We start from the raw sequence: 55,794 nt of genomic DNA, 5'->3' as shown, positions 1-55,794 counted from the left end.
GGGTGGCGGGTTCGGCGACCCAGGTGCACTCGTTGGCGCGGTGCCCGAAGAACAGCGTGCCGGCCGGCTCGGACAGCGGACGGACGGTGGCGTTTGCCTGGTTGTTGCTGCGCAGGGACCAGGACCAGCGGTGGGCCTCGGCGGTGAACGTGGGCGCCGGAGCGTCGGCCGCACGGTTCTCGCGGATGCCGTGCCGGGCCGCCCACCCCGCGCCTTCCCGGCGGGACTGCAGAACCACCCCGTCCGGCCGCGGCATCCACGTACCGCGCTCCCGCGCGTCGGACAGCGTCTTGCGAGAGCCCGAAGGGAACGGTTCGGGGCCGCCGCCGGGCCCACCCCCCGCGCAGACGGTGGGGACGGGCCGGTCTGTCGCCCCCCATCCCAGGGCTTCGGCCATGCTGACCCACCGGGCGCGGCCCGGACCGAACAGCGATTCCGGCTCGGCGAGCTGGGCATGGGTGGGCGTGGGTGGCTGCGCCGTGCGGACGCGGGAGGCCAGGAGGATCGCCCGCTTCCTGGTCTGCGGGACGCCGAAGTCGGCGGCGTTGAGAATCCCGTACCAGACGGAGAACCCCCACCCGCGCAGGACGGCCGCGTACTGCTTCCACAAGGGCAGCACGTCCGGTACTTCCTCCATGGCCACCCAGTCGGGCTCGCCGACCGTGTTCAGCGCGTACAGGTAGCGCATCGGCTCGGCGGCGAGCAGGGAGCGCTCGTCACGGCAGGCGGCGAGGAGGCGCTCGCGGGTGTCCCGGCCGGCGGCCAGGTCCTCGACCGCCGCGTGCACCAGCGGCTGGTCGACCAGGCCCAGCCGCTTGCCGGCCATGCTCCACGCCTGGCACGGCGGCGAAGCGATCACCCCGCGGGTGCGGCCGACGAACGGCCAGGCCGGATACCTCGCCACGTCGCACCGGATGGTCAACTGCCCTGCCGCGGCACGGGTCTTACATGCCCACTGATCCCATTCCAGGCCGATGTCGCGCACGCCCAGGACGTGCAGTGCCCTGCTCCAGCCGCCCGGCCCCGCGAAGAGGTCGAGTATCACGTGGCCAGCCCGAAGTCGTCCCGTGTCAGCGCGTCGGCGTCGCCGCGGCACGCCCAGGGCGAGCAGCCGTCCTCGACACCGTTCTCCAGGACGTCGGCCTCGTCCGCGCTGATCCGCAGGGCGGCCCGCTCGGCAGCCGTGACGTGATCGATGGGGGCTTCGCTCAGCGGGACGCGGGAGCGGTGCAGGAACGCCTCGCCGAGCAGCCTGTTGCCGGTGGCGTTGGCGCGGGCATTGCCCTGCCGGATGGCCGCGTCGAATTCGACGACGTCCGCCCACTCGGACGGAGAGGAATCCCTGATATGCCGCCACTGCACATTTCCATGGAACGGGCATCCCAGGCAACTCGACTTCGGGGTATCGGCGAGACCGAGCGAAGTCAGGTAACGCACGCATTCGGCCCTGCTCCAGGACATGTCCAGAAGGGGATGCCGGTTACGCATGTACTTGACGTCCGCGTCCTTCGCGCGGTGGAATTCATCCGTGGAGATTCCTACCCACTGCTCGACGAAAACGCCCTTCGGGATGCGTGCCGGATAGGGGTAGCCGAGCAGTTCGCGAACCTTCTGCTTGATCGGCTTAACCTTATATTCGCCGGTACACTGCCGCCGGGTCATCCCAGGTCGCCCGTCCTTGTTGAGGATGTGAAGCGGCATGGAGGCGAAACGGTGATCCGGGTTCAATGCATCGTCGCGGATATTCCCGGCCGACACGCGCAGGACGGGTATCCCGGCGGGCGCGGCTATCTCCTCTTCCAGCCGGTCAAGGTGCGCATAAACCGCTTTGGGTTCCCATCCGGTGTCGGCGAAAATCGCGTAGTCGACCTTCGGGAGAATGCCCTCTGCTGACAGGGTGAGGAGAGTGCTGGATTGAACTCCCGCGCCGAGGGAGAGGGCGCGGAATCGGGGCTGATCTGAAATGGTCTGTCCTGGATGTAGGGAAAGGGGGGCGCTCGCATCGCGGCTGTCGCGTCAGTGGCAGGGGGATTGCGGCCGGTCGCGGGATACGGCGTCGCAGAGGGCGGGGATGCGGTCGAGGAGGTCGGCGGCCGACTCGATGAACTGCTGCGGTGTCGGCCCGATCAGGACGACCCGCCGTGATGTGGCGGCGGCCTGGCGGCGCTGGTTCTCCACGACGCGGGCAAGAGCAGCCGTCAGTTCGGCGGCGGCGTCCTGGGCGGCCTTGGCGATCTGCGCGACACGGTGAAGGAGCAGCAGGTCCGTAGGGGAGGGCCGCGACGTCTGGCGGCTGCGGGTGAGAAACAGCCGCAAGGCGGTGTCGGCGAGGTCCTGCGCGTCAGTGATGTGCGCGGCCAGTGTGGATGCGTCCCGTCCGGCGGGCAGGGCACGCAGGGCCCGGAGCAGACAGGACGCGTCGGAGGCGATGCGGGACAGGACCGGGACCGGGTTGGTGGAGTCAGGCACGGGTCTCCGTGGTGGCGTACGGGTTCAGGGCTTGGGCGAACGCGGTGGTGAGTGACGGGGCCTGTCCCGGGGCGGTCATCAGGGCGTGGACGACGGGGGTGCCGATGACGACGGCATCCACCAGTGGTGCGAGGCGTTCTGCGAGGGCCGGGGTGGAGATGCCCACGCCGGATACGACGGGCAGGGGACTGATGGCGCGGAGGCGTGTCGTGAAGTCGGCGAGCGCGGGCACGTCGAGCGGGCCGTGGTAGCCGGTGGGGGCGGTGCTGGCGGGTGCGTAGAGCCATCCCGACGCGCCGGCGGCCACGGTGGCGAGGCCGGCGTCGGCGAAGTGGCGCGGGACGAGGCGTGGGGTGGAGAGGTTCGCGGCCTTCGCTGCGGCCTGCCAGCGCTCTGCCTGGTCGTCGGGCAGGTCGACGATCATCGCCCCGGCGGCGCCCGCGCCAGCGAGCAGCCGGGCCAGGCGTTCGGGGCCGTGCCGATGGACGGGATCCCAGTAGGTCATGACGACGGTCGGCCGCAGGCCAGCGGCATGCTCGACCGCGCGCAGGGCGCGGGTGAGGACGTTTCCACGGCTCAGGGCGCGGCGGTAGGCGGCTTGGATGACGGGCCCGTCGAGGCCGGCGTCATGGTGGGCGAGGCCGATCTCGAACAGGTCGGCGCCGGCCCGGGCGATCTGGGCGAGTTGATGGCGCTCGGCGCGGGCCGGATGCAGTCCGGCGGGGACGAACACGCCGAGCGCGCAGCGGGGTTGGGCGAGGAGGGCCTGGAGGGAGTCGGTGGTGGCCAGGAGATGTCTTTCTCGGGTGGGCTGTCGCGGCCGGTCAGCGGTGGCGTGGGGCCGGTGAAGGCGGGGACGCTACGGGGGTGGTGGCGCTCTGGCCGTGGGCGGCTTGGGCACGGGGCGTGGTGGGCTGGTGGCTTAAGGCGGGGGCCACGCGGCCGAGGGCCTGGGCGATCTGCTGGGCCTGATCGTGAGCAGTGTCGAGCTGCTCGGCGACCTCGGTGGGGAAGCGGTCCCACTGGGCTCGGTACTGGTAGCGCTGGATGATCTCGGCGGCGTTGCGCAATTGCTGGGCGACTTGCCGCAGGACGGCGGTCTTCTGTTCCGGGGCGGTCGCGGTGTGTGTGGCTTGCAGAAGCGCGTCCAGGGCGGTGGGCAGCGACTTGTCGGGCGCGGGAAGGCCGTAGAGGGCGGCGTGCAGTGCCTGGGCGTAGACCGTCACGGTCCGCCCCGACCGCGGCTGCGGTACTCGACGGGGGCTTGCTGGCGGGCGCCGAAACTGACGGTCACGTCCCGGGGAGCGGCACCGGGGTGGAGCTGGTCGGCCAGGGCACGGGCGAGATCATGCACGGAGGGGGGCGTCGGACGTGGAAGCTCCTCGGATGGCGGTGCTGGATTTTGTAGCGGTGGTCAGCGGGTGCGGCGACGGGCCGATGGTGTGGTTCGCGGACCGGTGGCGGCAGCTGAGCGGCGGCGGGCGCTCGCGGGGATGTCGGCTGGTGTGGGGATGCCCAGGTGGACACGCGCGCTGAGACCGTGGGCGTACGCCTGTGCCTCGGCAGCGGTGACGGCGCCGAGCAGTCCGCGCTCGTCCAGCCCGTCCCGCGGGCGGTAGGACGCGCCGTCTGCTGTGGAGACGAAGCCGTGTTGCTCCAGCAGCAACCGGGCGGCGGTGGTCGAGGCGGTCACGGCAACCGTGCCGTCACCGAACTGGAAGCGCAGGTCCGGTCCGCCTGCCGGCTGGTCGGGACTCCAGCGGGTTGTCCAGGAGAGGTCGACGAGGTCGTGGGTGTGGGCCAAGAGGGCGTACATCGCGACGCCGGGGCGCTCGTGTACGTCCCGCGCGGTACCCGGGGACAGCAGGTAGAGCCTGTGGCCGTGGTGTTCACGAGGGAGGAAGCCGGCGTCGGTGAGCAGCCGGTCGGCGTCGCGGATGCGGCGGTTGAGGATGACGAAGGTGTGGCTGTCGCCGGTGGACCCGATGAAAATGTCGGGGATGTCCAGGAGTGACACGGGGGTCCAAGGGATTCGGAAGTGCAGGCCGGGAGGAATGGCAGTGCGCTCGCGGCAACGGACGGGTACGTGCAGCCGAGGCAGGGCGTCGTTGTGCCGGGTGAAGTCGCCGGCGAGGAGCAGGAGGTGCTCGACCGGCGCAGTCGGCTCGTTCATCTGGGGATGACGGGTTTGGGTGAGGCTGGGTCAGCGGCGGTGTACGGCGCGGCCGAGCTGGCTGGCGGCGTGGTGGACGTGTGGGTTCACGGCGGCTCGGTGCACGGGGGTGATGAGCGCGTCGTCCAGGTTCTGCACGAGGTAGGGGACGTCACGGAAGGTGCGCTCGACCGGGGTGGTCGTCGCGAGGTGGGTGAAGAACTGGGCGACGAGCCGCTCGGGGGTGTCCTGGGTGAAGGAGGCGTCCCAGTGGGTGTCGAAGCCGTCGTACACGTGGTGCCGGAAGCGCCACGGGGTGTGTTCCGTCGGGGTGTGCTGCAGGTGGCAGTGGCCGTCGGGCGAGGTGAACGTGTCGTCCTCGCGGTGCCAGTGGTTCAGTTCGGCGATCTGCGCGAGGGGGGTAGTGGTGAGCGGGATCCGGCCGATGTGCCGGTCGTCGCCGAGCAGCTGGGGCAGAGCCTGGGTGACGGCGGCGATGGCCTCGATCGGGGTCTGCCGGGTGAAGCGGGCTTCCCAGTACGGCTCGTGGTGTGCGACGGACCACCAGTAGCCGCGGGCGTGATGGGAGTTGAAGTTGACGTACAGGCTGCCGTCGGAGCTGTGGACGCTGATGCGACCGCTTGCGCGATCGTGCTCGCTCGCCCAGCCGAAGAGGTGGATCAGCGGGCCGAACGCGTCGGCAAGCCGGTCGACGCCCGCTCCCGCCAGATAGCGCGGGGAGACAAGGACCCGGTCCTGGGGCGCCAAGGGCCTCACCGCCGGGCCTTGTACCGCAGGCGGCAATGGGCCAGGGCTGATCGGGTGTAGCGCGTCGGTGCCGGTGTGCAGGAGACGTCTGGGACGCGTGCGGGCAGGGCCTCGTATCCGTCCACCCGAGCGCGGGGTGGATCCGGATGTTGGGCACGGTTGTGCGAGGTCATGGGCTGCTGTGGGCTCCGATGGGTTAGTTAACGGCTGCGGGCGGCCGTCTTCGCAGCGGTGGGAGCGGGCGCGGGTGTCGTGCCGGGCGCCCTGCGAGTGGGCGGGCTGCTGATGGCCGTGGCCAGCGCGGTGGTGCCGGCGGGAGTGAGGCGGACTCGGTCCTGGAGCGGGCCGCCCACATAGGCGGCAGGCGCGGATTGTGGAACGCGCTCCGCGAGCCCCTTTGCCTCCAGCGCCCGCAGTGTGCCCAGGAGCACGCGCTCGTCGCGGTAGTGGACGTTTTGCCGTCCCAGGGAGCTGGTGACCACCACGTTCCCGCAGGCGATCTCCCACAGGGCGGTGTGGTGAGCGGCGGTCAGGGTGTGTTCCGGACTGTCGCCTGCTGCCGTCCCCCGGCGGCGTCGGATTTCGTAGGCGAGGGTGTTGGCGCAGCCCATCGCGGCTTCGGGTGCCAAGGCGGTCAGAGTGCGTGCCATCGGGAGCTGCTGGTCCGCGGAGGCACTGCTCAGGAAGGCGAGCTGCTCAAGGCGGACCACTGCGTCCGACAGGTCGGGACTGCGGAAGAGGCGTTCGTCGGTGACCGCTTTGAGGGCGGTGCGGGTAGCAGAAGCGAGTCGCTGGGCGGAGGCGGCGTGGGCGTTGGACGTGGATGGCGGATGGGCCCGCAGGAGACGGTCGAGCATGTCGTTGTGCTGCACGTACTGGTCTGCGAGCAGCAGCAGGCACTCAACCGGCGTCGGCGGGGCGGCCACGTCGAACAGGAAGCCCTCGGGTGGTGTCGTCATACGCGGCGCCGGGCAGCGGGCGCAGGCGGCGCGGAGGACGCCTTCTGCGGGCTGGGCCCGTGGGCCTCGGCGATGAGTTGCCGGTCTTCAGCGCGCGCCGAGAATGAGGCGAGGCGGCGGTAGAGCCGTCGCGCTACGGCGCGATAGGTGGTGGCCGCTTGCTGCATCTCGACACCGGCACGGCGGAGTTGATCACGGCTGGTTGCGGGGGTGGGGTCGGCGTCCTCGTACAGCAGGATCTCGGTGCGGTGATGGATGGCGAGGTTGCACAGGGTGGCGGCCATGGAGATCTGGGAGCAGGCGCCGGCGAGGAGCGCCAGGTTCTCGGCCCCGTCCTTCATCGCGGGGTACTGGCTGACCGACAGGTCGTGCACCTGACGCGTGCACTTCATCGCCAGCTCGTGCACTCGCAGGCTCACGGGTGCGATGTCTCGGAAGGGCTTGGCGATCTCGCCCTCCCGGATGCGTGCCGCCTCCGCGGACAGCTCCTTCAGGGCGGGGGCCACCTCGCCGAGAAGGCGGGTGTGTTCGGTCAGGTCGACGGTGTGCAGGACAGCTCCGGGAGGACGCGGGGCGGTACGGGGCAAGGTGAAGGGGTCCGTTGCTGTGCAGGAACGGGCTCGGTCACAGGGCTTCCCACAGCAGGCGGGTGACGTGGTCGTTGCCGTGGCCGGCGCGTGGGCGGGACGGGGTGTGCCATCCGGCGCGGGGCGGGCGGCTGGCGATGATGCGCCATCCGGCGCCGCGCAGTGATGCGCCGCTCTCGCCGGCCTGCGTGACCAGTCATCGGTAGCCGAGGGCCTTCGCCGCCCGCCACGCGGCCCCATAAAGCAGTGAGTTCGCGTTGCGAGTGGCGTCGCTGGCGGTCCGGGTGACTTCGAGGGTGGCGCCGTCGTCCAGGTGACGGGCCACCGGCTTACCGACGATGGCCACGGCACGCAGCGTGCCGGTCTCATCGGCAGCGCCGACGGCGAAGATCTGTCCTGCGGGCGGCGGGTGGTGATGGTGCCAGGCGCGCACGAAGTCCTTCGCCTCACGGGAGCGGACCGGCACCAGGTGCAGGGGCGCGTCGCTCACACGGCCGTCCCGAAGTCGGACTGCGTCGGCGCGTGCTTCGCGACGGCACGCGCCGTGATCGCCTTCGACGCGCGGGCGGACGCCGCGGACAACTCCTCCGCGCCGGGCTCCCGGTACCACGGCCGCAGGTCGAGCATGGCGGCGCGCATGCCGGTGGCGAAGCACAGCGCGGTGCCCTTGGGCAGGGCGCGGATCGCGTCGGCGGGCAGGATGCGCTCCTGGCGCATGCTGACCGAGGTCGACTTCCCGGACTCCGAGTGGGAGGTGGACGTGGTTTCCACGTCGTGGTCGCCGATCAGGCGGCTGAGCTTGTCGGCGAAGTCGGGGTCGTCGATGCCGGAGCCGATGACCTTGACGGTGGAGGCGGACCACATGGCGTCCATGCCCGCGTCTCCCCAGACCTTCTGGCCCTGTCGGTAGGACTGCAAAATCGTGATCGGGATGATTCCTCGGCTGCCGAGGTGGGAGTACAGGTCCGGCAGGTCGCTGATCTTGCACACGTTGGCGGCCTCGTCGAGGATCGCCAGCATGGGCGGGTCCAGGCGTCCGCCGGCGCGCTCGGCCTGGGCGGTCGCCGCGCGCATCACGGAGTCCGCGCACGCGGCGATCAGCGCGCTCGCTCCGCCTCCGCCGTCCTTGCTCAGCAGGAACAGCGTGTCGGTGGAGGTGACGAACTGCTCCGGCCGGAACTCGGCGACGTCCTTCTGGGGGGTCACCCAGGCCGCGATCTCCGCGTTGAGGAGGGCGGCGGCGTACTGGCGGGCGGTCTCGTAGATGCCGTCGCGGGTCTCGGGCGGTCCTTCGACGGTGCCCTTGAGCTGGGCGGCGACGGCGGTGAAGCCGTGGTCGCGCAGGATGTCGAGCGGGGTGCGGTCGGCGGGGAAGGCGAGCCACTGCATGATGTCGGTGATCGGCCGCTCATCGAGCGCTGCGGCCAGCAGCAGCTGGGAGAGGATGTTGCTGCCGGCCTTGGACCAGAAGTCGCCCTGCTGGGAGGCGTCCACCGAGGCGGCCAGGAAGTGTCCGGCGAGCCGGTTCGCCCCGTCCAGCGTTGTGGCGCCGGCCAGGGGGTTCCACCACATCTCGCGGTCGGCGTGCGCGATCTGCTGCGGGTCCATGGTCCACACCGTCCCCGCCCGGGCCCTGGCCTCGTAAGCGGTGGTGAAGGCGTCGCCGGCGGCCTTGTTCGACGTCAGCAGGACCGGACCGGGCGCGCCGAGCATGGACGGGATGGCCAGCGAGGTGGTCTTGCCCGATCGGGGCGCCATGATCGCGACAGCGACGTCCTCGAACCCCATCCTCACCTCGTGGCGGCTGCCCTGCAGGTTGCCGAGGAGGATGCCGGTGTCCTTGGCCTCGATGTGCTTGGCGTCCTTCAGACTCGGCCGCAGCGAGCGGGCCTTGTCGGTGATCGCCTTGGCCATCAAAGGCTCGATGTCCCGGGCCTTGGCCATGTCGGTGATCTTCTTCTTCCGGCCGCCACCCTGACTCCTGTGCCGGGCCCACACCAGACCGATCACCGCGGCGAGGACCAGGAGGAGGACGACGGGCACGATGCGGGCGCCGACGAGCAGGGGCGTTTCTCCCACGGTGGGCCAGACCTGCTCAGGGTGGAGCAGGGCGGCGGTGGGCTGGTAGGGCGCCCAGCCGCCTTCGGTGAGGTAAGCGGTGATGTTGCCGGACAGCCAGGCGAGGTGGGCAAGGGGCACGGCGATCGCGAGCACGCCGAGCAGGAGGCGCAGGGCAAGGTCGTATCCGTCGCTGCTGCTGCTGCTGTTGGAGGAGGGCAAGGGCTACATGCTTCCGGGACGGAGGGATCAGCGGCTGCGGCCGTGCCGGGACGGCGGTGGAGTCGGTGGCATCGGATTGGCAGGAGGGAGGGGGTGCCGGGCGGCGAGGGTCTGGACGCGTTCTTCCAGCGCCCCGGCGATGTCCACGGCGAGCACGTCCGTGGTCCTGCGGGCGACGACGCCGGGGTTGCGGGTGGGCAGGCTGCGCCCGCCGTCGGTGCGTAGAGCGGGCTTGGGGTCGGCGATCGCGGTGGTGAACGCGGCGACCAGGTGGTCGGGAGTGTGGGCGTCGAAGCGGGCCTGCCACACCGGGCGGGGGCCGAGCGTGGCGGTGACGAACCAGATGCCCGGTTCTTCCGCGTTAACCAGCCGCTGCACGTACGCGGTTCCGTCGGGCGAGACGAGGCCGTCGGCACCGACGGCAGGAGCAGACCAGGCGATCTGCCGGAGTGGCTCGAACGGATCGCAGGGTGCGTCGGTTGGCGGGGCAGGGGCGGTGAGGGCGTCGGTGAAGGCGGCGATCAGTTCGACCGGGGTGCGGGCCCCGAAGCTCGCGTACCAGGCGGGCCGGCCGGACTCGGCCGTGTGGTTGAGGGTCCACCACTGGCCGTCGGGGTCGGGCTCCAGGCGCAGGAGGGCCTTCTGGTCGGGGCTGGAGAGCAGGACGCGCGGCATCAGGGGGTCGTGACCGTGGCTCCAGCCGCAGGCGCGATGGAGGGGGATGGTGACCCAGGCGGGGTCGCCCCCGCCGGCGAGGTGGCGCGGGGTGATGAAGTCGACCTCGACGATGTCAGCTCCGGAGGGCATGGTCACCGCCTCGTCGCGCGGTAGCCGCCGTGCCGGGGTTTGACGGCGGGGAGCTGCGGACGCTTCGGCTGGGTTGCTGTCCGGCTGGTGGCTGCCTGGATGTCGAGGATGGCGCGGCCGTGGCAGGCCCAGTCGTCCAGGTAGCTCCAGCACTCTGCGTGGTGCTCGTCCAGCGCGTCGATGTACGCCTCGGTGCCCGGTCCGGCGCCCCGGGGGAGCTGGGCGCGGGTCTGTTGCCACTGCTTGTCCAGGGCGTCGAGGCGGCACAGCGCCTCCTCCAGGATGGTCAGTTGCCCGGGCCAGCTGTCCTGGGTGAGGTGTGCGGGCAGGTGCTGGAGCTGGAGCCGGGCGGTGGCCAGCAGTTGGCGGGCGCCGTAGCGGATGCTGGCGAACGCCGTAGCGGTGTCTGCGTCGCGGACGGCGGCCCGGCGGCCGTAGGTCTCCTGGTCGAAGGGCCAGCCGTCCAGGTCCGTGTTGAACTCAGTGAAGGCGTCCCAGGAGGCCAGGATCCGTTCGCTGTGGCGCAGGTAGCGGTTGAGGCGCCGCAGCGAGACGCGGCGGTGGTTCATGGTGCGGGAGATCGGAGAAGTCCTTCTGGTTCAGCGGCGGGCGGTCGGCTGGACGGCGGTGGTGGGCGCCGGGGGCTTCGCGGCGGCGGTCTGCTGACGGCGCACGGCACGGGCCTGTGCCCGGAGTACCTTCACCCGGGCGATGTGGGCATCGACTACCTGCTGCGGGCGCAGCGGGCTCGGCTCTTTGACGGCGCTGTAGTGGGCGGTGCGGTCGAACATGCCGCGTTGCAGCGGGCTCTGGTCGGTCAGCGCGCTCAGGAAGGCGCCGGCGAGGTGATCGGGAACGTGCTCGTCGAGGTAGGCGTGCCAGATGCGCGGGCCGGGGTACTGAGTGTCGTGAGCGTCCCGCACCTCGATATGCCAGGACGGCCGCTCGTGGAACTCGCTCGTCGGGCGCCGTTCGATATGGCACATTGCGTCCGGTGAGTGCGCTGCCCCGGCCTCGTCGGGCCGCCACCCTGCGCTGGTCACCGGCTGCCAGGGGTCCGACTGTGGCGAGGCGGGTGCGATGAGGGCGTCGGTGAGGCGGGAGAGGACCTCGGCTGGCACGAGTTCACCGAACTCGGCGTACCAGCCGTGTTCGTTGTCGGCGGAGGCGGCCCGCAGCCGCCACCATGCGGAGGTGGCGGACTGCGGGTCGAACTGCAGGCGGTAGCGGTGATCGGGGCTGGCCATCACGATCTCGGCGCTGAGCGGGTCGGAGACCGTGGTCCATCCGGCCGCGGCCAGGCCGTGGGTGACGTGGCGGGCGTCTCCCGGGCCGGCGAGGTGGCGAGGGCTGGTGTCGAAGGGGATCTGCCAGGCGTGTTTGTCGGCGAAGGCGTCGAGCCGGCGTTCGCTCAACGGCACCGGCTGCACCCCTGCTCGCTCTCGGCGTCGTCGTACAGCGCGCGCAGCTCGTCGAGGACGTAGTGGAGGGTGTGCTGGTCGGTCTGTTCCCAGGCGGCGGAGCGCAGCTCGGCGGTCAGGAGGTTGACGTGCGCGGAGCGCGGGATGGCCTGGTGTTCCTGGATGGTGCGGGCGAGGGCACGCAGGGTGTCGGCGAGCTGGACGGGCAGGCCCGTGTACTCGTCGAGGAGCGGCTCGACGAGGGCGAGGGCTTCGGCGGGGTCGGGGTTCTCGCGCAGGTACTCGGTGACGTCCGACAGCGTTTCGGTCAGGGTGCGCAGAGTGTCCGGGGTGGGGGCGGGCATCGGGCTCCTTGAAGTGAGGGGAGAGGTCAGCGGCGGGTCCGGGCGCCGCCGGCCGGGTTGTAGGGGCGGGCGGTGGTGCGTGGCCGGGTGCTTCGGGCGTTCGTGCGGGCCCAGGTGGCGGCGCGGGCGGCTGTGATCCGGGCCTGTTGCCACGCGCTGAGCTGGGAGGGCTTGACGGAGACCGACCAGGTACGGATCTGGGCGCTGTGCGGGACGCGTCCGCGTGGGCGCATCACGGGGTCGGGGCCGGCGAGTTCCGTGGAGAAGGCTTGGACCAGGTGCATTGGCGTGTTCGGCGTGAAGTTGGCAGTCCAGCCGTTGCCCTGCTTGTCCTGCGCTCCGGTCCACCACATCGCCGTGCCATCGACGCCCTGGTGGTACTGCATCCACGCGGTGCCGTCGGGGCTGGTCGCCATATAGTTCTGGCCCTCGAACCGCGTGTGCCAGTTCTGCTCCTGCAGGGGCGCCCAGACGTTGGGGGCGTGTGCGGAGCGGGGGCGGGTGAGGGCGTCGGTCAGACCGGCGACGATCTCCACCGGCGTCTGCCGGCCCAGGTGCGCAGACCATTCGCCGGTCGCGCCGCCTGCCCGGCCGTGGATGGTCCACCCGCCGGGGAGGATGTAGGGGTCGTAGGCGACGCGGACGGTGCGGTCCGGGCTCTCCATGAGCAGCGGGCCGTCCTTCTTGGACTTGTCCCGCCAGCCCGAGGCGCGCAGGAACTCCGAGACGTGCCGGACGTCGCCGCCGCCGGCCAGGGCATGGGGCTGGACGAGGTAGTGCTGCTCGGCTTGCTCGCCCGGCCCCCAGCCCTGCCACTGCTTCTTCTTCACCGGCGCCGCCGTACGACGAGCGGGGCAGGAGCCGGGGGCTTCGCCGCGCTGGTGGCCGGTCGGGTGCCGAGGTGCTGGAGGAGGTTCTGGTGTTCGTCCAGGTCCAGGCTGATGTCGTGCAGTTCGTTGGCGGCACGGCCCAAGGCGAGCCATACCTCCGCTGGCAGGGCGCCTCGTTCCGCCTCGCTCTTGGCGAAGTGGCTGCCGGTGATGACGAGGTGGGTGACGCCGCCGAGGACTCCGTTGTCCGGGTCGAGGACGCGGGCGATGACCTGCGCTGCCTGGGGCGGGGGAAGCTGGGAGAGGTGGTCGGAGAGCTGGCCGAGCTGGCGGGTGATCTCGTCGGCCAGTCTCACCGGGTAGGGGGCGGGGTGGGACATGCTCCTCCGGGTGCGTGGACGGTCAGTGGTGGTGTTGCTGCCCGACGCGCTGCGTCTCGGTGTGAAGGGCTTCCGGGTGGGCGCCGGCCAGCGGGGCGGCGTGGTCGGGGCAGGTGGGAATGCAGGCGCGTAGATAGCGGCGGAACAGGGCGGTTGCGAGCCGGGGTTTGAGCCCATGGCTGATCGGTGCGGGTGTGCGGTCTGCTACGGGTTTCTCCGTGGAATCGGGTGGCGGGGAGGTGGGCGGCCCCGGTGTGGTGCCGGGGCCGCCCGGGCTTACGGGGTGCGGCGGGCCGGTGCGGGGCGCGAGGGGGGACTGGCGGGAGCCGGTTGCTGCGGGGCGGGGCGGGCCGTGCGCGCACGGAGGCGGTGCACGGCCTGCTGGTAGAGGGCCTCGTCGAAGACCTCGGGGTCGCGGTTGACCGTGTATCCGGCCAGGAGCAGGGAGGGGATGGCGCGGTTTGCCAGGCGTTTCTGCTCGTCGGCACCGAGGTGGTCGGGCACGGTGTGCCAGATGTAGAGCGGCTCGCCTGTGGGGTATTCGTGGCGTTCGAGGCCGAGCTGTTCCAGCAGGTCGTGGAGCTCGGCGGGGGCGCCGGTGGGGGTGTCGGCGTGGATGGTGGTCGTCAGGGCCTTGATGTAGATCTCGACGTCTGTGCCGTACTCGTCGGCCAGATTGGCCATACGTTTCATCTCCGGGGTCAGCGGCGGCGGGAAGCCGGGGCCTGTGCACGGCCCGGTGCCGGGGCCGGTGCGGTCACCGGCGGCTGCGTCCGGCGGGCGGCGTGGTTGCGGGCGTGCAGGACGACGCGGGCGGCTTCGCTCAGGGAGTTGGCCGTGCAACCGAGCCGTGCGAGGGGCTCGGGTTCCTCGCCGGGCGCGGCGCCGTGCAGATCACTGGCAGCGATCCAGGCGCGGACGATCACTTCCCTGGTCAGGGGCAGCAGCCCGTGCACGGGCGCCGCGACCTCGGTCAGGACCTCGGCCACCGCGCTGCTGGTCTCGGCGGCCGAGACCCGCTCGGCGAGCTGAGCGAGGTAGCGCAGGGCTGCGTCACGGTCGCCGTCGGGGGCGGCCAGCATGTTCAGGGCGGGGTCGAGGTGGACGCTGTGGCCGGCGGCGAGCAGGGCGTGCGAGGCGCTGGTCGCCTTCAGGCGCTGCTGCTCGATGGGCAGGCCGTGCGGAAGACGGTGGTAGTCCCCGCGGGGCCCGGGAGCGGAAAGGAAGCCGCCGGTCCGCTGGAGGATGTCCGCGGCCTTCTCGGTGCCGCCGATGGCCACGACCAGGCCGGTACGGGGGTCCTTGGTGATGGTGACGTACTCCAGGACCCAGAAGTCGGGCTCCCTCTGGTTCATCGCGTCCTGGTGGTGGGTGTGCGGGCACCGGCGGGGGCCGGCGGCATGGAGGCGGGGGCGGAGGTGGGCGCGTGACGCCCGGCGGGGTGCTGGAGGGCGGTGCCGATACCGAGCGCGTCGAGCTGCGGGCCGATCTCACGCAGCACGCGGGCCTGGGCCTGGGAGTCGTCGCCCTCCAGGCGGTAGATGCCGCTGTGTGGGTCCTGGACGAAGCCGTGGGCGGCGAGGATCGTGCCGGCCCGGTCGTCGGCGGGGGCGGTGGCGACGCTGCCGTCCGGCTGCCAGGTCAGGACGACCCGGTCCGGCTGGGAGGGCTGGATACCGCCCAGGGCGTTGTGCCGGACTTGGGCGAGCGCACGGTCGTAGCGGACGAGCAGGTCGCCGGCGACCTGCTCGGCACCGAGGAACGGGTCGTCGGTCAGGGCGATGCCGTTGGGCTCGGAGACGCCGCGGTACGCCTCGTCCGGCAGGGCGCGGGGGGCGACGGCGGCGAGGAGGAAGCCGTCGCGTTCGTCGTGCCGGTCGATCAGGACGAGCTGGGCGCCGTCGGGGCGGCTGAGGACGGCGGCCTGCTGCAGGGGGTGTTCGGCCAGGGCGGCGGCGACCAGGTCCAGGTCCCAGATCTGGTCGGTGAGTTCGGCGAGGTCGTCCTTGGCGTCGCCCGTCAGGTGGGTGCTGGTCCAGGTGTCGGGGAGTTCACCGGCGAGGACGTCGGCGTAGGAGGCAAGGCGCTCGGAGGCGCTGTGGTCGTGCATGGTGTCCTTGGGCAGTTGCAGGGGCTCAGCGGCGCAAGCGGGCGGCACCGACGGGTGGCGGTGCCGGGGCCGGCAGGGCACGCGGCGGGGGCGGACAGGCGCACACCGCAGAGCGTTCGGTCTTGTGGTCGGGAACCTGCTCGGCGCAGGCGCGACGGCCGGGGTGAGGGGCGTGCCGGTCGGCCAGCCGTTCGCGGGTGTGCGCAAGGTCGGAGTGGATGATGCGGACGTATTCGTCGGCGAGGTAGCGCAGGCGCCCGGCGGTGTACGGATCGCTCGCGTCGTCGAGGCCGTCGAAGAACTGGGCCAGGGCGCCGAGGGCTTCCGAGAATCCGGCGAGGACGCCGTCGTGGGGCGCGGTGAGTTCTGTGAGGATGCCAGCGGCTTCGGCGGTGTCGGTGGCCTCGTGCAGGCGTTCGGCGAGGTGGGAGACCGAGGCGCCAAGCGTGGGATAGGCCGCGGGGCGGGCTTCGGTGTCGAAGCGCTCGTCGCAGTCGACGTGGTACCCGACGGCCCGCAGGCGCCCTACGGCCTCGGTGGCCAGACGGGACTCTTCATTCTCGGTGAGGTCGGTGGGGGCGCGGTGGTAGGTCTCGTGGAGGCGGAGGACACCGACGAATCCCGCGCGTTGGAGGATGCTGTGTGCTTCGGAGTCGCCGCCGCGGGCGAGGAGTTCGTCGGAGTGCGGGTCACGGCGGATGTCCAGGAAGCGGTCGGTGGTGCGGGGCAAGGAGACGTTTCTCCTACAAAGATCGGTGGGCGGTGCGCCGGGGCGCGGCCGGCGCGGCGGCGAGCCGAGGCTGGACCAGGTGGGCGGCGGTGGCGTCCAGGTCCTGCTGAATCGCGTGCAGGCGGCGCGCGATCAGCTGAAGACGGTGCGCCGTGTCCGTGCCAGCAGCCCCAGGCTGGCGGGCGATCCGGTGCGCGGTGTGCTCGACCAGTCCGCGGACCGTGGCCAGCGGGCCGGTCTGCTCGTCAGCGAGCTGGGTGAGGACGCTGGCCAGCTGCCCGGACGCGGTGGGCGCGGTGGGCTGTGTGGTGGGCCGGGCGGGGATCAGGCCGAGATCCTGCTCGATGCGGCGGGCCTGGTCCGCGAGGCGTCGCAGGATGTCTGCGGGCGGGGCGTGCCAGGCGCCGTCGAGATGGATCAGGTTGGCGATCAGGTCCAGGCGTCCGGGCTGGGCCTGGACGGCGATCCACCGGCAGCCGCTTTCCTTGCCCGGGATCTCGATGCCGGTGGCCCGCGCCAGCCGGTGAGCGACTTCGGTCCATTCCGGTCCCGTCAGTTCCCGGTCGTCCGGGTGAAGGCGCACATCGAGGTGGAGGATCGCCCGCCGGTCGTCGTCGGGGCTGGCGGCGAAGGGATGCTCCAGAAGGGCCTCTTCGATGTGCTCGGCCCACTCGAAGGACGTCCAGGACTTGTGCTCGTCGTCCAGGATGAAATAGTCCAGGCCGGTCCAGTGGGCGACGATCGTGTGCGCGGTCAGACCCTCGGTCGGTGAGAGCGGCCGGCCCAGCGCTACTTCGAGTGGGTCGTGCGGTGTGTGCGTGCGCTGGTGCAGGCGGGGGATCACCGGCCGCTCCGCAGGTCGGCGGTGTGCGCGAGCTGGCCCAGGGCGGTGGTGGTGTACCAGCCGCAGTCGATCAGCTCGTCGCGGCCGGCGAACCGTTTCAGGAGAATGTCTTCCATGGCCCGCAGGAAGATCAGGCAGTCCGGGCAGCGGCGCGAGAGGTGCACGAGGTAGCGGGGGTGGGCGGTGACGTAGGACTGAGCGCCACCGGTGGGATCACGCAGCCGCCATCCGTCCTCGTCGGTGGGGGTGTGCCAGGAGGGGGCGACGACGCGCATCGCGTCTCCCCACAGTTCCCCGCTGGCCACCCCCTTGAGAACGACGACGGTGTCCCCGGCCTGAAAGTGGGCGTGGGTGATGTCGCGGGTCGGAGTGAGCGGATCGGGGGTGAGGGCGGTGACGGGGGTGGGTTGATGGTCCCAGGACGGAGGGAGCACGCAGTTCCTTCCACGCGATGGCGGCGGGGTGGGAGGAACAATGGTCCGGAAGCACGGCGGTTTGGCTAACCGGCGTATCCCGGCTATGTTGCCCCGCCGTCAGCGGAACCGCTTCTGCGTCCCGCAGTCCGCCTCGGTGGCTATGCCACGGAGTTTGGGCAGGTCACGAAACTGTTCCCGCTGGCCCCTCCAAGCCGCCCTCGAACCCTCAGGTGGCCGGTGCTCGACATCTCGGCCTGCTCAGCAGCGGCTTGCTGCCCTTCCGGCCGCCGGGCGGCGCAAACTCCCCGGCCCGCAACAGAGCTGACACGGCGCCAGGGGCACCCGCAGAGGTGTGACACAGGCCACTTGCGGACGCCCGACGGGCTGGGCGGATTTGACGAACAAGGTGACGGGCGCTCTTTCCCATCCAGCGGAACCGGCCTGACCTGCGAATCCGGTTTAACGCTGGTATTTATGTTAAGGCTGGCAGGTCAGGGCCCCGGTCAGCCGCCCGGTGGTGAACTATAGTTTAGGGCTGCTGTCATTCGATGAACGTGTCGCCGATCTCCCGTTGAGGCCCTCACGGGATGATAGGTTGAGCCGCGCAGTACACCCTTTTCCCGAACCGGACCGGAAGGGGGTGATGAGACGTGTTAGAACCTGGAGAGGGACCGACTGGAGGGACGCGGCGCGCAAGGCGCCTGCGTCGCCGCAGTGAGGAACGAACACGGAAGCGGGAGGCCACGCTCCGTAAAGTTCGGTGGGGCCTGGTCGTTGTGAACGTCGTGCACGCGATCAGGTCCTGGTGGTTCTGACCAGGGATTGTGCACAGGAGCCCGCCATGAGTGGCGGACTCCTGCGCGGCATCCACGTCTTACCCCGGCGGAGTCTGCTGATCTTGGAGGAGAGGCAGGCTCCGCCGCCATTGTGGATGACTCTTGCGACCCTACCACTCAAATGTACTTTCCTCCGGGGGTGCATAAATTCATTTGCCTCACCTTGTGCTCCCATGAATCGGACGAATCATTCGGTGCGCAACTTTGAGCGCACGACTTTCGGCGCTGGTCGAATTTTCGCATCCGCTGAAAGTTACGCACGGGCAGATTCGCAGAAGGTCCTGCATTTGGGTGACGGGGCGGCGTTTTCTGCTGCCTTGAATTGTTTCTCATGGCGCGTGACTGTTTCCGGGGCTTCTCTGCTCGCGCACGCGGATCCTGATCCGTCCCCCGCAGGTCCGTGCCTGGGCTGCTGCCGAGGAAACCGGGCGTGCAGCAACCAAAGGCGGTCGGCCGGTCAGGAGCCCCGCTCGCCCATTCGGGCGACGGGCATGCAAATCCACGCCGTCCCGCTTGCCGTCAGCGGAAGGGGTTCTCTGATCCGCGGTCCTGCACCGTCGCCGCGTCGAGGAGTTCCATCAGGTCAGTGCCTTCGGCGTCGCGCTGGTCGATCCACCACCCGGCGCGGGTGATGGAGCGGGCCGTTTCCTCCAGTTCCGCCCAGTCCGCGTCGTCCCAGGTGCCCTCGACGACCAGGGCCGTGTGTGCGGCCGTCATCAGTTGATGGCGGGATCGCTCGCCCCAGTTCAGGGTCTTGGCCGGGCCCTCCAGCTGCGGCATGTCGAACTGCGTCGCCCAGGCAGCGGCTGCCTCCTGCTCCGCGGCGCGCTTGGTCGCGAGCCACTCCTCCTTGGACGCGGAGTCGGCGCCGCGTGCCGCCTTCCAGCAGTCGGCGCAGTCCTTTGACACGAGCCAGCGGGCGAAGCCGGCCCGCTTGTCGGCGGGGCGGTTGGACAGGTCATGATCTACCTGGTGGGAGCAGGCGTGCTCCACGGTCCAGTGCGTAGGCACCCCCGGGCAATTCCGTTTGATGGGCGTTACGTTCGAGGTCGTGCTGCTGGTCTGGTGCTTCAAATCGAGTGCCCTTCGTTGGCGGTTGGGGTGGTGGCCTGCGTCGTTGCGGAGGGTCGTGCACGATGCACGATTCATGCGGCGGACGGGGAGGTGGCCTGGAGTGCTTGGCGGTGGTCTCGGGGACGCTTCCGCCTTCTGCGTCGTCTCAGCGGGTCCTGCGGATGGCGTCTGTGGCCGCCGTGGCGATGGCGGCGGGAGCGCTGGAGGGCTGGGGCAGGTGCAGCAAGGTGGTCCCCGGCAAGTGGCGGGATTCCGCGGTGAGGGTGAGCTGGAGTACGGCGCAGCCGGCGGTCGTGAGCTGCTTGATGCGGGTGACGGCTTGAGTGGTTTCGTCGCTGCCGTAGTGGGCGTCGGTGACGATCACGAGGAGGCGGCCGGCGCCGGGGCGGCTGAGTTCGAGGCCGTGGTCGAGTGCGTCGATGGCGTTGGCGAGGTTGTGGTGGCCGCCGGTGGCATTGAACGTGGTCACGCGCTCTGGTGCTTGGTGGGTGGGGCGGGTCAGTGCGGTCAGGTGCCGGTCGTAGGCGATGGTGGCGGTACGGGAGTCGGGGTCGGTCAGGGCTGCTGCGCGTGCCACGATCCAGGCAGCGGAGGCGACGGGCTTGCAGGCGGCGCGCATGGAGCCGGAGACGTCGACGGCGATCCCCACACGCAGTGGTGGGGTGGGGGAGTTCCGGCGGCGGGTGTGGGTGAACGGTTCCGCGGTGGGGACCGACCCGGCGGCGCGCTGAGCGTCGCGGGCGAGGGCCGCGCGCATGTTGAGGCGGCCAGGCGGGGTGGGGCTGGTGGTCCGCTCCTCGGTCCGCTCGCGGTAGGCGGCGGCCCGCAGGGCGCGGCTCAGGCGCGCGGCGGCGCTCTGCTCGGCGGCGGTGGGCCTGCGGGTGCCGGTGACCGGGTTGCCGGAGGGTGCCTGTGTGCCGTCGGGGTGGACGGTGGTGCTACGGGCGTTGAAGACCGACTTGGCGGTGGCAGCGGCTTTGCGTCGCTGGCGGGCTCGCTGGGCGCGGTCCTGAGCCTGCGCCTTGGAGCGCGACGCCAGGGCGTTGGCCGCTGCGTCCTGTGCCGCGAGGTCGGCCGCGTCGGTGGCTGCCGCGTGGTCCATGACGACCTTCACGGCGCCAGACAGCAGATCGGAGAGGCCCTCCGGCACGGGCAGGGCGGGGGCCGCGGCGTCCAGAGCGTCGCACCATTCTTGACCGTGCGCGAGCATGGTCGTGGCGTCGTGGTCGGCGCACTGGTGAGCTGCGGTCCAGATGCGGGCGAGGGTGGTCAGCAAGGGCGCGCCCAGCACCTTTTCGCACAGATCGGCGACGGCCCGGGTCTCGCCGGCGTCCAGAATGCCGACGTCCCGGCGGCCGAGGATCAGGGCTGCCGCGGCGGCGGCCTGCTCGATGCCCTGGAGGGTGGGGTGGGCGATGTCGGGCATGACCAGGGTTCGGGCACTGGTGCGCAGGTACGTGCGGTCCGTGGGCCGCGTGATCAGATGTGCGCCTTCGACGCGGCTCTCCTCCAGCAGGAGCGCGGCCTCGACGACACGGGGGTCGGCTCCGGCAGGCTGTGTCCAGACGGAGTGGGCCGCGTGCGCGGCCTCGTGGACGAACACTCCCCAGGCGGCGGGATACCGCTCCTCGTCGCCCACGATCCGCGGATGGATCTCGTGGGGCTTAAGCGGGGCGAACAGGCGGGCGTCGAACTCGACCTCGCCCAGCGTGGGGAAGAACGCGGCCGGTGCGCCGCTGCGCGTGCCGGGGCGGCAGGTGACGAGGAGGTCCTGGCGGCCGGAGAGGGCGACCAGCCGGTCGCCGAGTTCGGCTCCCACGCGCAGCCACGCGGCTGGGGAGGAGCGGGGTTGCGCGGGCGGGGCGCCGTCGTCGTCCCAGCGCGCGAGGTCGGCGTCGTCTTCCGGCGTGGACTGGATGTGGTGGTGGGCACTCATCGCGGGCGGCCCCGGTGTGCGGAGCCGGTGCTGCCCGGAGGCTGCCGGGCGGCTGAGGCGGGGAGCTGCTTGCCGAGGGTGAGAGGTGCGATCTTCTTGACGCCGACAGCCTTCGTGACGGCGGCGGCGACGGCGTCGCGATCCTCCACAGGAGCGATGCCGACCAGGTTCGCGAGCGCGGCTTTGGTGCCGAGGACGGCCTCGGTCTTCTGGTAGCTGAGCAGTTCCCGCAGCTGGGGGGCCCATCCCAGCTCGCCGAGTTCGACCTGGTGGGCGAGGTGTCGGGCGACCCGGACCACCCGGGCATCGATCCTCAAGGCCAGGGCGAGGTCGTAGTCCGTGCCGATCTGGATCTGCACGCTGAACCGGCTCGCGAGCGCCTCCGTCAACACCGCGCCGTGGACGCCGGGATTGTGGCCCGCCACCACGTAGAAGCCCGGCTCGGCCTTGATGGTCTCGCCCTTGTGGGCCTTGACCTGGATCTGCCTGCGCCCGTCCATCGCGGGATACAGCGCCGCCAGGACCTTCGGTGAGATCAAGGTGGCATCGTCGATCAGCAGGGCGCGGCCCTCGGTCATCGCGGTGACCAGCGGACCGTACTGGAAGACGTAGGCTCCCGCGTCGTCCTGGGTGTACTCGCCGATCAAGTCGCCGACCGTGGTGTCGCCGTCACCGGCGACGGTGAGCAGGTCCGGGAACGCCGCCTCGACCAGACTCGTCTTGCCGGTGCCCGGAGGGCCGTAGAGCAGCACCGGCACGTCGGCGTCGCGCAAGCGGTTCAACGCCTCGACGTCGGGCAGATCGGCCAGCTCCCGGGGGTGGTAAAGCTGGCCCCCCGCGCGGCGGATCGGGCCGGTCTGCTTGGGCGCGGCTGCTGCGGTGTAGGTCGTACGGGCCGTGGCCGCCTGGGCGCGGGGAGAGTGGGTGCCCGGTGGGCTGATCACAGCCCTCTGTGCGGCTGCGGCGGTTTTCGCGTTCGCGCGGAACTGCGGTTGTCCGGTCCCGCTTTGGTCGGCCTCGCCGCGTCGCACCAGGGTGAGGGCGGCGTTGCGGACGGCGCCGTGGGAGTGACCCAGCTGCCTGGCCATGTCCCCGATGGTGAGCTTGTCCGCCGGCCGGTCGGCCAGCAGTCGGGCCACCTTGGCCCGTAGTTCACCGCCCTTGGTGCGCGCTGGTCTGGTAGGCCCGGGTGTGGTCAAAACGAGAACCCTTCAACAGATGTGGGTGGGGGCGGGGTGGGCGATGCGCTAAAGAGGCCGGCCGCTCTCGGAGGGGATCACGGGCTGTGCCGAGATCGGCGACCGGTCCAACCGGGGCGTACCGTCGGCGCTCACCGGCCGACCGAGGGCTCGGTCCAGGTGTACGGGATGGCCAGCGACGGGCAGCTCGCTGGCTGCCGAGCAGGCCCGTGCGTCCGCTCCGTACCGGGTTCCGTTGCTCGGCAGGCGCAGCCCGGCGTCTCTTCGAAGCCGTCCTGGAGCAGGATCCGCCGGGCGGCGGCGTTGTAGCCGGTGGTGGTGATCTCGCCGGTGATGCTGTGCCGGATCGGCATGAACGGCTCTGCTGGTGCCTCGGGCAAAGCGGACCTCCTATCGGTGGCGGGCGGTCATGCTGGCGCGGGGCGGCGGTGCGGGCGGTGTGGTGTCCACGGCCGGGCGCGGGCGGGTGCGCAGCACGGGGGTGCGGTGCGGGGGCAGGACGGCGACGGTCGCCCCGAGGTCCTCGGCAGCTTCTTCGACTTCGCGGGTGAGGAACTCGATTTGCCGGCCCAGCGCTGAGAGGCGGGCGGCGATCTGGCGGCCCTGCACGGTCTCCAGGGCGCTGGCGAACTGGCTGCTCGTCTCCAGAAGTTCCTGCAGGCGGACCATCGGGCCGGCGGCGTAGCCGCGCTGGACGGCTCCCAGGAGAGCGTTCGAGGCGTCACCGGCACTGTGGCCTTCGACGACGTCGCGGATGAGGTCCTGCAGGGACAGCTCCGGGGCCGGTGCCGGTCGGTTGAACCGGGAGATGTCCGAGCGGAGCACGCCGGGCGGGACCGGAGCGGGCAGGGCCTTGCCCGCCTCGTACTCGTGGGCGAAGTGTCCGATCACCTGCCAGCCCGGTACGCCCGGGTCGCCGCGCAGCGCGACCACTGTGGAGTCGTCGTCCTCGACCAGGTAAGCGAGGGTGATCGGCTGTCCGTCGGCGGCATACCACGACTCGGTCAGCTCCAGCGCGCCACGTGTCTGCGCGGCCCGGGCCCTGTCGGTCCACTGCTGCTGTTCCTCGTCGGTCAGCGGTGCCTTGTGGTGCTGGCCGTCGCGCTGGTCGGCGAGGTTGCTGGCGATCGGGCTGTGGTCCGCCCAGGCGGTGAGGTGCGGCCACAGGGCCGCGTGCTGAGCGCGATCGGCGGGGGAACCGGGAGCGGCGGGCCGGTCGAGGGCCCTGCGGATTTCGGCGGCGGAGGATGCCAAGCCGTCCAGGACGGCCCGCCACCCGGTCAGGTGCCGGGCGGGCGGCAACTCGTCGAGCGCGAGCCGGGCGGCATCGAGGAGAGCCTCAGCGTGGGGAGCGAGGTGGGTGGTGTACGCCTCCAGCGCCGCCTTGTCCCGGTGGGCTCGTGCGGCTGCGGCGGCGTCTGCGTGGACGGTGCGGCCGTGGCGGTCGCGTGTCCTGTCGAGGGCGGCATCGGTCTCGCAGTCGATGACGGCCATCCGCAGCCGGAAGTCGCGTGCCTTGCTGGCCAGTGCGGACGCTGTCGGCAAGGGGCTGTCGGGGGCCGGACTGTTCGCGGGTGTCATCGGGACCGCCCGCCGGCTGCGGCCGTCAGGTGGACGGTGGGAGCGTAGGTGGGCTTCGGCGGGCTCGGCCGGGCAGACGGAGGGGAGGTGGTGGGTGGCGTGAAGCGCTGCGTCGTTCGGCCGGCGGCGGCCTGGGCGAGCCGGCTGCGGCGCTCCTGGAGTCCGTGGGGCCGGACGGGGCGCGGCGGACGGTTGGAGAGGGCCGTGTTGAGGCGGATGTCGGCCTGCACGGTGTAGCCGTGGCGGCGAAGGTCGTGGACGGCCTGGCGGGTGCGTCGGACTCCGTCGCGCTCGGGCTCGCTGAGGCGGTACAGCCCCGGTTCACCGGGGACGGGCTCGAACTGCTCGCGCTCCAGGAACCAGTGGGCGAGGTGCTGGGGAATGGAGGAGGTGAAGGAGGCGACGAAGCCGTGTTCCTTGTGGTCGCCGAAGGAGAAGTGGGTGCCGGGCTGCAAAGGGGCGGGAGTCTCCAGACTTGTCGGGGGAACGGTCAGTGACTGCGGTACGCCGACCGGGCTGCGGCGAGGGGGCGGGCCGGAGCTGTGACGGGGAGGGCCGGGTGGCGGTGGGGTGCGCTCAGGCGGGCCTGGCGCAAGAACGCTTCGCCGTCGGTGAGCCAGGTCACGATCGCTGGCCACGCGCGTGCTCGGCGCTCATGGTCCGACACGGCACCACCGTGGACGATCTCGTCGAGCAGGGTTTCGACGTCGTTCACGGCGTCGGCCAGACGGGAGAGGGCTGCGGCGTCGTCGGGCCAGGGCTGTCCGCGGGTCGGCACCGGTCGAGTAGCGTCGGGGCGTGGTCGACGACGGTCAGGAAACGGCGCCAGGCGTGGTCGAGGAACAGCTCCGTCGAGGCGCCGAGGGCGGCAGCGCTCAGCGGGGTGGCGTCGCTGTAGCGGTCGGAGGCGTTCATGGCCTGCCAGGTGTCGTGCTCGGAGCGGATGTCTGCGAGCACGGCGGCGATGGCCGCCGTCTGGATGGACGGCCTGCTCGTAGGCGGGAAGGTACCGGTCGGTGAGGGCCTGGGCAGCCCGCCCGGGAAACGACGGCAGGACGATGCTGCACGGGGCATGGGGATCGCCGTAGCCCCCTTCGAGCCCTTCGGGGGAGAAGGCGCCTGCCAGGTAGTCGAGTTGACGGCCGGGCCGCTCCATGAACAACAGCGTGGTGCCCTGCACCGCGTCGGTGAGGACCGCGGCGTAGAGGATCCGCTCGCTCTGGAGGGCGCGGCCGAGTTCGCCGCTGTCCCAGATCCAGGGGACGAGGTCTTCCTGCCAGGCAGGGTGCGCGTAGATCTCGACCGAGGCGTGCCACTGTCCGGGCAGCAGGCGCGCGAGGTCGCGGGCGGCGTCGCCGATGAACCGGCGGCTGCTCGTGTGCACGCTGGTGCGGTGCCGCTTTGCGCACGCGACCAGATCGACCACGGTAATCTGGGTGCCGCCTGCGGGCAGGGGCCAGACGCCGTCGTTGTCCCGCTGGAAGCTGCTCTCCGTGAGGGCGGTGTGCGCACACGGGTACTGCTCGCCTGATGCGATGGCGACGATCCCGGACTCCCGGCTGTGCGACAGGATGATCTGGGCCTCAGCCACGGTCTAGATCCTCGCCACCGCGCAGGGCGGCACGCAGGCTGCGGCCGTAGGCCCAGGCGTGCTCCCGGGCCGCCGCCTCCAGCTGGTCGTATCCGTCCTGGGCTGTCATCTGCCCAGGGTGCTTGCGGTACCGGTACACGGGGACCGGCAGCAGGATCCCGGGTGCGAGCGTGGTGACGCCGAGGGCCGCGCAGTAGTCCTCGCCCTGGACGAGACCGCCCATCGGCGCGGCGCGCACGAGGTCGGTGCGGGCGAGGATCGTGGTCGGCCCGATGGGGATCGTGTCCGTCGGCGACTTCCAATACGTCCACACGTCGCCGGCCTCGTGCCGGCCGGGCGGAGTAGGGCAGCGCCACAGGCGGGTCGAGCCATCGGGGTGCTGGTCCTCGCTCCACCCCGCACACCAGCCCACCCCGGTGGATTCCAGGGTGGTCAGCCGCACGGACATCGCGTCGTCGGTGAAGTCGTCGTCATCGTCGGCCCAGTTGATGTAGGGGGTGCGGACCTGGGTGAGAGCGAGGTTGCGGGCGCAGGCGGCGCCCACCGGCCGGGGCAGCGTCAGTGTGCGGATGCGGGGATCCTGCGCGAGCGGGGCCGGCAGGCGTTCGGGTGTGGTGCCGTCGAGCGCGATCACGGCCTCCCACGGCACGGACTGCCGGGTGAGACTGGCGTGCATGGCGGTCAGGTAGTCGAGGCGGTCGTCGCGCAGACGGGTGGCGATGACGACCGTAATCAGGGGAGAGGGCAGGGAAATCTCCGGCAATGAGGGACGGTGCGGGTCAGCGGCGGGTACCTGTTCGGGGCCCTGTAGGTGCTGCACCGGCAGCGGGCCGCGGCGTGCGCGTGGCGGGCGAGGTGGTGGGCGTCCGGCGTGTGGTGATTGCGGGCCAGTGCGCCGGGCGGTCGCTGAAGAGGGTGCTGGGGTCGGTGTCCCAGGCGACGAGGGGCCCCGCGCCTGCGTGAGCCATGCTGATCACTTCGATGCCCTGCGGATGCAAGATGTAGCCCCACGGCATGCCCAGTTCGCCGGCGGTCTTGTCGGTGACCGTCATGCGCACCGGGGGTGAGCCGTCCGGAGTGATCAGGTGGTCGAGGGTCCGGCTGGGCCAGTGTTCGCCGCCGGTCAGCGCGGCCACGAGCGTGGGTGGGGCGTCGTCGAGGAGATCGGGACCGAGTTCGTCCCAGCCGACGGCGATGTCGTCGATGAGATGCTGGGCCATGGCCTCGACGTCGCGCCCGAACTTGTACTGGTAGGCGGCCAGGAGGAGCGGGAGGTGGTGGCTGGGCACGCCGTCGAACTGGACGTGGATGCCGCTGTATCCCGTGCCGAGGGTGGGGCGGGCGATGAAGGAGTGTGTGGACAGGGAGTTCTCCGGAGCGAGCAAGGGGAGATGTGCGGCGGCCGTCGAAGTGGCGAGCGGGTGCGGTTACGCGCGGTGTGACCAGGAGGGGACCGGGGGGCCGGAGGCGTCGGTGCGGGCGCAGGTGTAGCCGATGAGGCGGGAGGGCTCGGCCTTGGCGGGGACGGTGGCGGCGTCGTTGCACACGAACGTGTAGCGGATGGAGGTGCGGGGCACGTCGTGGAGCCAGGCCCGGTCTTCCTTGCCGGGGTTGATCTGCAGGCCGGAGTGCGCGACGGCGTCGGTCTGGGTGTGCGTGTGGGAGAAGAGGATCAGTGCGCCGCCGTCTGCCGTCTTGAGGGCGTAGGCGTCCGTGAAGCGGTTGTCGGCTGCGTCGAAGACGCTGGTTCCCTTGTCGCCGAAACGGGTTGCGGCATCGCTGTGGACCTTGACCTGCCGCTTGCTGGCCTTGGTCGGCGCGAACACCTTGCTTCCGGTGTTCGTGCCTCCGGTGGTGAAGTTGTCCAGCACGGCCGTACGCAGAACGTCGGCGTCGGCGGCCAGATGCTTGTTGCCGGTGGCAGGGACGGCCGTTGCGTATCCCTCGCGGTCGAGGGCGACGTGGGGCAGCTTCTGGCTGTCCAGGTCGACGACGGAGACCACTTCCCAGCGCTTGTGCTGGGGCTGTTCGGTGAACACGGCCAGGCGGGAGGGGGGCTCGCCCTTCTCGCTGGAGAGGGCGGCGGCGAACCAGCGGTCCTGCCCGGAAGCCAGGCGGGGGATGTACAGCTTGGCGCTGGCGAGGTCGTAGGACCACGCCTCGTACGGCTCGCGGTCCTTGGCGGGAAGCCCTTCGGTCTCGGTGTAGTCCGAGACGGACATCGTGTACAGCGGTCCGTCCTCGACCGTGTCGAGCAGGCGCCGGTCCCGGTCGGCGTTGGCCTCGTTGTTGACCTTGGAATAGCGGGTGATGACGTCGCGGGCCTGGGCGGCGGTGAGAGCGGGCGCGGGCTTGGGGGCGGTGCTGGCGGTGGGCGTCTGCCGGGCCTGGGCGGGGCCGTCTTCGCCGGAGCATCCGGTGAGGGCCAGGGTGATGCAGGCGGCGCCGGTGATCAGCGGCAGGGTACGGCGGGCGGAGCGGATGGAGTCTCCAAGGGTTCGCAGGGGGAAGGAATCAGGGCGTGCGTCTGGCCGGTGGGGCGGCTTTCGACGATGCCGGCGGGAGGGCCGGGGGCGGGAGGAGTGACGTATCGGCCGGGGTAGAGGGCAGTTGCGGTGGGGGTGCGAGTGGAGTGAGGGCCCGCATGCGGCCCTCGGCCACGTGCAGCACCTCTGAGAGGTTGCGGATCTCGGCGGCGGCGTCGGCCAGGTCGTAGGAGAGGTCGAAGCCGTCGTCCTCCTCGGCCTCCTTGGCCTTTTCCCCGGCTGCTTCGAAGAACTCGCCGAGCTGCGCCAGCAGGCCCTTGGTGGGTTCCAGGATCTGGTGCAGCAAGGCAGCGGCATCCGCAGGTGACTCGGTTCCGTTGAGCCGGTCGGTCAGATCGCGCAGCGCGTCGCCGTAGACGCAGTGGGGTCCGCGCTGTGGTGTGGCGGGGGCATCCCGGGCCTCGGGCGGGGCTGGGGACACGTGTGGACCCTCGTGGGGAAAGGAGGGGTGTGGTAGCAGCCCGAACTGGGCGAGGCGGTGGTCGATCGCCTCGATCAGGGGTTGGGTGCTGCCGCCGTGACGGGCTTCAGGCCGATGGGGAGCACTGGGGTCGTCGGGGGGAAGTGAGTCGTAGATGACCTCGAACAGCGTCTCGTCGTCCGGGTCCTCGCGGGTCGCGATCCAGCCCTCGGGGTCTCCGGGGCGGCGGTTGGAGGGCGGATCCTGCGGCGGGCTGATGATCAGGTAGCTGTCGTCGGGGAGCGAGACGCGCACGATGTAGGCGCTGAGGCCGAATTCGATGTCGCACGGGAGTCCGCGTGTCCGTAGCGGGGTGGTGATGTGCGTGTGGCGACGCCACAGTTCCTGCCACCATCGCGTCTTCACGTTTTGATGGTCGGGGAGCGGCGCGAGCGGGGGAGTACGGGCGTCTGAAGGGTTCGGCTCGTCAGCGGCCACGGCTCCTCCTCCGGGATGCCGGCCGGTGCCGTGGAGTCGGCTTGCGAGCGAGGTCGGTCTCCGGCCCTGGCACCTGATCGCAGTCGACTGCGCAGTCGTCGCAGGCGGCGCTCAGGTCGTGCTCCTTCTTGGCTTCGCGGTCGGCGAGCTGAGCGGTGAGGGCGTCGAGTTCGGCTTGGCTGCGTTGGGCTTCGGCCCATTCGGTGGCGTTCACGTGCAGGGGGTGTGGCAAAGGGACTCCGGGTGTGGGTGGACGGGGGCGTTCGCAGCGGGGCCGGGCCTTGGGAGGCGGTTGGAGCTGGGAGCTACCGCCGGGGCCCGGTGCCGGGAGACGGTGGCGAGGGCGGCAGGCTCGCGGTAGTCCCCTGCTGGGGGTTGGTCGGCGGCGCGGGGGTGGGGGACGGGTCGTAGGTGGCACGCAGCCTGTTCATGCTGGCCTCGTCGGCGAGGGCCAGGACCGACAGCGCCCGGCTGGCCGCTGTCATCAGCAGGTTCGAGGGCGATCCCTTGGCCGCGCCGCGGCTCTCCTGCTTCCACCGGGCAGCGGCGACGAGGTAGTCGCTCAGGGCACGCAGTGCGGGTTCGGCGGCGTCCAGGACGTGATCGGTGACCGCGTCGATCTCCGCCGGGCTCTGGGCTGCGGCGAGGGCATCCAGGTAGAGGGTGAGGTCGGGCGCCGGCCAAGGCTGGTCGGGCAGGGGGTGGGCGGCGCGGAAGGGCTGTGCGTCGCGTCGTGCCCACCGCTTCAGGTCGCCGCGGGTGGCGAGGTTGTAACGGGCGGCGTGAATTTGGTCGGCGTCGCGGCCGACGTTGTCGTACAGGTCGAAGTCTGGGTCGCGCGAGGTGATGCGGAAGTCCCTCGGGGCTTGCAGTGGCGGGCTGTGAGCGTCTTGGTTATTGGCGAGTGCGGCGAGCAGCTGTGGATGGTGCGGGCGTGGCGCGTGGAGGGGGAGTGGCGGTGGGCTTGTCCGCCGTTACCTGGCGGTAGGTGGTGATGGCTTCCCCGAGGCGGTCGACTGCGTCAGCCCGACGTGCGGCGAGGATGTCGATCTGCGTGGCGGAGTGCTGCAGGACGCCCAGGGAGTTGATCGATGTGGTGCCGGCGACGGCGCGTGTCAGGGTGGTGGCTGCCTGCTGGGCGGCATCGGTGAATTGCCGGTGCACGTCGTCCAGGTGACGTGCGGCTCTGGTCACGAGGAATGCCAGCGCCAGCTCGGTGCCCTCGTGGAGGAACCGGAGTTCTGACGGCGACTTACCGATGGCCTGCTGCACCATCTGGGAGCCGGGTGCAGCGGAAGGCTGGGTGGCGGAGGTGTCCATCAGGGTGATTAGTCCGAAGAGTTGAAGGCAATTGCTAAGGAGACGGCAGGGTCGGGTGGGCCTGTGTGAGGAAGGCCAGAGCCGGTCACGTCGTGTCGGAGTCGAAGCCGAGGTCGTCGAAGGCGCTCTGCCGGTAGCCGAAGACGGTCTCTTCGAGCGGGGCGAGCCGCTTGCAGTGGGGGTTTTCCCGGTAGGCGTCGATTCGGCTGCTGACGTATTCCTGTTTGTGTGCTTCTGCCGTGGCGGTTCGGACGAAGTTGCGTGAGGAGATGCGGCCCCATTCGGTCATGTCGGTGGGGGTGCTGTCTTTCATCCACACCCAGATGCCGTTGCCGAGCTTCATGATGCTTTTGGGGTGATACATGCCGTTGGGGGTGCGGTTTCGGCGGGGGCTGTGGCGTTCTCCGAGGTCTCGCATCATGGCCTGGCCGGCCTTCTTGATGACCAGGCCGAGCAGTTCCTTGCGCGGAGCAAGCCGCTCGCAGAGCGCGTCGAGAAGCTCGTCTTGGTGAATGCGGCCGGTGTCGGTGGTGACCTGCCGGGCGGCTTCCAGCGCGATCTTCCGGAGAACAGGGTCGGAGGTGAAGTTCACGGAAGGTTGCGCTCCTTCCACACCGAAGCAATCTCGGCCAGTGCCGTGGTCGCATGCTCGATGACCTCTTGGGTCACGGCCCGGCCGGGCGGCGCGAACTCGGGGTCGTACAGGGCGAAGGTGCGACTGCCCCGGGCCTGGGCGAGCGAGGGCAGGACCTCGCACAGCAGCTGCGTGGCGACCCGCCGCTGACGTATCTCCTCCTCCTGCCGGGCTCTACGCTCCGCCCAGGCGCCCTGCAGAGTCAGTTCCCCTTCCTGCACGCGGGCGGCGAGGGCCGGGTCCTCGGCGCGGAGCTTGGCCAGCTGGGCCTCCGCAGAGGCGGTCTGCGCCTTCTTCTGCCGGGCGGTTTCGTACGCGCGGTCCAACCCGACGGCTCCGCTGATCACAGAGTCGACGAGTTCGGGGGCGTACTGCCAGACCACATTCGCCCGTCCAATGACGGCGCGTGCGACTCCGAGCTGCTCCTCGATGTCTCGAACGGTGTGTCCCGAGTCGGGACAAGCGTCCTGTCCCGACTCGGGACGGGCCTCTTGTCCCGAGTCGGGACAGGAGTAGCCGAGGTTCGCGCGGGCTTTGACGGTGATCATCGCGCAGATTCCCTTGGAGAAGCTGCGGCGCTTGAGGTTGACGGACAGGCTGTAGGTGTCGGTGCCGGCACCGTCGTACGTGACGAAGGCCGGCTCGATGTGCAGGCGCTCGCAGGCCGCCAACCGGCCGCGGCCGTCGAGGATCCGTCCTGAGCGGTCCAGAACGATGGGCTGGAGAAGTCCGTTCTCCTGGATGTCGTGCATGAGGACGGCAAGGTCGTCCTCGTCCAGCGGCGGGATCAAGACGTTGGTGGGATGGGATTCGATGACGGGTCTCCGTGTAGTGGGTGGAGGACGTGAGGGTTCGCGAATCGGTGCTGTCCGCCAGTCCGTGGGTTCCGCCCCCTGGACGCTTCAGAAATGGCGAACCCGCGGGCTTATCAGTGCATGCGGGCGTCGGTGTCGAAGAGCGCCAGTTCGTGGCTGTGCAGGAGGTGCTGCACGATGAAGGATCGGCCGGCGACCTTCCACAGGCCGCGCCCTCGGTTGAGGTGGGCGATGGCGTCCATCTCGACGGAGGTCAGGCCGAGCAGGGAGGCCGCGGCGTGGAGCTGGTCGGTCTCCTGGCGGTAGATGATCCGGGTGGAGCAGTCCGCCAGGAGGCCCTCGGCCAGGGCGCGGCCCTGTGATCCGGCGTCGCCGGCGGTGAGCAGGTCGGACAGCCGGTGGATCACCATCAGGTTCGCGATGCCCAGGCCGCGGGAGAGTTTCCACTGGGCCTGCATGCGCTGCAGAAGGCCGACGTGCCGCATCAGGCGCCATGCTTCGTCGTAGACGATCCAGCGCCGGCCGCCGCCGGGGTCGGAGAGCGCGGATTCCATCCAGGCGGACGCGCAGGTCATGGCGAGGACGAGGGCAGTGTCGTCTCCGGAGCCGCCGAGGCGGGACAGGTCGATGGTGAGCATCGGCGCGTTGGGGTTGAAGGCGACGGTGGAGGGCGCGTCGAACATGCCGGCCAGGTCGCCGTGGACCAGACGTCGCATGGCGTGGGCCAGGTCGCGGGCTGCGTCGCCGAGTTGGCCCGACATCATCCCGGCGGCCTCGTCGAGCGCGTGAGGGTTGTTGAGGGTGGCGGCGATGTCGCCGAGGAGCGGGGTGCGGTGTGTGTCGGCGGCGCGGGTGACGACGGCGTCGAGGGCGACGTCCAGGGCGGTGTGCTCCATGGGCATCAGGTCCCGGCCCAGGGCGGTCCGGGCCAGGGAGCCGAGCAGGAGCAGGCGCCGCTTGCGGATCTCGCCGACCCAGTCGGCCTCGGCCACGCTGTCCGGGCGCGGGGCTGCGTCCAGGGGGTTCAGGCGTCCGGGCAGTCCGGGGCCGAGGGCGACGGACCGGCCGCCGAGGGCTTCGGCCACTGGCGTCCACTCGCCTTTCGGGTCGCACGGGACGTAGACGCGGTATCCGAAGGCGACCGAGCGCAGCGCGAAGGACTTGGCCAGTGCGCTCTTGCCCTGGCCGATCACGCCAGCGAGGAGCAGGTTGGGGTTGGTGAATCCTTCGACCTTGCCGTACAGGGCGAACGGGTCGAAGACGAATGATGCTTCGGCGTGGACGTCGCGGCCGATGTAGATGCCTTCGGCGCCGAGTCCGCCTTCGGCGAGGAAAGGATAGGCGCCGGCCGCGATGGCGGTGGTCATGCGGTGGGCGGGAAGTTTCAGCCGGTTTCCGCGGGCGGAGGTGGGCCCGGGGCGCCCGCCCGGTGGGTAGAGCGCGGTGGGCATCTGCTGCTCGGGGAAGGTGCTTTCGCTCTGGTGGGAGCTGGCTTCGGTGCGGGCTTTGGCGGCGGCCTCGGCGAGTTGGCGGCGGGCGGCCTTGCGGCTGGCGCGGTCGGTGCCGTGAGGGGTGAAGAGTGGGGATGCGGAGGCGCGGCGGGCGCGGCGGGCGGGCCGGTGGTTCATCGGGGGCCCTCGATTCTGCGGCTGGTGCTCATCGCGCGCAGGTGGTGGTGTGCGGGTGGAGGTCGGTGGGAGTGGTCTTGCGACGGACGACGTGTCCGGCGGCGAGGTGGCGTTGGCAGATCGTTAGCACGGGAGGGCCCTCGGGAAGCCGCTCTGGGCGGCAGCTGCTGGTCTCGGCGTCGGCCTGGGGGACCCCGGGCAGCGCGTGGAAGGCGGCGTGGACTTCGGTGGTGGCTTGCCAGAGCCTGGTGTGGGCGGTGGCCAGGTGACGTCCGGCGGCCGGGTGAGGGGGCCGCGTGTGGTCGGCGAGCCGGTCCAGAAGCTGGAGCAGAACCGTGAGGTGGGCGTGCAGTACGTCGAGGTGCACACGGTCCACGGGCCTGGGCGGGACTGAGTCCGAGGGCGTGAGGGCGCGTGTGTGGTGGCGGATGCCGGCGCTCGCGGCGCGGAGGTAGGGGTGCGCGTCGTCGGGGCGCGTGGAGGGGGTCAAAGGTGGTGGTCCTTCCTGCCGGTCGGCAGGGTGGTGAGGGACGTCCCGTCGCGGGTGATCCGGAGTGCGGTGGGCCAGCGCCCATGGGCGCTGTTGGTTCACAGGGCGGTGCGGGCGAGCGGGAGCGCGGAGAGGGCGAAGGCGTCCGGCTGCTGGTAGTTGAGCCTGCGGAGATCGACTCCGGATGTGACGGCGTGAGTCTCGATCTGTGCGCAGGCGGCGTCCAGGAGGGCGTCGGTCTCGGCGGTGACGGTGACCAGACCGGTCAGGGCGACATCCGCGTGCCCGGCGATGAGCTGGCGTTCGCGGGTCTTGACGTCGGCGTACTCGACGGAGTCCTCTTCGGAGTCGACCTGCCCGCGGCGGGCGCGCTCGTTGGCGTCGGCGATGATCGCGGCCTTCTTGCGCTGGACGTCCCGCAGAGCGGACTCGAGCCCCTGCGGCACGTAGATGAGGGAGAGACTGCGGCGCACGCCGGCGGTGAACATGATCCCGTGCAGGAACCCTGCCCCCATCTCGGTGCGCGGCCAGTTCTCCACCCAGTACGTCGCGTGCCGCGCGCTGTCGGTGGCGAGGCGGTCGTACTCCTCGAACTGCACGACGGGACCGGCGGCTGCAGGGTCGGCCTCGGCACGGCCGGTCTCGGACCACTGCTGGAGTGCGGCGAGCGCCTTGGGGTCGTAGGCGGTGCGGATGACGGCGGCGATCTCCCGCGCGCTCAGCCATCCGGTGACCACCAGGCCGGCGTTGCGGGCGGCTTGGGCGATGGAGGCGGTGGTCTGCTGCATGACGGTGAACGCCCCGGGCAGTCCTCCGCCGGCCTGGGTGATCAGGCGCCGGGCGGCCTTGAGGTCGAGGGAGATGGCGAGGTAGGTCTCGTGCGGGGCGGCGGCCGGGCCGACTGAGGCGACCAGTTCGGAGTAGACCTGTCCGGCGACGGGGGCCTGGGGCTGCCCGTTCTGGGTCCAGTGGCGGGTGAGCGTGTCACCGCTGTCGGGCACGGTGCGCTCCAGCACCTGCACAGTGGCGACGTTCCCGGTGCGGGCGATACCCGCCAGCGCGCGTCCCCAGCTGTTCACGTTGTGGTTCTGGGTGATCGGGTCGAGGAGGGCGAAGGCGCGGCTGGTGACGCGGGCGATGGCGGTCAGGGTCTGCTGGTGCGGGTCGTAGACAGCTGCAGCCTGGTTGGCGGAGTCGCCGGGGGTGACCACCTTCAGGGAAGCGGCGGTGCCGGGCAGGTGGAGGACGCCGTCTTGCCGGGGCCGGGTGACGGGCCGGGCGAGCCAGAGCGTCTGGCCGGTGCGGTGGCGGTGCGCGTACCTGGTGACGATCGGTGCCCAGTCGATGAGGGATCGGCCGTGGCGGCGGATCGCGACCAGTGCACCAGATGCCGCCCACAGCGGGGCCAGGGCGAGGGCGCCGAGCAGCCCGGTGGAGATCACCGTCATGAGCAGCAGGGCCAGCGTGCAGGAGACGAGGACGAGCTGGGGCAGGGTGAGGCCGAGGAGGATGCCGCGGCGGCTCCGGTGCGGAAACTTCACCGTGACCGGAGCGACAGAAAGATCAGTCATGGGACAGGTCCTGGAGGCGCGGTGGAGCCCGGGGCGGGAGGTGGCGTGCACGTCCCGCCCCCGGGAGTCGGGCAGGGGTCAGAGGCCAGTCGGAGGCGGCGGCGGAGCCGACCCGCTCGACGCGGCGTCCTGTGAGCCGGAGGACGGGGGTGCGCCCTGCGGAGGCGGTGTCGTCGTCGGCGGAGTGGCCTGCCACCCGCCGCCCTGGCCGGACCCGGTATTCGCGCCGGATCCGCCTGGACCGGGGCTGCCTCCCACCTGGCCACTGGTGTCGTCGGACACACTGGTCGGCGCGGGCTGGACGGCCTTCTCCAGGCCGGCCTTGAGGGCACCGCCGCCGGGCGAGCCGCCCGTTCCGCCGCCCTGCGAACCGTCCTTGCCTTCGCCGCCGCCGATCGGGTTGGCGGCGACGTCACCGGGGAATCCGCCGTCGGGGCCCTGCGGCGCGGCACCACCCATGGCGGCAGCGCCACCTGCTCCGGCTGCGGCGCCACCGGTGCCGGCGGTGGCCGCGGCTGCTGCGGTCTTGCGTGCCGCATTCTCGGCGTGGGCCTTCGCGATCTGTGCTCCGGCACCGCCGGCACGGTGGATGGACTCGCCGTCGGTGCCGTCGGCCGCCCAGTGCACGAACTTGAAGACGCCGTACGGACACAGCAGCACCAGAGCCATGATCACGATGCCGGACATGACGTCGGCCAGGGCGGCAATACCGTCCTTGGCCTCGGTCTTGCCCATCGCGGCAATGCCAAGCACGAAGATGACGGTCATCAGCAGCTTGGAGACGACGAGGGTGGCGGTGGCCTCGATCCAGCCCTTGCGCCAGCGCCGGGCGACCTCCCAGCCACCACCGGCGGACGCGAAGATCGCCAGGGTGACCAGGACGAGGATGCCGACCTTGCGGACCATCATCACGCACCAGTACAGGAAGGCCCCGACGGCAGCTCCGAGACCGGCGACGGCGGCGACGAGCCAGCCCAGGCCGCTGAGGCCCCCAATACCGTCGACCTTCACAGTGCGCCGCACGGCCGTCTCGATGTTCAGGTGAGCGGTCTTGAACAGGCCGTCGGAGACGGCGTCGACCACTTCGACGGCGACCGTGGTCAAAGCGATGGCACAGAAAGCGAACAGGACGCCGGACATGGTGCCGGTGAATGCTTGGGCGAGGGCTTGTCCGTCGCGTCTGATGGCGGCCCGGACCAGTTGCGCGCAGAAGGTGGCGACCAGCAGGACCAGGCCCAGCGGCAGCAGCATTTCGTAGTTGTCGCGGAACCACCCGGCGTTCAGATCGACCTTGGTGGTGGTGTTGACGGCCTCGGCGGCCAGATCGGCTGCTGCGGCTGCCAGTTCACCGGCGGACTTCGCCATCCAGTCACCGATGGCTTTGCCGGGGTTCGAGGCGAAATCCACTGCGTCGCCGACGGCGCACAGCTTGTCTGCCAGAGGGAAATCACAGAAACCCACGAGGAGTTACTCCTCCTTTCGTGTCTCAGGCGCGGGTCACTGCGTGACGCTCGGTGCGATGGCGGCCAGGGTGCAGTCGTGGTTCGGGCGGCACTGCACGGCGAGGGTCACAGCGCGGTCCTCGGCTCCGCCGCCGCCCTTCTTCCAGGAGATCTGCTGCTTGCCGTTGACGGTGACGACGTAGATGTACGCCTCGGTGATCGCGGACGGATCCTCGGCCAGCGCCTGTTTGAACGCGCCGGGGTAGTGGCCCTCGGTGATGTGGGCAGTGGCGTGCTGGTCCTGGTCGGCCATCCGCGACCACAGCACCGGGTCGGGGACCTGGCCGGCGACCGAGGCCCAGTCGACGTACTTGGTCTCGGTGGTCATCCAGGCGCGCATGCCGGCGAGCTGCTGGTCGCGGCTGGTGTCGCGGGTATCGTAGGACCACAGCATCTGGGCCGCCGCCTTGGCGTAGGCGACCGGTTCGGCGACCTGCGGAGGCCCCGGCACCGATCCGGATCCGGAGGACGGCTTCGGGGCGGCCTCGGGGGAGGACGGGCTGCCAGTCGGGGCGGGCGCGGCACTGTCCGGGACCTGGTGGCGGTTGCCGCCGCCGGTCCACAGGGCAACGATCACGGCGAGACCGAGCAGGCCGGCGACGGCGGCAACGACGATCGCGATACGCCGGTTGCCCGACCAGCTAGCGCCGTACGAGGACAGCGAAAAGGAAGGGAAGCGGTTTCGCATCAGTGGACCTGCGACCCCAGGCCGGAGAAGAAGGCGACGATGCCGTTGGCGGCGCCGAGGCCGAGGGCTGCGCCCGCGGCTACGACGGCGCCCTTCTTTCCGTTGGCCTCGGCCTGGTGGCCACCGGTGTGGTGGCCCCAGGCCCAGACGCCGAGCGAGACGGCGAGGGCGCCGACGACGGCGATGATCCCGAACATGTTGATCGAGTTGACGACGTTCTTCAGCACGCTCAAGCCGGGCAGGCCGCCACCCTTGGGTGAGATTCCTGGGTCGTAGGCGAGCTGGATGACGCGGTCTGCGAGAGGGACGGACATAGGTGTGGCGGGCTCCTTGCATACGCGGGCCCGGCGAGGGCCAACGGGAAGGTGAAAGCGGAGGGGGAGGCGAGCGGAGGGCGCGGAAGTGGCCTCGGCGCCCGGCTGCCGGGCGGGCCATGGGCAAGGTCGCGGCGACGGCGGCTCCGCGGGACTGCGGGCTGACCGGGGTCAGAGGATGCGGCGCGCGGCGAGAATGTCCCAGTCCTTGATCGGAGTGATCCGCACCGGCTTGGTGGTGCGCGGTGCCTCGATGACGAGGCCCTCGCCCATGTACATGCCGACGTGCTCGGGCCGTGCGGCGGTGCCGCGGCTGAAGATCAGGTCGCCGGGCTTGAGGTGAGCGGGGGAGACCGCCTTGCCTTCGCCCACCTGCGTGTACGTGGTGCGGGTGAGCGTGATGCCGGCATGGGCGTACGCCTGCTGCATCAGGCTGGAGCAGTCGCAGCGGCCCATGGGGCCGGGGCCGTGTGCGTTCGTGCAGGATCCGCCCCACTGGTAGAGCGTGCCGAGTTGGTGCATCGCCCACTCGATGGCCTTTCGGGCCTTGGGGTCGGCGTCCTTGGGGATCGAGTAGCCCTTGGGGACGCTCCCTTCGGGGATGCGGCCGAAGCCGGAACCGTCCTGGCCCGGCATGCAGCTGGTCGTGCCGGTCGACGGCGTCTCGCCCTGGTTCGTGTCCTTGCCGTCCGCGTCATCGGCGCCGGGAAAGGTCTTGGCGATGGCGCTCTGCAGCGCGGTGGCCAGGCTTTCCCACTGCGCGTACGCGTCCGGCAGACCGGATTTCTGCACGGCTTGGGCGGCCTGGGTGACGGTCATCTGCTGCCAGCCGTCCACCTTGAGCAAGTGCTTGTAGAACTGCTCGCTCGCATAGGTGGGGTCACGGATCTGCTGGGCGCTGCCCCAGCCCTGGGAGGGTCGCTGCTGGAAGAGGCCGAGCGAGTCGCGGTCGCCGTAGCCCAGGTTGCGCAGGCGGCTCTCCTGCATCGCCGTGGCGAGCGCGATGATCTGTCCCTTCTTGGGGACGTCGAGGGAGAGGCCGGTGGCCACGATCGTCGCCGCGTTGGGGACCTGCTTGGCGGGCAGGTCCAGGCCCTCGACGTGCACGTCTTTGCCGGAGGCGCCGTCGAGGATCTTGGTGACCTGTTCGGCGATCTTGTCGCTGTCGATGTCGCTCAGGCAGTTGCTGAAGGAGCTGTTGCTCTGCACGGCGTCGGCGGAGGAGGCGAGCATCATGCCGGTGCCGGCGAGCAGGATCGGGGAGAGGAAGACGACGCCGATGCCGGCGGCGAGCCCCTTCAACCTGAGCGGACCGCTCGCCGGTCAGCGGTTTCGGGCCTGGGTGGGTAGCGAGACGTCATGAACGGCTCCTTGAGGGGTGCGGTGTCCGGCGTGCCGCGGGCGCGAGGCGTGGTGGAAGGACGCGGCGGCCGGGGTGGGCGATCGGAGGCGGGCCGGTGGGGGCGAGTTGCCGCTCGCTCCGTGTGTGGCCGTGCCGTGAGCTAGGTATGCCGGGGCAGGGGTACCTCCATGAGGTGCGGCAGGGGAGTAGCCAGCGGCGGGACCCGCCCGGCGGTTCAAAAACAGTAGGCGCGAATCGGCGGTTGACCAAAAAGCTCGGCGGGAGGTGCCGGAAACCGGCACCTCAGCACGGCACTTCTTGGTCGTCGGCGGATTCGCCTCTACAGTTTTTGGACTCCCCCTCGCCTTCCTTCGCCTGTCGCCATGGGCTTCTGCACGCCCATGTTCGGCCCGCAAGGACTCCTGCGCGAGGCGGGGTTTCCCTCCGCGTTCCCGCACCCGAATAGGGGTTCCTCTTTGCCTTTTTCCCTGCACCAGGGCGACGCTCTGGCCGTCCTCTCCGGTCTCCCGGACGGCTGCGTCGACACCGTCATCACCGACCCGCCGTACAACAGCGGAGGCCGGACCGCGAAGGAGCGCACCACCCGCTCCGCGAAGCAGAAGTACACCTCCGCCGACGCCAAGAACGACCTCGCCGACTTCACCGGCGAGAACATGGACCAGCGCTCCTACGGCTTCTGGCTGACGCAGATCATGACCGAGGCGCACCGGCTGACGAAGACCGGCGGGACCGCGCTGCTGTTCACCGACTGGCGCCAGCTCCCCACGACCACGGACGCGATTCAGGCGGCCGGGTGGCTGTGGCGGGGTGTGCTGGCCTGGCACAAGCCGCAGGCCAGGCCACAGAAGGGCCGGTTCACCCAGAACTGCGAATTCATCGTCTGGGCATCCAAGGGGCCGATCGACGGCTCCCGCAACCCCGTCTACCTGCCCGGTATGTACTCGGCTTCGCAGCCCTCGGGGTCCAAGCGCCAGCACATCACGCAGAAGCCGGTCGAGGTGATGCGCGAGCTGGTCAAGATCAGCCCCGAAGGCGGCACGGTCCTCGACTTCTGCGCCGGCTCCGGCTCCACGGGCGTCGCCGCCCTGCTGGAAGGCCGGGACTTCATCGGCGTGGAGAAGACCGAGCACTACGCGTCGATCGCGGCCGACCGGCTCACCGGGACGATCCGCGCAACCCTCACCAAGGACGACGTGGTTCTCGCAACCTGAGCCGCGTCTTCTCCCGCCGTGAGCGCAACCGGCTCCTTGCATAGCCGTCGGCACAGCACCCCGGAGCGGACGCGCGCTTTCACTGTCCGGTCGGTGCAAGGACGCTTTCGCCTGTCTCAATCCCGTGTCTCGTAGGAGGCCGAACTTTCAATGCCCGAATCCGCTAAGCCGTCTGACGCTGGAGAGTTGGAGCCGGTTCGTATTCCGGATCCGCAGTTGGAGGGAATCGAGGCGAGCGTGCGGCAGCTCATGGAGCAGTCGGCGCAACAGGCTCAGCAGCTTGACCACCTCGCGTCCGCGCCGGCACCGAGTGGCTCACCCTTCGCCGCGTTCGGCATGCCGGGCCTCGGCGGACCGCCGGCGCCCGCTCCGCCCGAGCCCCGCCCGATCCTGGAACTCGCCGGGGAGGAACGGGAAGACGAACTCGACGCCCTCTCGGACTGGGTCGACGACTTCTTCCTCCCGGTCTACGGAGCCGAGGTCACCACCGCGGCGCCCTGGTGTCTGCAGTGGCAGGAACACGACGACGTGGTGGCCTGGCTCCATGCCCTGTGGCTCGCCTACCAGCAGCACAAGGACCCCGAAGCCGGTCTTTCCGGCCTGTTCGTGTGGCACCGGGACTTCCTCGCCCACGCCGTCGCCGCGATCCGCGCGCCGGGCGGACCGCTGTCGGCCTGCCTGACCTCTCCCGACCGGCCCGCGCATCGTCTTCTGCCCGGCCCGCCGCCGTCCCTGCGCACGGAGACGGCGGCCACGGTGGAAGCCGCCGAGCCGGACGAGCCGACGTCATGACCGCAGGAGCGGGAGAGCCCGCCTTCGGGCTGAGCTTCGACCCTCGCGCGCTGACCGATCTCCTTCAGGCCCCCAGCGATATCCGCGACCTCACCCTCGCCTACCTGCAGGAAGTGGTGAACGCGCAGCGCTTCGGACAGCGTCTCGACGGCGACCTGGAGGGATTTCGAAAGCTGTATGTGGACCGCCGCAAGGACTGGCGCGTCGTCTACGCCGTCCGACCGGCGCCTGCGGAATCCACCCATTCCAAGGAGATCCACGTTGTCGCGATCCGGCCGCGTGCGGGCAACGACGTCTACGACGAGGTAGGCCGCCGCTTGGGGATGACCCGCCGGCCGCTGAGCGCTCGGACGCACGCGGCCCGCTCGTGTTCCCCGCAGCTGACCACCCGTGCTCCCGTGCCCCGGCCGGGTCCGCCGCCTACCGGACTGCCGGGTCTACCCCGTCCCGCACTCAATTCCGGGCACCATCCCACCCGCTGAACGACGGAGCGTCACCTTTGCCCCCTCAACCCGCGCCGTCCGCCCGGCGTGCGGTCACGCAGCTTGACCACCGCATCGAAGCGGTCACCGGCCACGACATCGACACCCTGTGGGCCTACCGTGACCGCGGCGTCCTCGACGAACCGCACGCCCAGCTGGTCGACCGGCACCGTACTCTGGCCAACGCGCAGATCGGCGTCACCTTCTACCTCAAGCTGCTCAACCGCCTCACGAGCGGTGAGTTCCCTGTCGACGGCGCCCTCTTCGTACGCATCGACCGCACCGCGGACCAGCTGGAGGAAGCCGCCGACGCGCGCGACGCCGCCGCCCAAAAGGTGCTTGCCGCCCTGGAGCCCATCGAGGCCGCCGCCGCAGCATCGACGCCCGACGTAGGACGGCTCTCGAACGACGACCAGGCGGCACTGCTCGCCATCGCTGGCGGTGCCAAGCTCCACGAACACCTGCTGACAGGCCGACTGTCCGTGACCGCCTCCTCCGGCACCCGCATCCCCTATCCCCAGATGCAGCAACTGGAACACGCCGGCCTAATCGTCCGGGACACCAGCCACCCTGTGCACGCCGGGCAGCCCGTCTCCCTCACAGACGCCGGACGAGCCGCCTTGCTCGATGCCCGCCAGACCCCCACCACGCATGCGCCGAAGAGCCCGGCACGCCCCGGCGCCTCGCCGTCCACCCCCGCGAAGCGGCGCTGACCTCCACCGATCCACCGAAAGGCTCTTGTTGCCCCCCACCGAACCGGCGCCGGCCCGGAAGTCCATCCCCCACGTCGACTTCGCGCTGGACGACCTCGATGCCGACGAGGAGCGATACCTCGACTTCTACCGCAAGGTCGTTATCCACGAGGACATGCTCGTCCCCCTCGCCCAACACCACGACGGCCCGAACAGCTACTACGTGCTGTTCGACCGCGCCGCCACTTGGGGCCCCGGCATGCCTCAAGTCTTGGCCGTTCACCTGCAACGAGACTACGAGAAGCAGACGTTCAGCTTCGAGCAGGCGGCGTTGCCGCTGCCCGCGATGGCGCAGTCCTGGCTCATCCACCGCGGCTGCCCACCCGACGCCATCAGTCTCGACCCCGACCTGGGCCCACCACCGGCGGACGAGGCCACGCGAGCACTGGAGCGACGCCTCGCCGAAGACGGCGACCGCTATGCCACGGGCTACTCCTACACCAGCGACGACCCCGACGACATGGTCATCGTCGTGGTTCTGCGTGCCCGAGACGAGCAAGCCCCCAGCCCGTTCCGCGTGGTGGTCGAGGAGGTCGACACGGGGACGTGGACGCACACCCTGCGCGAGGGCGGCTTCGACACGGCAGGGGAGGCCATGCAGTGGTGCGACGACCGCCTCACCGGCGAGGCCGGCCTTCTACCGCCGGCCCGCCCAGCAGCCACCACCGGCCAGCCGGCCCCTGTCGCCAAGACCCCCGCCCCGCGCCCCTCCGGCCGCTCGCGCTGAGCGCTCAGCCCCACACGGTCGGGGCAACATAGCCGACGATCGCCGGTTAGCCAAACCGGCGATTCTCCGGACTCTTATACAGCCGCCGGAACAACCCCCGCGGCCCCTTCCCCGCATTCCCTGTGCCTTCACGGAGGTCTCTTCCGCATGCGCTCCACCCGAATTGCCATACCCGCGGCGATGCTTGGCGCGCTCACACTGCCGGCGCTGTCCACAACCCCCGCCAGCGCCGCGACCGTACCCACCGCCATCCCCGGCGTGAGCTGCCACAACCTGCCGCCGCTCCCGTACGCGGTGCACGCCAAGGCCGTGACCATCCGGTCCAAGGCCAGCTCGAAGTCCACCGCGCTCGGCGTGCTCTACAAGAGCCCACAAGTTCAGCGTGGCCAAGAAGAGCGGCACCTGGCTCTACATCACGGACAAGACGACCGGCGTCAAGGGCTGGGTCTCCGGCACGTACGTCTACCGCGACGTCCGCATGTGCCTGGACTGACCGGAATCCGGCACGCCCCGCTAAGCGGCGGGGCGCCGAGTACAGCCGCCCCTCACATTCCCCAGGCACCGGCCTTTCCAGAGTAGGAGAACCCCTTTTTGACTGACGGCATATCCGATGAGTCTGCGGATGTCGTGGGCGTGCTCACCGAACGGATCGAGGCCCGCTTCGACATGGGCATGGACCAGCTGAAGGCCGCGGTCGCCGCCGCTCCGACCGCGAACCCCGACGCCACCGACGTCGTCAAGTGGCACGGCCTCCTCGTCGAGGCCCAGTCCGTGCTGGAGCGCGCGGAGGACGACCTCCTCGCAGCTCTTGAGACCCAGCCCAGCGAGGTCGACGACCCGACGACGGGCCTCGACGACCGGGTGAGCGCCGCGGTCACCACCCGCGACGGCCGGGCCATGGTCGTGCGGTGGCTCCTCGACCCGGACGCCCCGGGAAAGAAGGACCTCGCCGAAGGGCGCCTGGCCCGCCTCCGGCCCCGGAGCGGCCCGGCGGTGCAGACCAGCGCCCCCCACCGGCCGCCAGGGACACCCGCGCCGGCGTCGGCGTGGCGGCCGGCACGGTCCGCCCGATGAGCCGGGACAAGGCCAGCACCATGGACACCGACTTGCAGAAGGTCTTCGGGAGCCCGCTACCCGACCTGTACGAGGCGGTGTCCGGCCCCGATGCTCCACCCGCGCTCGCCCGCGCTCTGGAGCTGCGCTCGTTTCTGGCGCTCACCGAGGAGCAGGTCGCTCGCGTCCGCGACCGCGTTCACGCCGACATGGATCCCGACCGTGACATGGGCGAACTGTCGGCGGACACGCTGCGCTTCGACGCGCAGTGGCTGGAAGCGGCACTGGAGGCCCGCGACGGCTACCGCGCCGCCCTCGGCGAGCTGCTGCGCACCATGCCCCCGCCTGACCGGCATGCCCAGCCTGTCCGTACGGCTCAGCTCAGGGCCACCGCCACCCTGCGCCCGTCTGCCGCCCCGGCACCTCAGCGTGCCGGGGCGGCCCGGGCCCGCCGACCGTAAAAGTTCCCGTTTGCCCGACCTGACGTCCACCGACATAGCCGGACGGATCGAGGGCCTGTACGGCGCATCGCTCGCCGACCTCGAAGCTCACGCACAGGAGCAGCCCCCCGGCATGCTCTCGGCCGTGCTTGGCATGCACGACGCCCTCGCCCTGGCCGAGCGCAGCATCGACTTCCACCGCGACCACGTCACCCGGGCCCTTGACCCTGAGCGGCAGATCGGCCCGCAGGAGGTCTCCCACCTCCTCGACGGCGTCCGTCGGCTCGCCGAGGCCGTCGCCGTCCGCGAGGCCCAGGCCACTTCGGTTACCGCCGTCCTGCAGAGCCTGGCCCGCGTTTCAGCCCCGACGCCGCCGACTTCCTCGCCGCCTGCTCCGGCGCCGCCTCGTGTGCCCCCGAGTCCGGCGCGCAGCCGCTGACCCGCGGGCGACCCCCTTCTTCATTCACCCAGGAGTTTCTCCCTTGGCCATCACCGCTCTGCCCCCGGAGACCGAGGCTGACATCGCCCGGGTCACCGAGGCCCTCGCCATGATCACCCCGCGCTGGAACGTGAGGATCCTGCTGGCCCTCTCCGGACCGCCGCTGCGCTACAGCGAGCTGGCAGCCAAGGTGTCCTGGCTGCAGAACGGCCAGCTCCACCCCAAGCTCAAGTCGCTGTGCGACGCCGGCCTCGTCGAACGCACCGAACACACCGCACGCCACGTGACCTACGGCCACACCGAGCGAGCCACTGCCCTGCTGCCGGTCCTGCCGATGATCGTCACCTGGGCCGAGGAGCACCTGGAGAAGGCCGACCGTCCGCTGCCCGCGATCGAGCAGATCGAGGACAGCCTCACCCTGCTCACCCGGCGCCACGCCGCCGCGATCCTGTGGGTGCTCAAGTCGCGTGAGGAGGTCAGCGGCCGGGTGCTGGCCCGGATCGTGATGCCCAGCAGCGACTGGACCAACATCTATCCGCCGCTGCGCCAGCTCGTTGCCGACGGTCTGGCCGACACCGAGGGCAACGGCCGGCCCTACCGGCTGTCCGCCGCCGGCGCCGCCCTGGCTCCCGTGCTCGGCGCGCTGTCCGCCTGGTCCGCCGGACAGCCCCTCGACCAGGCGGCCCACCACCCCGTCTGGGGGCAGTCGCAGGCCAAGAGCAAGCCGAGGCCGTGGGTCAGCAGCCAGTCACGGCCGGCGCCCGCGGCGCTGCCACCCGCTCGGGCGGTTGGGTCGTCCCCGGCGTGGCACCACCGCGACCTCTTCTCGCACGCCGTCGCCGTCCGCTCGACGGCAGCCCTCCCGGCGGGAGGCCCGCGCCGATGAGCACCTCCTTCACCCCTGCCGAAGCACGTCACGCAGTCGACCTGCTGGCCTCGCCCTCCCTGATCCGCCTGGTCACCGAGATCGACGACAACGGCGCCATACCGCCGCGACGGCTCGCCGGTACCCTGCCCGACCTTTCCGCGCACCAACTGCGCAGTGCATACGACACGGCCCGCGCCCACGGCCTCGTCCGGGTCGCGCCCGGTGCCGGTCTGGAACTCACGGACTCCGGCACGGAGCTGGCCGACCTGTACGACGCGCTAGCCCGGTGGGCGCGGCGCCACTCGGTCCCCGCCGCCGTCTGCGAGTTCAGCAGCCGTGTCCGTCATGCCCTCGGTCTGCTGGCACCATCGCTCACCCCCGAGAACGCCGACCGCCCCGGACCCCTGCCCGACGTGCACCCCATCGGTATGGAGGGTGAGGCGGAGCTGGTCCGTGCCCGCACGCTCCTGATCCAGTGGCTGGCCGGTAACCCCCAGGTGGTCGGGGCCGAGCCGGTGCGGGCCGCGTGAGCGCAGCGGTCACACCCCGGCACGCACGTCACACTGCCGGGCTGATGAGCAGCATCTACCTGCCGCGCACGGCGGACGCGGTGGCGTTCGCGATGTCCACCTACGGCATCCCGTTGCTCGTCCTGTCCACGACCCGCTCCGCGACGCTGACCGGTGCCGCCTTCACCCTGGAGTGGATCCCACGCCTGGCAGCGTTCGGGTGGGCCGGATCGATGGTCGACCGGCGGGGCGCCGCGGTGGTCTTCCACCTCGCCTCCCTGGGACGGGCGCTGGTCCTCGTGGCCGGGGGGATGCTGCTCTACCTCTACCCGTCCGGTGCCGTGGCGAGCGTGACGGTGATGGTGCTCGCGGCGGCGACCGGTGTGCTCACCCAGTTCAGCTACGTGGCGGCCGAGACCGCAGGTGCCGCCGCCGGCCGCCGAGCGGGGCCTCGTGCTCACCGTGTCCAGGCCGTCCTGCTCGGCATCGACCAGACCGCGACCCTGGCCGGACCGGCGCTCGCCGGCGTGCTGTTGCTCGCCGGACCGCCGTCGATGCTCGCGGTGGTCACCGGGTTCTCGCTGCTCGCCGCGCTGCTCGCCCTGCGCACACCGCCCTCGCCCGTCCTTCCGGCCCGCGCGCCGAAGGGGCGGCCCGGGGCAGGGCTGGCCACCGGGTGGCGCACCATCCGCGCGCTTCCCGCGCTCGGCTGGCTGGTGGCCGGGCTGACCGTGTCCAACCTGGCCACCGGTCTTCTCCAGGCCGCCGGTCCCGTGATCGTCGTCCAGCACTTTGGGCAGCCCACCACAGCCGTCGGCCTGGTGTGGTCCGCCGCAGCGGCGGCGACCCTCGTGGCCGTGACCATCTGTCGGTTCGCGCTGGACCGCCGGGGCTTGTGGCCAGTGGGAGCAGCTTGCTCCGTCATCGCTTCGCTCGCCTGTCTCGCTGCCGCCCTGGCCCCCGACTACCTGTCCTACCTGGTCATGGTCGCGGTCCTGATGGCAGCCGATGGCGGCCTGGCGGTCGTCCTGCGTACCCTGCGCTCCCGCCTGATCCCCCCAGAGGCGTTCGGCAGCACCCTGTCGGCCACCATCCTCATCCTCCTGCTGCCCTTCCCCGTCGCCGGCGTGCTCACCGCGCTCACCCCGCCCGACGCGCTGGGCCACGTCATCACCGCCTGCGCTGCCCTGCAAACCCTCGGCCTGTTCTGCGCCTTCGCCCGCCTGCGCACCGACCCCGCCCTGCGCACCTGACCCAGGTGTCCCCAGCCTCTGGAGAACCCTTATGACCATCGCCGCCCTCGGGTCGCACCGAGCGACCGGCCGCACCATCACCGAGCAGTTCCACGCCTTCGACGCCCGCAACCCGCACGCGTACCGCGCTCTGGAACGCATGGCCGCCCGCCGCTTGGCCGCCGGAGCCACCCGGATCAGCCTCAAGGACTCTTCGAGGACCTGCGACGCCATCTCCCGTACGGGGTCGCGGGGCTGAACAACAACTTCACCGCGCTCTACGCCCGCCGCCTCATCGACGACCACCACCACCGGGCCGACGCGTTCGAGCTGCGCCGCCGCCGCGCCGCCTGAGACACCCCGCTTCTTCCTGCCCTGCCGTCCCCCGATACGGAGAACCCCTCTTGTCCGCTCGCCCTGTTGTACTTGTCGTCGCTCCCGGAGATAGAAACTACCGCGGCTACTGCCTTGAGCAGGTCGCCGACGCCTACGACGTCGTGCTGCTCACCGGCGCCGAACCGTCGTGGGAGAAGCCGCACATCACCGATCACGCCGTCGTGGACCTCAGCGATCCTGCCGCGCTGCTGGCAGGGGGCCGCGCCCTGGCAGGACGCCACGACCTCGCCGGTGTCATGACCTGGGACGAGTGGAGCGTGGTCCCGACCGCCCGCCTCGCCCGCCAGCTCGGCTTGCCCACCACCGCACCCGAAGTGATGCAGGGGTGCCGCAACAAGGCCACCGCTCGGTCGCTGTTCGCCCGCCACGGCGTGCCCTCGGCAACCTCGGTGAGCGTGCGTACCCGCCAGGAGGCCGAAGCCGCCGCCGAACGGATCGGCTACCCCGTGGTGCTCAAGCCCGCCTCACACGCGGGTGCCATCGGCGTGCGCCGCGTCGATGACCGTGACCAGCTCACGGCCGCCTACCAGGCAGCCGAACGCACAGCCGGTCAGAGCACCGAGAGCACCAGCGTCCTTGTCGAGGAGTACCTCGACGGGCCGGAGATCTCCGTGGAGTGCGTCACCTACCGCCGCAACACCACAGTCGTCGCGGTCAACCGCAAGACCCTCAGCCCTCCGCCGCACTTCGAGCAGCTCGCCCACAGCGTGGACGCCGCCGACCCGCTCCTGGAGACCGTTGCGCCGGCCGCCCGGGCGGCGATCAACGCCCTCGGCATCACCGACGGCGTCAGCCACATAGAGATGCGCCTCGTCGAGGGCAGACCCCGCCTCATAGAGGTCAACGCCCGACTCGCCGGTGACATGATCGGCCACCTCGTGTGTCTCGCCACCGGCATCGACCTGCCTCGTGCCGCCGCCGACATCGCCTGCGGCCGTGCCCCCGACCTCACGCCCACCAGGTCCTCGGCCGCCGCCATCCGGCTCCTCTACCCGGACACCTCCGGCACCCTCACCCACCTCACCTACGACGGACCTTGCCCGACGTGGCTGGACCGGCTCCAGTTCCAGTGCCGCACCGGCGACCAGCTCCTCCTCCCCACCGACGGGGGAAACCTGTACACCGGCCGGATCGGCTACCTCACCACCACCGCATCGACCGGTCAGCAGGCGCGTGCACGCGCCGAGCGGGCCGCTCGTGCCGTCGTCGCGGTCCTCGACCAGACCCCCGGCACCCGCAGCACCGCGGCGTGAGCGTGGAGTCTGTGTCCGACCGGCACAGCCGCGCGCTGCTGACCGGGTACTTCCTCGGCCTCGGGGCCATCATGGCGGTGTGGGGCGCCCGGATGCCTGCCGTGCAGCAGGCTGCCCACCTCAGCACCGCAGGGCTGGCCCTGGTCCTGCTGGCCGCCGCCGTCGGCATGGTCGCCGGGCTTCAGCTCGGAGGCCGCTACGCCCGCCCGGCGCGGCTACCGACTCTGCTTAGCACAGGGGCCCTTGCCCTGGCCGGATGCCTCGTCCTGGTGGGCCAAGGCGAGAGCCTGTCCGCGTTGCTGGCGGCGGCTCTCGCGTTCGGCCTTGCGCACGGCGTCCTCGATGTCGCCGCCAACACCGCGGCCGTCCGATGCCAAACGGCCTTCGGCCGGCCCATCATGTCTGGTCTTCACGCCGCCTACTCCCTTGGCGCCCTCGCCGGCGCCGCCCTGGCTGCCCTCACCTCCCACGCCGCGCACAGCACACTCTTCACCGCAACAGGTGCAATCCTGGCCGGCCTCGCGATCGCTGCCGTGCCGGTCACCCGAAGCCTGAGCGGCGCAGACCGCCCCGCAATGGGCGCCGACGCCGGGAAGCCCCCCCTGGTTCCGTCGCCGGGAAAGCTCTGGCTTCTGGCCGCTCTGGCTGCTGCGAGCCTGCTGGGGGAGGGAGCCGCCGCCGACTGGGCCGCCGTGCACCTGCACACCCTGGGCGCCCCGACGGCCGCGAGCGCCACCGCGTTCGCGCTCTACAGCGCGGCCATGGCCGCGGGACGGCTGACCGGAGACCGGCTCACCGCAGCATTCGGTGCACCGACAGTCGTACGGGCCGGAGCCGTTCTCGCCACGACCGGACTCACCATCGGCGTCATCGGAAGAAGCACCCCGCTGACGCTGGCCGGGTGGGCGGTCTTCGGACTCGGCCTGTCCACCACCGTCCCCTCGCTCATCACCGCGGCCGGAGCCGGAGGCGCCAAGGCCGTGGCCACGGTCACCGCCACCGGCTACCTCGGCCTCCTCGCCGGCCCGGCCCTCATCGGTGCCCTGGCCAGCGCCACCACCTTGTCCACGGCCCTGCTGCTGCCCGCCCTCCTCGCAGCAACTGTCGCCGCCCTCGCCCATCGCGCCCTGGAGAACACCACCCCTTGACCCCCGCCACCGCCCAGGGCTTGGACGCCGTCATCCTCGACTACAACGGCGTCATCGGCCTGCAACCCACCACCGACCAGTGGATCCGCCTGGCCCGCACCGCCCTGTGGCCCGAGGACCTCCCCGCCTTCCAGAACGCCTTCTGGAACGCCCGCTGCGCCTACGACGCCGGTCAGCTCAGCGACCTCGCGTATTGGGCCACGGTCCTCGGCCACCACCCTGGTGCCCGACGGCTGCGTGAACTCCGCGACGCCGACACCGACATGTGGACGTCCACCGACGACCGCGTCGTGGAAGTCCTGGAGTACGCCCACGCGTCCGGGCTGCCGCTGGTCCTGCTGTCGAACGCACCCCGCCACCTCAGCGACGTCCTCGACCGCCACCCGTGGCGCCGCCTGATGACCCACGCCTTCTACTCGGCCCGGCTCCAGGTATGCAAACCCGACCCGGCCGCCTACCAGCACGCGATGAACGCCACCGGAGTGCGCGATCCACAACGCGTCCTCTTCGTGGACGACCGGGCCGACAACTGCCACGCCGCCCGACGCCTGGGCCTGCGCACCCTGCACTACACCGGCCGCCCCACCGACCTCGCAGTCGCCCTGCAGTCCCCCAACTGACCCCGCCCCTTCCCGTAGGATTCAGTGCCTCACGACGACCACGACACCATCGACGGCGACGTCTACGTCTCCCCCCGCCACCTGGCCCGATCCACCGCAGTCGGTGACCCCGGCCTCGACCCGCTGCGCGACCTCGGCTGGGACCTGCACCACGACGACCTCGGCAACGCGCACCTCACGGCTCCCGACGGCAAGGTCCGCCTCGGCTATCTCCCCGAAGGCGACAACGACGGACTGTGGCGCATCAACGCCTACAAGGACGCCTTCGGCCCACCGGCCTGGGGCGTCTGCTTCAACGACACCGCGCCCACGGAGTTCGTCACCGCCTTCACCACCGCCCTCGCCGGGGCGTACCGGCAGGGGCCGGACCACTACCTCGCCCGGCCGGTCGCCGACAGCGCCGACCACAACCCGTTCCTGGCCGTCGCCCCCCTCATCAACCACGGGTGGCAGCTCGACCGCCCGCACCCGAGCGCCTTCGCGATCAGCGCACCCGACGGGCTCGCCACGCTGGAGTACACCACCGGCGACCTCGACCCGGCGATCGAACTGGAAACCCGCGACGCCCGCTGGCACCTGTGGGCCGGCACGTCCCCGGCCCGGCCCTTCTGGTACGCCACGGCCAGCACCGACACCCCCGCCGCTCTCCTGCGAGCCGTGACCGAAGCCGTGGCCGACCCCGCACCCCTTCCCCGCTGGCGGGACGACACCGACAGCTACGTCAAGGACCACGCCCGGCTCTCCCTGATCCTCCCGCAGAGTCCGCCATCGCCCACCCCGCTCGACGTCCGGCGGGCCGCCGCTTCCCGCCGCCCGGCCGCGCTTCCCGCGGTCAGCGTGCCGCGCTGGAGCACCACGAGCCGACCTGCCCTGCCCGGCCCACGCCGCTGACCCCAACCCACCCCCAACGGATACCTACCCCTCGTGTCCTTGCAGGCCCCCGAGTTCTTCACCGAGCTGCGCCTCCCCTTCCACGACTACACCGTCGTGGGCAACACCTACTACGCCGCTCCCGTCCCGGGCACGCCGCTGCGGCTTCGGATCGACTTCACTCGCACCATCTACGCGGACACCTATGGCGGGCTGCGTGTCGCAGTCGTCCACCCGGACCGCGGGGAGATCGACGCGGTGGCGCTCAGCTTCCTGGACCACGGAACCTTCCACCGCCGCGACGAGGCCACCAACACCCGGCCGGACACCCAGCAGTACGGCACCTTCGACAAATACCACCGCCCCGGCCGCCCTCCGTGGGACGGGGCCGTCACGACCGGGCTGCGCGACGCCATCGAGCAGTACACGGCCGTGTGGTTCCCCGGCGCCTGGGCCGCCTCCGGACCCAAGCGAGCGGCCGGCCGCACGTCGCGCAGAACTCCGCCCCCGCCGGCCGCGCCCGCCGGGGCCCGCACCCGCTGATCCTCATCCCGAAACCCGCGCCAGCCACCCAGCAGGAGCCTCTCCTCGTGTTGCCCGATCCGCCCTCCGACCCCTTCAAGGGCCTCGACCCTGCCCAGGCCGTGAGGGTCCTCCCGCGTCACCTCGCAGGTCCCGGCCAAGCAGACCTGAAGACGATCTGGGCCTTCCCCTTCGACGAGGGCTGGCGGCTTCACCAGGGACTCGAAGGGATGGTGTTCGCCATCAGCCCCTGCGCCCGGTTGTGGACCCGCTTCGCTCCCGAACCCGAGGAGCGAGGCCAAGGAACGTGGACCATCGGCATGGACCGTGTCCCCTTCGGCCCACGGGCCTGGGAGACCACCTTCGACGCCACCACCCCCGTCGAACTCCTGCGCGATGTCCACGCCGAGATGCTCGACCTGTACCTCGAAGACCGCCACAGCGACCAGAACCACCTGTTCGAGGACGCCACGGCCCCGCACGAGGTGTACCACCGCTCCTCACGCGCGGCTGGAGCCACAGCGTCAAAACGGACGGCACACAGACCTTCCTCCCACCGGACGGCCTCGGCGGCGTGCGCCACCGGTACGCCACCACCGGATCCGACGGCCCGATCTGGCGCGCCTGGGGCGGATACCCGAGCGAACCGCACTGGCAGGCCCGGTTCTCCGCCGGCGCGCCCACCACCCTCGCCGCGGCCTTCACCGCCTCGCTGATCTCCACCGAACCGCTGCACCGGGCCGTGAAACAGATCCCCTTCCACACCCGCCGGCACCTCTACGTAGCACCCGGGGCCCCGCAGCCACTCAACCGTCCGACCCCCGCGATGTCACCCACCGGCCATACGACCGGCCGCACCCGCTGACCCCGACCGATCAAGGAGCCTTCTTCCTCGTGCACGCACGTCTCGTCCGATCCGCCGCCGCCCTCGCGGTCGCCGCGGCCGGAACCCTCACCTGGGTGCCGACCGCGAGCGCCGAGCCCTCCGAACCGACCCCCTCGGCCTCCGCCGAGACTCCGGCCCCCGACGCGGGCAGTGTCGAGATCACCACCAAGGACACGGCCGGAGACGCCCTGCCCGGCGCCGTGTTCCTGCTGCTCGACTCCGCCGGCCAGGAAGCCGGACGCGGGACGACCGACGCACAGGGGAAGCTGACCTTCTCCGACCTCGCGCCCGGCGTCTACCGGCTCAAGGAGACGGCCTCCGGCAGCCCGCTCCACGAGGTCGTCGCAGACCAGGACGTCATCGTCACCCCGGGCGCGCCCACCCGCCTGACGATCACCGACCCGTTCAAGGCCGCCAAGGTCCTCCTGCAGGCCAAGGACGACAAGACCGGCAAGCTCCTGCCCGGCGCGACCGTGAACATCGGCACCGGCACCTCGACGCTGCTCACCCTGACCACGGGAGCCAAGGGCACGGCCTCCGGAGAGCTGCCCATGTCGAGCCGGAGGGCCCAGTTCTGGGTCAAAGAGATCAAAGACCCTGCCGGCTACGACCTGTACAAGCCGACCAAGACGTTCACCGCGGCTCCCGGCGACCCGGTGACCGTGACCGTCACCAACGCCAAGACCACCACCACCCTGAATCCCGAACCCTCGGGCAAGCCCACGCACACGCCCACCGGCACCCCCGCCGGCCCAGGCAAACCGAACAGTGGTACAGGACGGGCCGCGCCGTCCGCGTCGGATAGCGACACACCGGAACCCGACTCCTCCACCATTGCTGCCACCCCGGACGGCGACTCCACACCGAAGACGCCGACGGGCTCCCTCGCCCACACCGGTACTGACGCCACGCCGTGGCTGTTCGGCGGAGCGGCCGCACTGATCGCGGCCGGTGGAGGCGCCCTCGCCGTGGCACGCCGCAGTCGCACCGACAGCCACACAGAAGACTCCACTGGGAGCTGACTGCACCCACCCTTCTTCGCTACACGGAGCCCCCGCAGCCCCAGATGGACACCCTGTTGGCGACCGCCAACAGGTCCTCCCGGGTGCGGGGGCCTCGGTGCGTGCTTGACTCAATACGCAGTGTCTTGATCCATTACACATCCTTTGACCTCTGACAAACGATCTTGATCGATTGTCACTGGACTTTGACCGATAGCCGTCTACCGGGATCCGAGAGGGTGATGCGGCATCGGGAATGTCTCGCGGACTCGGCTGGCGTGCCACTCCCAGAGGATGCGGTTGACAGCGGCTGCGTGCTGGAGGTCGAGGACAGCGACGGTGAGGGCGTCGGCCTGCGTGCGCAGGCTCTCCTTCTCCGCTGCTCGGTCGGCGCGGTCGCGGGAGAGGTTGGTCAGTCGCCAGGCGATCGTCGCATTGACCAGGAGGTTGATGAGCTCTTCCACACGAGAAGCGTCACGGCGCCAGCCGGTGGGCGAGGTGCTGTTGCGGATCGGCAGCGGAGGGGGATCTGATCGTTGTAGGAGCCGCTACTCGCCGGCGGTCGCGCGGGCGGCGACGGGGGAGTGCGGGCTGACGGAGCGTGCTGGAGGTCTTCGGCGTCCAGTCGCGCGGTCCAGGCCGGCCCGCTCTACTTGATGGTGAACAGCGGCTGGCCGTACTCCACGGGAGCGCCGTGGTCAACCAGCCGCTCCGCGATGACGCCGGCCCTTTCCGCTGGGATCTCGTTCATCAACCCCTGCGCCTCCACAATGCACAGCGTGTCGCCTTCTCGCACGGACTGGCCCACCGCCACGAACGGACTTGCGTTCGGCTGCGGGGGCGCCGCATGAAAGGTCCCGACGACTGGAGACGCCACCACCTGCAATTCGCGGGATACAGACATCACTTCAGCCCTTTCCGTAAGGCGATGAACCATCACAGTCCGTAATGGTGCAGACGTCAGGGGAGCCTAGCCGACCCCGCTTCCCGCAACGATCAACAGCGCAGCCTGCGGCATGTCGCAAGAAGAGGCCATCAGCGCCGTCAACGGCCACCGCGGAACGTCAAGATCGCTTGGCAATCGATCAGGATCGTTTGTCACTTGAGGTTCGTTGACAGGCGGTCAACGTTCGATGGCACACGACTGTCCTGTGACAGCGAACCCGGGGCCTACCAGGCAGCTCCTCGTCCACCCGCTCCAGGACCATGTGGGCGTTCCCCCGCCGCAGGTTGGCCAGCATCGTCCCGATCGCAGGCTTGGATGGACGCTTCACCACGTGGCCGCGCTCGTTGGTTGCAATCAGGATGGCCAGATCGTCCAGCAGAGGACTGGCACCGCCCAGCAGCGTCCTGACCAGGCCGGTCCGGGTTCGATGACACGAACCGTGCAGTGGTCCAACTTCAGTGGCAATCGGTCAAGATCACCTGTCAGGGGACAGTCTGGTTTGTCCTCTGACAGCGAGGTTGGACCGATTGCCAGTGAAGCTGGATGGGGCCCACGGCAGCTTCT

66 protein-coding genes and 3 pseudogenes (1 of these 69 only partly in view) are annotated in these 55,794 nt (G+C 70.9%); 21 read left to right on the top strand and 48 right to left on the bottom strand.

Annotated features, from left to right (window positions below; translation table 11 throughout):
- The 46 genes from Sco07f_RS22105 to Sco07f_RS21880 form a co-directional block, all read right to left on the bottom strand.
- Positions 1-1,045 carry the 5' portion of a DNA cytosine methyltransferase gene (locus Sco07f_RS22105; protein ID WP_108988920.1) on the bottom strand. The gene continues 227 nt to the left of window position 1, outside the view, so only the first 1,045 of its 1,272 coding nucleotides appear in the window; the start codon lies at positions 1,043-1,045; its stop codon lies beyond the left edge, outside the window.
- Positions 1,042-1,965, bottom strand: coding sequence for an adenine nucleotide alpha hydrolase family protein (locus Sco07f_RS22100; protein ID WP_244942136.1), 924 nt, complete (start codon positions 1,963-1,965; stop codon positions 1,042-1,044). Before Sco07f_RS22100 ends, Sco07f_RS22105 begins: the two co-directional genes overlap by 4 nt.
- Before the next feature lie 51 nt (positions 1,966-2,016).
- Positions 2,017-2,469 carry a hypothetical protein gene (locus Sco07f_RS22095; RefSeq protein ID WP_108988918.1) on the bottom strand — a complete coding sequence of 151 codons (453 nt, stop codon included), beginning with the start codon at positions 2,467-2,469 and terminating at the stop codon, positions 2,017-2,019.
- Positions 2,462-3,202 carry a tryptophan synthase subunit alpha gene (locus Sco07f_RS22090; RefSeq protein ID WP_159106969.1) on the bottom strand — a complete coding sequence of 247 codons (741 nt, stop codon included), beginning with the start codon at positions 3,200-3,202 and terminating at the stop codon, positions 2,462-2,464. Before Sco07f_RS22090 ends, Sco07f_RS22095 begins: the two co-directional genes overlap by 8 nt.
- A gap of 91 nt (positions 3,203-3,293) precedes the next feature.
- On the bottom strand, positions 3,294-3,695 hold the full coding sequence (locus tag Sco07f_RS22085) for a hypothetical protein (RefSeq protein WP_108988916.1): 402 nt from the start codon (positions 3,693-3,695) through the stop codon (positions 3,294-3,296).
- 188 nt (positions 3,696-3,883) lie between these two features.
- On the bottom strand, positions 3,884-4,642 hold the full coding sequence (locus Sco07f_RS22080) for a hypothetical protein (RefSeq protein ID WP_244942109.1): 759 nt from the start codon (positions 4,640-4,642) through the stop codon (positions 3,884-3,886).
- A gap of 30 nt (positions 4,643-4,672) precedes the next feature.
- Positions 4,673-5,398, bottom strand: a complete 726-nt coding sequence (locus Sco07f_RS22075; protein WP_167468175.1) for an SPDY domain-containing protein — start codon at positions 5,396-5,398, stop codon at positions 4,673-4,675.
- A 191-nt stretch (positions 5,399-5,589) separates the two neighbouring features.
- Positions 5,590-6,348: a hypothetical protein gene (locus Sco07f_RS22070; protein WP_108988915.1), complete on the bottom strand. Its 759-nt coding sequence runs from the start codon at positions 6,346-6,348 to the stop codon at positions 5,590-5,592.
- Positions 6,345-6,935 carry a hypothetical protein gene (locus Sco07f_RS22065; protein ID WP_244942108.1) on the bottom strand — a complete coding sequence of 197 codons (591 nt, stop codon included), beginning with the start codon at positions 6,933-6,935 and terminating at the stop codon, positions 6,345-6,347. The genes Sco07f_RS22070 and Sco07f_RS22065 overlap by 4 nt, the downstream gene beginning before the upstream one ends.
- A gap of 196 nt (positions 6,936-7,131) precedes the next feature.
- Positions 7,132-7,425, bottom strand: a complete 294-nt coding sequence (locus Sco07f_RS40715; RefSeq protein WP_244942107.1) for an XF1762 family protein — start codon at positions 7,423-7,425, stop codon at positions 7,132-7,134.
- Complete coding sequence (locus Sco07f_RS22055; RefSeq protein WP_108988914.1) at positions 7,422-9,215, bottom strand: type IV secretory system conjugative DNA transfer family protein; 1,794 nt, start codon at positions 9,213-9,215, stop codon at positions 7,422-7,424. Before Sco07f_RS22055 ends, Sco07f_RS40715 begins: the two co-directional genes overlap by 4 nt.
- A gap of 27 nt (positions 9,216-9,242) precedes the next feature.
- Positions 9,243-10,022 carry an SPDY domain-containing protein gene (locus Sco07f_RS22050; RefSeq protein ID WP_108988913.1) on the bottom strand — a complete coding sequence of 260 codons (780 nt, stop codon included), beginning with the start codon at positions 10,020-10,022 and terminating at the stop codon, positions 9,243-9,245.
- A 2-nt stretch (positions 10,023-10,024) separates the two neighbouring features.
- Positions 10,025-10,591 carry a hypothetical protein gene (locus tag Sco07f_RS22045; RefSeq protein WP_108988912.1) on the bottom strand — a complete coding sequence of 189 codons (567 nt, stop codon included), beginning with the start codon at positions 10,589-10,591 and terminating at the stop codon, positions 10,025-10,027.
- A 30-nt stretch (positions 10,592-10,621) separates the two neighbouring features.
- Positions 10,622-11,443, bottom strand: a complete 822-nt coding sequence (locus tag Sco07f_RS22040; protein ID WP_108989129.1) for an SPDY domain-containing protein — start codon at positions 11,441-11,443, stop codon at positions 10,622-10,624.
- Positions 11,434-11,787 (bottom strand): hypothetical protein, encoded by a 354-nt coding sequence (locus tag Sco07f_RS40175; RefSeq protein ID WP_167468174.1) that lies wholly within the window; start codon positions 11,785-11,787, stop codon positions 11,434-11,436. Before Sco07f_RS40175 ends, Sco07f_RS22040 begins: the two co-directional genes overlap by 10 nt.
- 26 nt (positions 11,788-11,813) lie before the next feature.
- Entirely contained in the window at positions 11,814-12,617 is an 804-nt protein-coding gene (locus tag Sco07f_RS22030) for an SPDY domain-containing protein (RefSeq protein WP_108988911.1), read from the bottom strand.
- Positions 12,614-12,997, bottom strand: a complete 384-nt coding sequence (locus Sco07f_RS22025) for a hypothetical protein (protein ID WP_108988910.1) — start codon at positions 12,995-12,997, stop codon at positions 12,614-12,616. The genes Sco07f_RS22030 and Sco07f_RS22025 overlap by 4 nt, the downstream gene beginning before the upstream one ends.
- A 276-nt stretch (positions 12,998-13,273) precedes the next feature.
- Entirely contained in the window at positions 13,274-13,681 is a 408-nt protein-coding gene (locus tag Sco07f_RS22020; protein ID WP_108988909.1) for a hypothetical protein, read from the bottom strand.
- A gap of 17 nt (positions 13,682-13,698) precedes the next feature.
- Complete coding sequence (locus tag Sco07f_RS22015) at positions 13,699-14,352, bottom strand: hypothetical protein (RefSeq protein WP_108988908.1); 654 nt, start codon at positions 14,350-14,352, stop codon at positions 13,699-13,701.
- On the bottom strand, positions 14,349-15,107 hold the full coding sequence (locus Sco07f_RS22010) for a hypothetical protein (protein ID WP_108988907.1): 759 nt from the start codon (positions 15,105-15,107) through the stop codon (positions 14,349-14,351). Before Sco07f_RS22010 ends, Sco07f_RS22015 begins: the two co-directional genes overlap by 4 nt.
- A 25-nt stretch (positions 15,108-15,132) precedes the next feature.
- The gene (locus Sco07f_RS22005; protein WP_108988906.1) at positions 15,133-15,837 is read right to left on the bottom strand and encodes a hypothetical protein; all 705 of its coding nucleotides are present in this window, start codon (positions 15,835-15,837) and stop codon (positions 15,133-15,135) included.
- Positions 15,838-15,850: 13 nt separating this feature from the next.
- Positions 15,851-16,681 (bottom strand): relaxase/mobilization nuclease, encoded by an 831-nt coding sequence (locus tag Sco07f_RS22000; protein WP_108988905.1) that lies wholly within the window; start codon positions 16,679-16,681, stop codon positions 15,851-15,853.
- Complete coding sequence (locus Sco07f_RS21995; RefSeq protein WP_108988904.1) at positions 16,678-17,115, bottom strand: hypothetical protein; 438 nt, start codon at positions 17,113-17,115, stop codon at positions 16,678-16,680. Before Sco07f_RS21995 ends, Sco07f_RS22000 begins: the two co-directional genes overlap by 4 nt.
- Positions 17,116-18,452: 1,337 nt before the next feature.
- Positions 18,453-18,944: a hypothetical protein gene (locus Sco07f_RS21990; RefSeq protein WP_244942106.1), complete on the bottom strand. Its 492-nt coding sequence runs from the start codon at positions 18,942-18,944 to the stop codon at positions 18,453-18,455.
- 208 nt (positions 18,945-19,152) lie between these two features.
- Entirely contained in the window at positions 19,153-20,943 is a 1,791-nt protein-coding gene (locus tag Sco07f_RS21985) for a vWA domain-containing protein (protein WP_108988902.1), read from the bottom strand.
- Positions 20,940-22,082 (bottom strand): AAA family ATPase, encoded by a 1,143-nt coding sequence (locus tag Sco07f_RS21980; protein ID WP_167468189.1) that lies wholly within the window; start codon positions 22,080-22,082, stop codon positions 20,940-20,942. Before Sco07f_RS21980 ends, Sco07f_RS21985 begins: the two co-directional genes overlap by 4 nt.
- A 191-nt stretch (positions 22,083-22,273) precedes the next feature.
- Entirely contained in the window at positions 22,274-22,495 is a 222-nt protein-coding gene (locus tag Sco07f_RS21975; RefSeq protein WP_108988900.1) for a hypothetical protein, read from the bottom strand.
- A 37-nt stretch (positions 22,496-22,532) separates the two neighbouring features.
- On the bottom strand, positions 22,533-23,723 hold the full coding sequence (locus Sco07f_RS21970) for a hypothetical protein (RefSeq protein WP_108988899.1): 1,191 nt from the start codon (positions 23,721-23,723) through the stop codon (positions 22,533-22,535).
- Entirely contained in the window at positions 23,720-24,178 is a 459-nt protein-coding gene (locus Sco07f_RS21965) for a hypothetical protein (RefSeq protein ID WP_108988898.1), read from the bottom strand. Before Sco07f_RS21965 ends, Sco07f_RS21970 begins: the two co-directional genes overlap by 4 nt.
- 35 nt (positions 24,179-24,213) lie before the next feature.
- Positions 24,214-25,314, bottom strand: a complete 1,101-nt coding sequence (locus Sco07f_RS21960) for a hypothetical protein (RefSeq protein ID WP_244942105.1) — start codon at positions 25,312-25,314, stop codon at positions 24,214-24,216.
- A complete protein-coding gene (locus Sco07f_RS21955) occupies positions 25,307-26,050 on the bottom strand; it encodes a glycosyltransferase (protein ID WP_108989128.1) in 744 nt (247 codons plus the stop codon). The genes Sco07f_RS21960 and Sco07f_RS21955 overlap by 8 nt, the downstream gene beginning before the upstream one ends.
- A gap of 43 nt (positions 26,051-26,093) precedes the next feature.
- On the bottom strand, positions 26,094-26,699 hold the full coding sequence (locus tag Sco07f_RS21950) for a hypothetical protein (protein ID WP_253915372.1): 606 nt from the start codon (positions 26,697-26,699) through the stop codon (positions 26,094-26,096).
- A 42-nt stretch (positions 26,700-26,741) separates the two neighbouring features.
- Positions 26,742-27,743, bottom strand: a complete 1,002-nt coding sequence (locus Sco07f_RS21945; protein WP_468767012.1) for a DUF8094 domain-containing protein — start codon at positions 27,741-27,743, stop codon at positions 26,742-26,744.
- An 85-nt stretch (positions 27,744-27,828) separates the two neighbouring features.
- Positions 27,829-28,758, bottom strand: coding sequence for a hypothetical protein (locus Sco07f_RS21940; protein WP_108988897.1), 930 nt, complete (start codon positions 28,756-28,758; stop codon positions 27,829-27,831).
- Positions 28,748-28,972 carry a hypothetical protein gene (locus Sco07f_RS21935; protein ID WP_078889097.1) on the bottom strand — a complete coding sequence of 75 codons (225 nt, stop codon included), beginning with the start codon at positions 28,970-28,972 and terminating at the stop codon, positions 28,748-28,750. Before Sco07f_RS21935 ends, Sco07f_RS21940 begins: the two co-directional genes overlap by 11 nt.
- 91 nt (positions 28,973-29,063) lie before the next feature.
- Positions 29,064-29,243 carry a hypothetical protein gene (locus Sco07f_RS40710; protein WP_244942104.1) on the bottom strand — a complete coding sequence of 60 codons (180 nt, stop codon included), beginning with the start codon at positions 29,241-29,243 and terminating at the stop codon, positions 29,064-29,066.
- 409 nt (positions 29,244-29,652) lie between these two features.
- A complete protein-coding gene (locus Sco07f_RS21925) occupies positions 29,653-30,078 on the bottom strand; it encodes a hypothetical protein (RefSeq protein WP_108988895.1) in 426 nt (141 codons plus the stop codon).
- Positions 30,079-30,163: 85 nt separating this feature from the next.
- Positions 30,164-30,670: a hypothetical protein gene (locus tag Sco07f_RS21920; protein ID WP_031185637.1), complete on the bottom strand. Its 507-nt coding sequence runs from the start codon at positions 30,668-30,670 to the stop codon at positions 30,164-30,166.
- Entirely contained in the window at positions 30,667-31,503 is an 837-nt protein-coding gene (locus tag Sco07f_RS21915) for a ParB N-terminal domain-containing protein (RefSeq protein ID WP_234319902.1), read from the bottom strand. Before Sco07f_RS21915 ends, Sco07f_RS21920 begins: the two co-directional genes overlap by 4 nt.
- A gap of 137 nt (positions 31,504-31,640) precedes the next feature.
- Positions 31,641-33,155 carry a VirB4 family type IV secretion system protein gene (locus tag Sco07f_RS21910; protein ID WP_108988894.1) on the bottom strand — a complete coding sequence of 505 codons (1,515 nt, stop codon included), beginning with the start codon at positions 33,153-33,155 and terminating at the stop codon, positions 31,641-31,643.
- A 28-nt stretch (positions 33,156-33,183) separates the two neighbouring features.
- Positions 33,184-33,645: a DUF6238 family protein gene (locus Sco07f_RS21905; protein WP_108988893.1), complete on the bottom strand. Its 462-nt coding sequence runs from the start codon at positions 33,643-33,645 to the stop codon at positions 33,184-33,186.
- Between the two features lie 98 nt (positions 33,646-33,743).
- Complete coding sequence (locus Sco07f_RS21900) at positions 33,744-35,216, bottom strand: SCO6880 family protein (RefSeq protein ID WP_108988892.1); 1,473 nt, start codon at positions 35,214-35,216, stop codon at positions 33,744-33,746.
- 78 nt (positions 35,217-35,294) lie between these two features.
- Positions 35,295-36,677 carry an SCO6881 family protein gene (locus tag Sco07f_RS21895; RefSeq protein ID WP_108988891.1) on the bottom strand — a complete coding sequence of 461 codons (1,383 nt, stop codon included), beginning with the start codon at positions 36,675-36,677 and terminating at the stop codon, positions 35,295-35,297.
- 36 nt (positions 36,678-36,713) lie between these two features.
- Complete coding sequence (locus tag Sco07f_RS21890; protein WP_108988890.1) at positions 36,714-37,406, bottom strand: hypothetical protein; 693 nt, start codon at positions 37,404-37,406, stop codon at positions 36,714-36,716.
- Positions 37,406-37,720: a DUF6112 family protein gene (locus Sco07f_RS21885; protein WP_011031268.1), complete on the bottom strand. Its 315-nt coding sequence runs from the start codon at positions 37,718-37,720 to the stop codon at positions 37,406-37,408. Before Sco07f_RS21885 ends, Sco07f_RS21890 begins: the two co-directional genes overlap by 1 nt.
- A gap of 171 nt (positions 37,721-37,891) precedes the next feature.
- A complete protein-coding gene (locus Sco07f_RS21880; protein ID WP_108988889.1) occupies positions 37,892-39,022 on the bottom strand; it encodes a C40 family peptidase in 1,131 nt (376 codons plus the stop codon).
- A 516-nt stretch (positions 39,023-39,538) separates the two neighbouring features.
- Here Sco07f_RS21880 and Sco07f_RS21875 point away from each other — a divergent pair.
- The 21 genes and pseudogenes from Sco07f_RS21875 to Sco07f_RS21780 all read left to right on the top strand — a co-directional run bounded on the left by Sco07f_RS21875 (position 39,539) and on the right by Sco07f_RS21780 (position 54,305).
- Positions 39,539-40,294 (top strand): DNA-methyltransferase, encoded by a 756-nt coding sequence (locus Sco07f_RS21875; RefSeq protein WP_108988888.1) that lies wholly within the window; start codon positions 39,539-39,541, stop codon positions 40,292-40,294.
- Between the two features lie 249 nt (positions 40,295-40,543).
- Complete coding sequence (locus tag Sco07f_RS21870; RefSeq protein WP_167468185.1) at positions 40,544-41,086, top strand: DUF4913 domain-containing protein; 543 nt, start codon at positions 40,544-40,546, stop codon at positions 41,084-41,086.
- Positions 41,083-41,568, top strand: coding sequence for a type II toxin-antitoxin system RelE family toxin (locus Sco07f_RS21865; RefSeq protein ID WP_108988886.1), 486 nt, complete (start codon positions 41,083-41,085; stop codon positions 41,566-41,568). Before Sco07f_RS21870 ends, Sco07f_RS21865 begins: the two co-directional genes overlap by 4 nt.
- A 17-nt stretch (positions 41,569-41,585) precedes the next feature.
- Positions 41,586-42,281: a hypothetical protein gene (locus Sco07f_RS21860; protein WP_108988885.1), complete on the top strand. Its 696-nt coding sequence runs from the start codon at positions 41,586-41,588 to the stop codon at positions 42,279-42,281.
- A gap of 25 nt (positions 42,282-42,306) precedes the next feature.
- On the top strand, positions 42,307-43,047 hold the full coding sequence (locus Sco07f_RS21855; RefSeq protein ID WP_108988884.1) for a hypothetical protein: 741 nt from the start codon (positions 42,307-42,309) through the stop codon (positions 43,045-43,047).
- 180 nt (positions 43,048-43,227) lie between these two features.
- A pseudogene (locus Sco07f_RS21850) lies at positions 43,228-43,540 on the top strand (SH3 domain-containing protein).
- Between the two features lie 98 nt (positions 43,541-43,638).
- Entirely contained in the window at positions 43,639-44,121 is a 483-nt protein-coding gene (locus Sco07f_RS21845) for a hypothetical protein (protein ID WP_108988883.1), read from the top strand.
- Positions 44,118-44,561 carry a hypothetical protein gene (locus Sco07f_RS21840; RefSeq protein ID WP_108989124.1) on the top strand — a complete coding sequence of 148 codons (444 nt, stop codon included), beginning with the start codon at positions 44,118-44,120 and terminating at the stop codon, positions 44,559-44,561. Before Sco07f_RS21845 ends, Sco07f_RS21840 begins: the two co-directional genes overlap by 4 nt.
- A gap of 10 nt (positions 44,562-44,571) precedes the next feature.
- The gene (locus tag Sco07f_RS21835; RefSeq protein WP_167468172.1) at positions 44,572-44,979 is read left to right on the top strand and encodes a hypothetical protein; all 408 of its coding nucleotides are present in this window, start codon (positions 44,572-44,574) and stop codon (positions 44,977-44,979) included.
- A 43-nt stretch (positions 44,980-45,022) separates the two neighbouring features.
- Positions 45,023-45,865 carry a winged helix-turn-helix transcriptional regulator gene (locus tag Sco07f_RS21830; RefSeq protein WP_108988882.1) on the top strand — a complete coding sequence of 281 codons (843 nt, stop codon included), beginning with the start codon at positions 45,023-45,025 and terminating at the stop codon, positions 45,863-45,865.
- The gene (locus tag Sco07f_RS21825) at positions 45,862-46,377 is read left to right on the top strand and encodes a regulator (protein WP_108988881.1); all 516 of its coding nucleotides are present in this window, start codon (positions 45,862-45,864) and stop codon (positions 46,375-46,377) included. The genes Sco07f_RS21830 and Sco07f_RS21825 overlap by 4 nt, the downstream gene beginning before the upstream one ends.
- A complete protein-coding gene (locus Sco07f_RS21820; protein ID WP_108988880.1) occupies positions 46,374-47,609 on the top strand; it encodes an MFS transporter in 1,236 nt (411 codons plus the stop codon). Before Sco07f_RS21825 ends, Sco07f_RS21820 begins: the two co-directional genes overlap by 4 nt.
- A gap of 31 nt (positions 47,610-47,640) precedes the next feature.
- Positions 47,641-47,942: pseudogene (locus tag Sco07f_RS21815) on the top strand (hypothetical protein).
- A gap of 50 nt (positions 47,943-47,992) precedes the next feature.
- Entirely contained in the window at positions 47,993-49,237 is a 1,245-nt protein-coding gene (locus tag Sco07f_RS21810) for an ATP-grasp domain-containing protein (protein WP_108988879.1), read from the top strand.
- Positions 49,234-50,385 (top strand): MFS transporter, encoded by a 1,152-nt coding sequence (locus Sco07f_RS21805; RefSeq protein ID WP_108988878.1) that lies wholly within the window; start codon positions 49,234-49,236, stop codon positions 50,383-50,385. The genes Sco07f_RS21810 and Sco07f_RS21805 overlap by 4 nt, the downstream gene beginning before the upstream one ends.
- Positions 50,382-51,005: an HAD family hydrolase gene (locus Sco07f_RS21800; RefSeq protein WP_108988877.1), complete on the top strand. Its 624-nt coding sequence runs from the start codon at positions 50,382-50,384 to the stop codon at positions 51,003-51,005. Before Sco07f_RS21805 ends, Sco07f_RS21800 begins: the two co-directional genes overlap by 4 nt.
- A 24-nt stretch (positions 51,006-51,029) precedes the next feature.
- Positions 51,030-51,896, top strand: a complete 867-nt coding sequence (locus Sco07f_RS21795) for an SPDY domain-containing protein (RefSeq protein ID WP_108988876.1) — start codon at positions 51,030-51,032, stop codon at positions 51,894-51,896.
- Positions 51,897-51,929: 33 nt separating this feature from the next.
- Complete coding sequence (locus tag Sco07f_RS21790) at positions 51,930-52,418, top strand: hypothetical protein (protein WP_108988875.1); 489 nt, start codon at positions 51,930-51,932, stop codon at positions 52,416-52,418.
- Between the two features lie 209 nt (positions 52,419-52,627).
- Positions 52,628-52,756: pseudogene (locus tag Sco07f_RS40705) on the top strand (DUF317 domain-containing protein); the annotation flags it as partial.
- A gap of 215 nt (positions 52,757-52,971) precedes the next feature.
- Positions 52,972-53,262 carry an SPDY domain-containing protein gene (locus Sco07f_RS40700; RefSeq protein WP_244942103.1) on the top strand — a complete coding sequence of 97 codons (291 nt, stop codon included), beginning with the start codon at positions 52,972-52,974 and terminating at the stop codon, positions 53,260-53,262.
- A gap of 29 nt (positions 53,263-53,291) precedes the next feature.
- Positions 53,292-54,305 (top strand): MSCRAMM family protein, encoded by a 1,014-nt coding sequence (locus Sco07f_RS21780; RefSeq protein ID WP_108988874.1) that lies wholly within the window; start codon positions 53,292-53,294, stop codon positions 54,303-54,305.
- 200 nt (positions 54,306-54,505) lie between these two features.
- Here Sco07f_RS21780 and Sco07f_RS21775 read toward each other — a convergent pair whose 3' ends face one another.
- Together Sco07f_RS21775 and Sco07f_RS21770 are read right to left on the bottom strand one after the other, a co-directional pair.
- Positions 54,506-54,748, bottom strand: a complete 243-nt coding sequence (locus tag Sco07f_RS21775) for a hypothetical protein (protein WP_108988873.1) — start codon at positions 54,746-54,748, stop codon at positions 54,506-54,508.
- 185 nt (positions 54,749-54,933) lie between these two features.
- Positions 54,934-55,188: an acetyl-CoA carboxylase biotin carboxyl carrier protein gene (locus Sco07f_RS21770; RefSeq protein ID WP_216720661.1), complete on the bottom strand. Its 255-nt coding sequence runs from the start codon at positions 55,186-55,188 to the stop codon at positions 54,934-54,936.
- Between the last annotated feature and the right edge of the window lie 606 nt (positions 55,189-55,794).

The sequence above is a fragment of the Streptomyces coelicoflavus genome (genome assembly GCF_003112555.1).
GTDB lineage: Bacteria > Actinomycetota > Actinomycetes > Streptomycetales > Streptomycetaceae > Streptomyces > Streptomyces coelicoflavus.
Note: the sequence above shows the minus strand (reverse complement) of the source record. Positions and strands in the feature narration are given on the sequence as shown.

Excerpts from the sequence above, each read along its gene's own strand:
- Sco07f_RS22080 (WP_244942109.1), bottom strand. The coding sequence starts at position 4,642 with ATGAACGAGCCGACTGCGCCGGTCGAGCACCTCCTGCTCCTCGCCGGC.
- Sco07f_RS22070 (WP_108988915.1), bottom strand. The coding sequence starts at position 6,348 with ATGACGACACCACCCGAGGGCTTCCTGTTCGACGTGGCCGCCCCGCCG.
- Sco07f_RS22050 (WP_108988913.1), bottom strand. The coding sequence starts at position 10,022 with ATGCCCTCCGGAGCTGACATCGTCGAGGTCGACTTCATCACCCCGCGC.
- Sco07f_RS22045 (WP_108988912.1), bottom strand. The coding sequence starts at position 10,591 with ATGAACCACCGCCGCGTCTCGCTGCGGCGCCTCAACCGCTACCTGCGC.
- Sco07f_RS40175 (WP_167468174.1), bottom strand. The coding sequence starts at position 11,787 with ATGCCCGCCCCCACCCCGGACACTCTGCGCACCCTGACCGAAACGCTG.
- Sco07f_RS22025 (WP_108988910.1), bottom strand. The coding sequence starts at position 12,997 with ATGTCCCACCCCGCCCCCTACCCGGTGAGACTGGCCGACGAGATCACC.
- Sco07f_RS22020 (WP_108988909.1), bottom strand. The coding sequence starts at position 13,681 with ATGGCCAATCTGGCCGACGAGTACGGCACAGACGTCGAGATCTACATC.
- Sco07f_RS22015 (WP_108988908.1), bottom strand. The coding sequence starts at position 14,352 with ATGAACCAGAGGGAGCCCGACTTCTGGGTCCTGGAGTACGTCACCATC.
- Sco07f_RS22010 (WP_108988907.1), bottom strand. The coding sequence starts at position 15,107 with ATGCACGACCACAGCGCCTCCGAGCGCCTTGCCTCCTACGCCGACGTC.
- Sco07f_RS21985 (WP_108988902.1), bottom strand. The coding sequence starts at position 20,943 with ATGAGTGCCCACCACCACATCCAGTCCACGCCGGAAGACGACGCCGAC.
- Sco07f_RS21975 (WP_108988900.1), bottom strand. The coding sequence starts at position 22,495 with ATGCCGATCCGGCACAGCATCACCGGCGAGATCACCACCACCGGCTAC.
- Sco07f_RS21970 (WP_108988899.1), bottom strand. The coding sequence starts at position 23,723 with ATGACACCCGCGAACAGTCCGGCCCCCGACAGCCCCTTGCCGACAGCG.
- Sco07f_RS40710 (WP_244942104.1), bottom strand. The coding sequence starts at position 29,243 with ATGACAGCGGCCAGCCGGGCGCTGTCGGTCCTGGCCCTCGCCGACGAG.
- Sco07f_RS21925 (WP_108988895.1), bottom strand. The coding sequence starts at position 30,078 with ATGGACACCTCCGCCACCCAGCCTTCCGCTGCACCCGGCTCCCAGATG.
- Sco07f_RS21910 (WP_108988894.1), bottom strand. The coding sequence starts at position 33,155 with ATGAACCACCGGCCCGCCCGCCGCGCCCGCCGCGCCTCCGCATCCCCA.
- Sco07f_RS21900 (WP_108988892.1), bottom strand. The coding sequence starts at position 35,216 with ATGACTGATCTTTCTGTCGCTCCGGTCACGGTGAAGTTTCCGCACCGG.
- Sco07f_RS21890 (WP_108988890.1), bottom strand. The coding sequence starts at position 37,406 with ATGCGAAACCGCTTCCCTTCCTTTTCGCTGTCCTCGTACGGCGCTAGC.
- Sco07f_RS21885 (WP_011031268.1), bottom strand. The coding sequence starts at position 37,720 with ATGTCCGTCCCTCTCGCAGACCGCGTCATCCAGCTCGCCTACGACCCA.
- Sco07f_RS21870 (WP_167468185.1), top strand. The coding sequence starts at position 40,544 with ATGGAGCAGTCGGCGCAACAGGCTCAGCAGCTTGACCACCTCGCGTCC.
- Sco07f_RS21865 (WP_108988886.1), top strand. The coding sequence starts at position 41,083 with ATGACCGCAGGAGCGGGAGAGCCCGCCTTCGGGCTGAGCTTCGACCCT.
- Sco07f_RS21840 (WP_108989124.1), top strand. The coding sequence starts at position 44,118 with ATGAGCCGGGACAAGGCCAGCACCATGGACACCGACTTGCAGAAGGTC.
- Sco07f_RS21825 (WP_108988881.1), top strand. The coding sequence starts at position 45,862 with ATGAGCACCTCCTTCACCCCTGCCGAAGCACGTCACGCAGTCGACCTG.
- Sco07f_RS21770 (WP_216720661.1), bottom strand. The coding sequence starts at position 55,188 with ATGTCTGTATCCCGCGAATTGCAGGTGGTGGCGTCTCCAGTCGTCGGG.